Consider the following 57,671-nt stretch of genomic DNA (forward strand, 5'->3'; position numbering starts at 1 on the left):
GATGGCCGCCGAGGCCGGACAGCTCCAGCTGAACGCCTTCGAGCCGATCATCCTGCACTCCCTCTCGGAGAGCGTCACCCACCTGAAGGCCGCCTGCCTGGTGCTGGCCGACCGCTGCGTCGCGGGCATCACCGTCAACGCCGACGAGCTGCGCGCCACCGTCGAGAACTCCATCGGCCTGGTCACCGCCCTCAACCCGTACATCGGTTACAGCGCGGCCACCAGCATCGCCAAGGAGGCGCTCGCCACCGGCCGCGGCGTCGCCGAACTCGTCCTGGAGAAGGGCCTGCTGCCCGCCGAACGCCTCGCCGAGGTGCTCAGCCCGGAGGAGGTCGCGGGCACGCGCTGACCTCTAGAACAGGGGGTCCGTTCGCAGACGGGTGATCGCGGGGGCCACGCTGAACGGCAGGAGATCCTGCCGCCGGTCCGGGCTCCGCACCTCGACGCGGATCCGGTCCGCGAACCGGTAGGGGCGGTGCGTGAGCACCGCCCCGAGCCGTCCGCGCAGCCGGGACATCGCCGCCCGCACGGTGACCGTTCGCGTCGGGTCGCCGAACAGGTCGTGGGCGAGCTGCGCCGCGGTGCGCCCCTCGGGGTGGGCGGCGAGCACCAGCAGCAGTTCGGCGTGGCGGGCGCTGAGCCCGTGCGTCCAGGCGCCGGAGGGGCCCGAGAAGGTCAGCGACCAGTGGTGCGGGTGGCGTACGTCCAGCACCAGGTGCCCCGGCCCGGCGGGCGCCGCCGGGTCGCCGTCCTCGCCGTCGAGCACCCGCAGCAGATGGCCGCCGGGCAGCGGTTCCACCGCGCAGGTGCCCAGCGACGGCAGCCAGACCGGCCCGTACGGCGCCTCCCGGGCCGCCTTCGGCAGCGGCAGCCGGTGGTCCTGCGGGCTGATGCCGGTGACGGCGGCGACCCAGCCGTGCCGGTCCACCACGGCGGCTTTGCCCGGGATGCGCGCGAGGACGGGCGCGGCGAGGGCGCGCAGCGCGTCCAGCTCGCGGCTGTGGGCCAGCCGCAGTTCGCCCTCGGCCCACCGGGCGGTGGCCGTGACCAGGGAGAGCACGGTGGGGTGGGCGGTGGGGGCGGGGCCGCTGATGTCGATGACGCCGAGCAGCTGTCCGTCCCGGGGGTCGCGTACCGGCGCGGCGGCGCAGCTCCAGGTGTGGAAGGCACGGACGAAGTGCTCCGCGGAGTGCACCCGCACCGGCGCCCGGACGGCCAGCGCGGTGCCGATCCCACTGGTCCCGGCCGTCTCCTCGGCCCAGTGCGCGCCCTCGGTGAGGGCGATCCCCTCCGCGTGCCGGCGAATGCCGCGGTGGCCGTCGATCCACAGCACCCGGCCGTCGGCATCCGCGATGATCATGATGTGCCCGGCCGCTTCCGCCGCCTCCAGCAGCCCGCTGTGCAGCGTGGGCAGCACATCCGCCAGCCGGGTCGCCTGCCGTCGCCGCTCCAGTTCGTCCAGGCTGAGCAGCCCCCGCTCGTGACCGCGGTCCGGGTCCAGGCCCAGCCGCAGCATCCGGTCCCAGGACTGGCCGATCACCGGGCGCGCGGGCAGCGGGAGCCGACCGCGGCTCAGCGCGGCGTCCCGCATGACCGCCATCAGCCGGGCCGACTCGGCGGGGCTCAGCGCCGCCAGGGAGTCGGCAGGGCGTGTGGCTTCAGTTCGCATGGATTGCGGCCTTTCGTTCCGCCGCGGGGCCCGCCACGGCGGTGGGCCGCGGCGTCCGCCTGACGCCGAATGCCATGGTGCAGCCTCAAGTCCGCAACGAACAGGGCTTCGTGCCGCCGATTGTAGTGAAGGCGGCCGGTCCTCACGGACCCCAGGCGTCGGGAGCCCGGCATGATCGGCAAGACACCCCTGGGCTTGCGCAGGCGGTCAGCCGTCGGCGGCGGACAGGGACTGCTCCGCCCAGATCGTCTTGCCGGTGCCGGTCTGCCGGGTGCCCCAGCTCTGCGTCAGCTGGGCCACCAGCAGCAGCCCGCGGCCGCCCTCGTCGAAGGTGCGGGCCCGGCGCAGATGCGGGGCGGTGCCGCTGCCGTCGGACACCTCGCAGATCAGGGCGCGGTCGTGGATCAGCCGCAGCTGGATGGGCGCCTTGGCGTGCCGGATGGCGTTGGTGATCAGCTCGCTCACCACCAGTTCGGTGGTGAACACGGCCTGGTCCAGACCCCACGCCTCCAGCTGCGCCGAGGCGTCCCGGCGGGCCTGTGCCACCACGGAGGGGTCGGCCGGCAGGTCCCAGGTGGCCACGTGGCCCGCGTCCAGCGCCCGGGTGCGGGCGAGCAGCAGCGCCACGTCGTCCTCCGGGCGGCTGGGCAGCATCTTGCTGATCACGACGTCGCAGGCGGCCTCCAGCGACTCCGCGGGCTGGGCCAGCGCGGACCGCAGCGTGTCCAGCGCCCGGTCGACGTCCTGGTCGCGGGACTCGATCAGCCCGTCGGTGTACAGCGCGAGCAGACTGCCCTCCGCCAGCTCCACCTCGACCGTCTCGAACGGCAGGCTGCCCAGCCCCAGCGGCGGGCCGCCGGGCAGGTCGAGCAGGTCGACCGAGCCGTCGGGGGACACCACCGCGGGCGGCGGATGCCCCGCCCGGGCGATCGAACAGCGCCGCGAGACCGGGTCGTAGACCGCGTACAGGCAGGTCGCGCCGATGTCCCCGCTGGTGGCCCCCGCACCCGTCGGGCCCTGGGCGCTCTCCGCCTCCGCCGAGAGGTGGTTGACCATGTCGTCGAGGTGGGTCAGCAGCTCATCGGGGGCCAGATCGACATCGGCGAGGGTACGGACCGCCGTGCGCAGCCGTCCCATGGTCGCCGACGCCTGCACCCCGTGGCCGACCACGTCGCCCACCACCAGCGCGACCCGCGCCCCGGACAGCGGGATCACATCGAACCAGTCGCCGCCCACCCCGGCCTGCGGGCCCGCGGGCAGATAGCGGGAGGCGACGTCGACGGCCGCGCTGTGCGGCAGGGTCCGCGGCAGCAGGCTGCGCTGGAGGGCCAGCGCGGTGTTCCGCTCCCGGGTGTAGCGGCGGGCGTTGTCGATGCAGACCGCCGCCCGGGCGGTCATCTCCTCGGCGAGCAGGAGATCGTCCTCCTCGAACGGCTCGGGCCGCTGGTGCCGGGAGAACGTCGCCACCCCCAGGGTGGTGCCGCGGGCGCGCAGCGGGATGGCCATCGTGGAGTGGAAGCCGAACTGACGGATCGACGCGGCCCGGTCCGGGGCCTCGGCCGCCCACCGGGACACCGCCGGGTCCGTCACCCGGTTCAGCAGCCCCCGCTCCGCCTTCAGGCACTCGGCGGCGGGGGAGAAGTCGGGGTACGCGTCCACCTTCCCCACCTCCACCACGGCCTCCGGGGTGCCCGCGAAGACCGACCGGGCGGCGACCCGCCGGAGCATGACATGGCCGCTGAGGGGGCCAGGGCGGGGTTCGCTGCCGCCGTGCACCGAGGGCAGCAGGTCGACGGTCACGAAGTCGGCCAGCTCCGGGGCCGCCACATCGGCCAGCTCCTGCGCGGTCCGGTCGATGTCCAGGGTGGAGCCGATCCGGATGCTCGCCTCGTTGAGCAGCAGCAGCCGCTGCCGGGTGGTGTGCTGCGGGGTCCGGTCGTGCGCGGACAGCATCACGGCCGCCACCCGGCCGTCGCCGTCCCGCAGCGGGGCCAGTGAGGTCGACCAGGCGACCGGACGGTCGTGCCCGGGCATCCGCAGGAAGAGCTCGAGGTACTGCTCCTCGCCGGTCTCCAGCACCCGGAGCATCCGCTCCTCGGTCTCCTCGGCCTCGGGCCCGGGGGTGATCTCCGGCACCCGCAGCCCGCGGATCTCCTCCTGGGTGAGGCCCAGCACCCGCTCCATGTCCTGGTTGGCCCACCGCAGCCGCAGATCCGTGTCGTACACCGCCATCGTGCACGGCCCCTGGGCGAAGCAGTGCTTCAGCAACTCCTCGTCCGCCAGCGGCCGTTCGGGCCGGGGCAGCGGGGAGACGACGAGCCATTCGGTGGCGTCGCCGGACGCGGTGACGCGGTGTGCCAGCAGCCCGGCCGTCACCCGGGAGCCGTCGCGGTGCAGCAGCGCCACCCGGCCCCGGAACCGGTCGGGCGGATTCAGGGCGCGCAGGGTTTGGGCCACCGACCGCGGATTCGTCTGATCGGCGAGCAGACCGGCCGCCGATCTGCCCACGATCTCCTCGGGCCGGTATCCGAGCAGCCCTTCGGCCCCCTCGTTCCACTGGGTGACGATGCCGTGCCCGTCGACAGTGGCCCTGGCTGTGGACGCCTCGTCGATGAGGTCGTCCGACCGGACGGGCTGCTCGTGCGGCGGCGTGTCCGGTCGCGTCATGTGGTCATCTCACCCTTGCCCTCGGACGTCCGCCATGGGCAGGTGACGGCCTCCACCGCCGCGGCCCTGGCGGGGAGTGAACCCATTTGGTCGCGCGTTCAAGTATGCCATCGGTGGCCGAATATCGGCACACGCGGAACGGGATCGACGATAACGCTCAGCAGCCGGGCTGACATCCCTTCGGCACGCCCCCCGTTCGATGGGCCGACCGGCTGACGCCCGGCGGTCAGGGCGGCCCCGGACCGGCCGAGGGGGAGTGAGTGCGCCGAAGAGAGGAACTGGAGGTAGTGGAGAGACCGACGAAAGGCGAGATCACCGCATGAGCAGGGCAGCGAGCAACGGAGCCGACGGCACGGCCCACGACGGCGACGGCACGGCCCACGACGGCGACGGGACAGGGCCGCATCCGGACGCCACCCCCTACCGCCACCCCCACAGCTCGCACTGGGGCGCCTTCGACGCCGCCGTCCGCCCCGACGGCGGCCTCGACGTCACCCCCGACCCCCGCGACCCCCACCCCGCGGCCCTGCTGCGCAACGTGCCCGCCGCGCTCGGCCCCCGCGACCGGGTCCTGACCCCCCACGTCCGCCGCGGCTGGCTGGAACACGGACCCGGGCCCGACCCGGCCCGCGGCACCGACGACCACGTACCCGTCCCCTGGGACGAGGTGATCCCGCTGCTGGCCCGCGAACTGGACCGGGTCCGCGCCACCCACGGCAACCGGGCGATCTTCGGCGGATCGTACGGCTGGGGCAGCGCGGGCCGTTTCCACCATGCGCAGAGCCAGATCCACCGGTTCCTCAACTGCCTCGGCGGCTACACCCGGTCCGTCAACTCCTACAGCCTCGGCGCCGCCACCACCCTGCTGCGCCACGTGGTGGGCGACGACGCCCCGATCAGCAACCCCACCCCGCTGTCCGTGCTGGCCGAGCACACCGGCCTCTTCCTCTGCTTCGGCGGCATGCCCGCCAAGAACACGCAGGTCAACGCGGGAGGCATCAGCCGCCACAGAGCCGCCGGGCTGCTGCGTGCGGCCCGCGGGCGGGGCGCCCGCTTCATCCTCGTCAGCCCCCTGCGCGACGACCTCGCCGACGAGCTGGACGCCGAGTGGCTGGCCCCCGTCCCCGGCACCGACACCGCGCTGATGCTCGCGCTGTGCCACGTCCTCATCGAGGAGGGCCGGTACGACGCGGATTTCTGCCGCCGCAACTGCGAGGGCTTCGACACCTTCGCCCGCCACGTCCTCGGCCGCGACGGCTCCGCCGCCAAGACCCCCCGGTGGGCCGAGCCGATCTGCGGCATCCCCGCCGCCCGCATCGCCGCCCTGGCGCGGGAGCTGACCGAACACCGCACCATGGTCTCCCTCAGCTGGTCGCTCCAGCGCGCCCACCGCGGCGAGCAGCCGCTGTGGGCGGGCATCGCGCTGGCCTGCCTGCTCGGCCAGATCGGGCTGCCCGGCGGCGGCTTCGGCCACGGCTACGGCGCCACCGGCGGAACCGGCGCCGGGACGCTCCCGTACAAGCTGCCCACCCTGGACCAGGGCGCCAACCCCGTCACCGACTTCATCCCCGTCGCCCGCATCGCCGACCTCCTCCTCCACCCCGGCGAGGAGTTCGACTACGACGGCGGGCGCCACACCTACCCCGACATCCGGCTCGTCCACTGGGCCGGTGGCAACCCCTTCCACCACCACCAGGACCTCGGCCGACTGCGCCGCGCCTTCACCCGCCCGGACACCGTCGTCGTCCACGAACCCCACTGGACCGCCACCGCCCGCCACGCCGACATCGTGCTGCCCGCCACCACCACCCTGGAACGCGACGACATCGGCGGCGCCAAACAGGACACCGCGCTCATCGCCATGCACCGCGTCACCGACCCGGTCGGCGAAGCCCGCGACGACTACCGCATCCTCAGCGACCTCGCCACCGAACTCGGCATCGGCCACGCCTTCACCGAAGGCCGCGACGCGAACGGCTGGCTGGAACACCTCTACGAGACCTGGCGCCGGGGCCTGCCGCCGGAATACACGCCCGAGGAGGACTTCAAGACCTTCTGGCGCGCCGGCCGCATCCCCCTGCGGGCCCTGCGCGAACAGCGCACCCTGTACGCCGGGTTCCGCGCCGACCCCGACGCCGCGCCACTGCCCACCCCCAGCGGCCGCATCGAGCTGTACTCCGCCACCATCGCCTCGTACGGCTACGACGACTGCCCCGGCCACCCCGCCTGGCTGCCATCCGACTCGGACGACCCGGGCGCGTACCCCCTGCACCTGGTCGCCAACAACCCGCCCACCCGGCTGCACAGCCAGCTCGACCAGGGCGAACTCAGCGCCTCCTCCAAGGTCCGCGGCCGCGAACCGGTCCGGATGCACCCCGATGACGCCGCGGCGCGCGGCGTGCGTGACGGCGACGTGGTGCGCCTCCGCTCCACCGTGGGCAGCTGCCTGGCCGGTGCCGTGCTCAGCGACGCGGTACGGCCCGGCGTGATCCAACTCGCCACCGGCGCCTGGTTCGACCCCTCCGCCCCCGAGGTGGCCACCTGCATCCACGGCAACCCCAACGCCGTCACCCGCGACACCGGCACCTCACGCCTCGCCCAGGGCTGCACCGGCCAGCTCGCGCGGGTCGAGGTGGAACGCTACGACGGACCGCTGCCCGCCGTCCGTGCCCACGCCCTGTCACATTGAGGACAGGGACGAAGCGCCCCCTGGGGAGCGGAGCGGGGCTTGATGCCATCTTGTGGACAAACGGAATATCGGTGCCGATGCGGCGCTAAGCTGTCCGCTCATCGGACAACTCCGGGAGGTCACGTTGTGTCAAGGGGGGCCCGACCGGGCCACGTTGATCGCCCGGCTGGCGAAGCTGTACCCGGAGGCCAGATCCGTCCGGCGGCTCATGGAGACGGCCGGAATCCCGAGCGACATGGTGGACTTCGGCGGCGGCGCGCGGGACGTGTGGCACGCCGCGCTACGCGAGGCGGACAACCGGGGCAAGCGGGTGGCCCTGCTCACCACCGCCGTCGGCGAGTTCTCGGACGACGAGGAGCTGCGCCGGGCCCTGTCCCGGGCGCTCGCCGAACCGGCCGCGACGCCGACGGCCGCCCCGGGCGGCGCGGGCGGCATGGGCGGCGCGGTGTCCGTCGCGGGCGCCGAGAAGCTGATGGGCGCTCAGAGCACCCTGCTGCCACTGGCGTTCCTGGAGAGCGGGCTGCGGGCGGCGCGCGCCGTCGGGCTGTTGCGGGACGATGTGGAGGCCCTGGGCACCGGCTTCCTGGTGGCGGGCGACATCGTCGTCACCGCAGGCCATGTCCTCCCCGACGCGGCGGCCGCCGCCGGAGCCCATCTCGTCCTCGGCTACCAGGAGGGGCCGGGCGGCGAGATCGTCGGGGGGACGTCGCACGCCCTCGCCCCGGACCTCGGCTTCGCCACCTCCGAGCGCCATGACCTCACCGTCGTCCGCGCCCGGGAGCCGCTGACCGAGGAGTGGGGCGCGCTCACCCTCGCCCCGCCCCGGGCGCCGAAGCTGCAACGGGTCAACATCGTCCAGCACCCCGGCGGCGCCCCCAAGAAGATCGCGCTCTACCACAACGTGGTCACCCACGCCGATGAGCACCGGGTCCTCTACCTCACCGACACCCTCCCCGGCTCCTCCGGCTCCCCGGCCTTCGACGACCGGTGGCGGGTCGCCGCCGTGCACCGCGCGGGCGGACACCTCCCGGCCCCCGACGGCACCGGGCACGTGTACAGCAACGAGGGCGTCCCGGTGCGATGGCTGGCCGAGCTGCTCGCCACCCTCACCACCTGAGGGCACGGTGAGCGTGGCACTTCCCATCGGGCCGGAACGCGAGGTCCTGGCCGAGCGGGCGCGCGTCCAGTGGTGCCCCGACTTCGCGGCGGAGCTGGCCCGCCGCCTGGAGACCGCCGACCGCGCCCAGCTCCTGCTCGCCCGCGCCGGGATCGAGGTCGACTGGCCCGCGGACCGCGGCGGCCCGCTGGGGGCGCTGCTGTACCGCGCGTTCCAGCACCGGGTGCACCGGCCCGACGTCATGCGGCGGCTGTTCGACGCCCTGGAGCGGGAGTACGGCGCGCCGCCCTGGGTGACCGAGCTGCGGGGCGCCTACGACGCCCTCCCCGGCAGCGACCCGGCCCCGCTCCCTACCGTCGCCGCCGGGCTGCTCGACGCCGACGAGCGCCGGGACCTCGATGCGCTGCTGGCCGACCCCCGCTGCCCCACCGACCCGGACCAGCTGTGCGAGGTGCTGTGGGCGGCGGCCTCGTCCCTGGGCCTGCTGGTGGCCAAGGACGGCCTGCTCGCCGCAGACCAGGCCGCGAGCGTGAGCGCCCTCGTCGACGACCTGGACGCGCGCAACAGCCCCGACACCCGGGTGCCGCCGCTGCTCGTCTTCCTGGAACACCTCGCCGCCCGCGCGGAGGACCCCGTGGACGGCGAACTGCGGATCTGGATCGACACCGTGGCCCGCCGCCGCACCGGCCGGATGCCCGCCGCGCGGCTCACCGCCGAGCGCGACGCCGCCGCCTCCGCGGCCGGGGCCCCGGCGCCCCCGTACACCAGCTGCCTGGTCCGGGCCGAGCGCTGCGACCCCGGCGGTGACCGCTACCGGCTCGCCGCCTGGCTCTACCGCGGGGGCCGCTGTCTGGGCATCAAGCTCCAGGACGACACCCCGCACCCGGTGGAGGCGATACCCGCCGCGGCCGAGGTGCTGATCGCCCGGCTCCAGCCCTTCGTCCAGCACCTCGACCCCGAGTCCCTGCTGTTCGAGTTCCTGCTGCCGTGGGAGGCGCTCGGCTGGCCGGTCGACGAGTGGAACCTGCGGGGCGGTGGCGAGATGCCCGCACCCCGCCCCATCGGCCGCTGCGGGCCGGTCGTCGTCCGCTCCCTGGACCGGCTGCGGGACGGCTGGTCCACCGCCCAGTGGCTGGCCCGCTGGGAGCGGCTGGGCGAACCGCCCGCCGGTGACGGCCCGCCGCCCGGACCGCACTGGCTGCACGGCGACGGCACCCCGGACGGGGAGACCGAACCGGACGGCCCGGCCGACGGACCTCCAGAGCCGGAGCACGAACCCCTGGTCGCGGACGCCTCCGCCCTCCCGGCGCTCGCCGGGCGGCTGGCCTCCCGCAAGGAGATCAGCTGCCTGTTCCTCACCTATCCCTACCCGTGCCTCCCCGCCGTCCCGGACGCCCTCCAGTGCGCCATCCAGGAGGGCGTGCCCGCCGCCGTGTGGTGGCGGCCCCGCCCGAACGGCGCCGCCCCGCCCGGACGTCCCCGGCGGGTGGCCGACCTCGTCGCCCTGGACGGGGGCCTGGCCGGGCTGCCCGGCACCGTACTGGCGCTGCGCCAACAGGCGGCGCAGCGCCCGAAGGAGGTCCACGACGGGACCGGCATCGCGGTCCTGTGGGACAACCCCGGCTGGCACCCCGAACGACTCAGACGACTCGGCGGCCCGCGGGCCCACCAAGGAGGCATGCGATGAACGCGGACGACCGGCAGCCGCCCGTCACCGACCACGAACGGCCCCGGCCGCCCGCCTGGTGGATCTACTACGGCGACGGAGTCCGCCGCACCGACTGGACCCTGCCCGACCCCCCGCCCTGGCGCCGCTTCAACGGCTCCCGCCCCGAAGCCGACGAGGGCTGCGCACCGGCGGCCGAGCCCTGCTGCGACGGCCACACCGCGGAGGGCCCCGGCCGCACCGGCGTCGCCACCACCTACCGCGCCGAGCCCGAAGAGGCCCGGATGGTCAACGCCGCCATCCATCTGCGGCGCCCGCTGCTGGTCACCGGCAAACCCGGCACCGGAAAGTCCACCCTCGCCCATGGCATCGCCCATGAACTGGGCCTCGGCCGCGTCCTCCACTGGTCCGTCACCAGCCGCACCACCCTCGCCGACGGGCTGTATGCGTACGACGCCATCGGCCGTCTCCAGGACGAGGGACGCACCGAGGCCACCGCCGCCACCCCACCGAAGGGCACGGCCCCCCTCGACATCGGGAAAGCCCCCCTTGATATTGGAAAATACGTGCGGCTCGGCCCCCTCGGCACCGCGCTGCTCCCGTCCGACCGCCCCCGTGTCCTGCTCATCGACGAACTCGACAAGGGCGACGTCGACCTGCCCAACGACCTGCTCTCGGTGCTGGAGGACGGGCAGTTCACCATCCCCGAACTCCAGCGGTACCCCGTCTGCGACGTCCATGTGATGACCGACGACGGACTGCGCCGCGAGCCGGTCCGGCACGGACAGGTGCGCTGTGCCGAGTTCCCCCTCGTGGTCCTCACCAGCAACGGCGAGCGCGAGTTCCCGCCCGCGTTCGTCCGCCGCTGCGTCCGGCTGGACATCCGGCCGCCGTCCCGGCAGAAGCTGGAGCGCATCGTCGAAGCCCACCTCGGCGCCGACGTGCTGCGTGCCTCCGGGCCACGGCTGGAGAGCTTCGCGAAGGACCTGACGGAGGGCCGCAAGCTCCTCGCCACCGACCAGCTGCTCAACACCCTCCGGCTGGAACACACCGCCGAGCACGCCGACGACCCCGAATGGCCCACGGTCCTGCGCGAACTCCTGCGCCCGCTGAACGACATGGCATGACCGACATCACCGAGGCGCTCGCCCTGGCGAGGCGATGCAGCGGCGACGAGGACCTGACGGTGCGCGAGGTCGCCGAACTCCTCTGGCTGGCCGGGCAGATCACCCCCGCCCGGCCGCCCGCCGCCGCGCCCCCGGGCCCGCCACCCGGCGACCGCCCCGCACCGCCGCCCGCACCACCGGCCCCGCCGCCACCCGCCGAGCAGCCGCCCGGCGGGCCCGCCGCCGCGCCGGAGCCGCTCCAGCCGCCACCGGCCCCGCCCACCCCGCTCCACGGCCCCGACGCCACCCCGGCGGACGGCGCAGGGAACGGCGGGAGCACCCCCGGCGGACACGGCACGCCCGCCACGAAGGCCAAGGCCCTGCCGGTGCGGCGGCCGCCCGCGCTGCCCCGGCGGCTGGAGCTGGCCCGCGCGCTGCGCCCGCTCAAGCGGCGGGTCCGGGCCCCCGGACGGCGCATCCTCGACGAGCCGCTGACCGCCGACCGCTCCGCCCGCGCCCGCCGCCCGGTCCCCGCCCTGCGCCACGCCAGCGAACGCTGGCTGGAGCTGGCGCTGGTGGTGGACGACAGCGTGTCGATGTCGGTGTGGCGCCGTACCGTGGACGACTTCCGCGAACTCGTCGAGGGACACGGCGCCTTCCGGGACGTCCGCGTGTGGCGGTTCGACGCCGACGACCCCGCCCTCGTCCTCCGCTACGGCACCGCCGGTGAGGACGGCGCCGACCTGGCCGCGGAGGGCCGTAACCCCGCCGAGCTGCACGACCCCTCAGGGCGGCGGCTGATCCTCGTCCTCACCGACGGGGTCGGCGCGCTGTGGGGCACGCCCGCCATGACCGCGACCGTACGGGAATGGGCGCGCCGCTCGCCCCTGGCCTTCGTGCAGATGCTGCCGCCCGACTTATGGCACCGCACCTGGCTGCCCCCGGTGCGTGCCGCCCTGCGCGCCACCGGCCCCGCCCGGCCGACCGTACGCCCCGTCGGCCCCGTCGGCCCCGGCGCGTGTGCCACCGACCTGGCGCCGCTGGTCACCCTCGACCCCGAGTGGCTGCGCCCCTGGGCCCAGGCGCTGTCCGGCAGCCGCACCACCTGGCGGCCCGGCTCGGCCGTCGACCTCGGCCGGGAGCCCTGGCACGGCCGCCCCGAGGCCGCCGCCGATGCCGCGGGCCGCCTCCCGGACCACACCGCGGCCCCGGACCTGGTCGAGGAGTTCCGCACCTGGGCCACGCCGGGCGCGCTGAACCTGGCGTTCCTGCTGTCCGCCGCCCCGCTCACCCTGCCGCTGATGCGCTGGCTCCAGCAGCACCTGCTGCCCGCCACCGGCCCCGCCCACCTGGCCGAGGTGTTCCTCTCCGACCTGCTGGTGCGCACCACGGACCGCCGCCGCGGGGAGGACCCGGACCAGGTGGTGTACGCGTTCCGCGACGGCGTACGCGACGAACTGGCCGCCGGGCTCACCCGCACCCGCGCCTACCAGGTGCTCACCACCCTCATCCGGGCCCCCGAGGCGCTCGCCGCGCCCTTCGGCGGCTCCCTCGACTTCCGGGTGCTGGCCGCCGACCCCACGGGCCCGCTCGCCCTGACCGGCGGCCGCGCGTTCGCCACCGTGGCCGCGTCGGTGCTGGGCGGCCTGGGCGGCGAACTCGCCCCGTACGCCGAGGCGATCCACGCGGCGCTGAGCGGCAGTCACCCGGCCGGGGGCCGGGGAGCGGCCGACGGAACCGTGTGCGTGGCGTGCACCCGGGTGGGCGGCCGCGACGTGGTCGTGACGACGTCCGGCAGCGAGCTGTGGCTCTGGGACGTGGCCACCGGCCACGGCAGGCTCGCCACCCACCGGGGCTCCTTGGGCATCACCGCCCTCGCCTGCGCCACCACGGCCTCCGGCCGCAGCCTCGCCGTGACGCTGTCCATCGACGGCACGCTCGCCGCCACCGACCTCGGCGCCGCCGTGGCCGAGGCGCCCGACCTGCGGGTGGACGTCTGGCGGCGCGACGTCCGGCCGGGCGGCACCGCGCACCCACCCGTGCTGGCCTGCCACGACGTCATGGGCCAGCGGGTCGTGGCGGTCCTCGGCCCGGACGGGATCAACCTGCTGGACCTCGACAGCGGCGCCACCTTCCTGCCCACCGTCCCGGTGACCGAGCACGTGAGCGCGCTGGCGCTGCTGACCGACGGCGGCCGGTCCCAGCTGTTCACCGGCGACACCGAAGGCGTCGTCCGCGGCCGGGTCCTGGAATCCGCCGAGGTGGCCGTCGGCGGCCCGGCCCCCGCCGGGGTGCCCCGGCGGGCGGGGCGGCTCTTCCTGCTCAGCTTCGGCTTCGGCGCCGCCGCCGACCCCTCGCTGGAACCCGCCTGCCACCAACTCGCCCGGGCCTTCGAGGAGTTCCGCTGCCGGACCCGGGTCGCCATGGACGTCTCGGCACGGGAGTTCCGGCGTACGGTCGAGGAGACCGCGGCCGGACTCGGTGACGCGGACGCCCTGATCGTCCATGTGGCGGGCCAGTCGGCGGACAGCGAGACGCTGTTCAGGACGCTGCCCACCGAAGCGACGCAGGGACGCCGCCTGATGATCGTGGACGACTGCCCGGCCGTGCGGAGCGCCGTCGTCCCGGTCTTCGGCTTCGAGGCCGTCCTCATGTCCGGGCCACCCGAGCGGGCCCCCGCCTGGGACCTCACCCTCGCGCTCGCCGAGGCGCTGCGCCACTTCGCGGCCGGGGCGGGACGGCACTCGCGCTACGAGCAGTTCATCTCCTTCGGGGACGTGCTGGCCCTCGCCCACGAACTGACCGAAGGCCGCACCTCGAACAGCGTCGTGCTGTCGCTGCGGGACAACGACGACTTCCTGCCCAACCCCCACTACGCCCCGCCCCTCTCCCCGCTCCTCGACCAGAACCCGGCGGAACCGCCCGAGACACCGGCCTTCCGGCAATTGGCGCAGTGGATCGACCACCCGTCCGCGGGCGGGCTGGCCCTGGTCACCGGCGAGCCCTGGAGCGGCAAGACGACCCTGCTGACCGCGCTGACCACGCGGATGCGGCGCCTCCCCGGCCGCCCCACCCCGCTGGCCGTCTCCGCCCGCGGACGCGACGAGACGGAGCTGGCGCGGGTCCTCGGGCAAGAGATCACCGTGCCCGGCGAGCGGGTTCCGGGCACGCCCGACCAACTGATCGCACGGCTCCTGCCCCTCACGACCCCGCCCGTCATCGTGATCGACGCCCTGGACGAGGCGCGGTACCCCGAGACCGTCGTGGCCGGACTGCTGCGCCCGCTCCTCGCATCCGGGAGCTGCCGACTGGTGGTCGCCACCGGCCCGGGCCGTCCCATGGACAGACTGCTGCGCAGCGTCCCCCAGTACACCCGCATCGCCCTCTCCGCTTCCCCCGACCTTCAGCACCGCACCCTGCGCGAGATGTGCGACCGCGCGTTGTCCACCGCCCCCGCCTACCGCGCCGCCTCCGCCGCCCCCGTACGCGAGGCGTTCGGCGAGGCTGCCGCCACGGCGCTCGTCGAACGGAGCCCGGTCGCCGAACAGGTCCTCATCGCCCGCGCCTACACCGGCTTCATCGCCTCCCGGGGCGACCTCCTGGAGGACCCCGAGGAGGCGCGCTGGGTGGGTTCCGGTGTGCCCCGCACCAGCGCGGACGTCGTGGCCCTGCTGCTCGCGGACGCCCGTAACCCCTGGACCGTGCCGGTCCTCACCACGCTGGCGGCGGCCGGGGACGAGGCGCTGACGGACATCGAGATCCAGCGGCGCTGCGGACCGCTCTCGCTGTACGAGGTACGGGAGGCCCTGGCCCCCGTACACGGGCTGCTCGAATCCGTCACCGACGCCCGGAGCCGGACGCTCTACCGCCTGGCGGCCCCGTCCGTCGCGGCGCAGATACTCCAGGCGCAGGGCATCGGCCCGGCGTGCGAGCCGCCGCCCCGGCGGCTGTGGTCGGAGCCGGTCACGCTGGGGGCCTGCCGGGGCCCGGTGGCGGCGATGGCCGCCGAGGACCGGCCGTTCGGGCCGATGCTCTACTTCACGGGGGCGGGCACCCGCGCGGTGATGGGTGCTCCCGTCACTCCGGGCGTGGCAGCCGAGGCGGAGCCCGTCACGGAGTGGCCGTACCAGCCCCTTCCGCGGCTGCGGCTCGTCGACTGGCACGGCCGCCGGGCGCTGGTCGGCAGCTCCCGGCAGCGCTGCACCGTATGGCCGCTGACCGATCCGACTCCCCTGGAGGACCGCACGCCCGGAGGCCTGGGCCCCATCGAGGCGTTCACCGCCACCACGAGCGCCGACGGGCGCCCGCTCGCGGTCGCGGTGAACGAGAAGGGCGCCCCCCGGGCGTGGCATCTGGACGACCTCACCCCCGCCGGTGAGCGGTTCACCGCCGTCCCCCGGGTGCTGGGCGTCCATGGCTTCGGCCACGGCCAGCACAGCGCCACGGAGCTGTCGCGCCAGTGGCTCCTGGCCCTGCGCGACGGCGTGGAGCGGGTCGGCCACACCGGGCCCCCGCCCCCCTTCGACGTGCGCATCGCCCACTACGGCGGCACCTTGCGCCCCCCGGCCGAGAAGACCGACAACGGCAACGGCGGCAACGGCGGCAACGGCCGCGGACGGCTGCGCCGCCTCGTGGACGCCCTCACCCGGGCCATCGGCATGCCGATGGCCCTGCTGCCCGGTATGGGAAGAGAGCTGTACACCTATCTGAACGATCCCGCGCAGCGGGCCCAGGCGCGCCACATCGTCGCCGAGGCCATCGCCGCCGGGCTGCCGGACGTCGTCATCGCCCACTCCCTGGGCGGCCTGGTCGCCTACGAGGCGCTCTGGGAACGGCCGGACGTCCCGGTGGACCTGCTGGTGACCCTGGGCGCACCGCTCGGCTTGGACCTGGTCGTCGACCGGCTGGAACCCGCCCCCGTCGACGGCCGGGGCCACCGCCCCCCGGGCGTACGGCGCTGGGTGAACCTCGCGGGCACCGACGATCCGCTGGCCGTTCCACGCGATCTCACGGAGCGGTTCGAGGGCGTCTCGGTGAACATCCAGTGCGCCGGACTGGGGCTGGACACCGTCCGCACCCAGGGCTACGGCTACCTCCACAGCGTCGAGCTGGCCACCGTCCTCTCCCAGCACCTGGGCGGCGGTGACCGCGGCCGGGATACATAGGATGAGATAAATAGTGTGCCAAGCGGCCCACATCCCCGAGGGCCGGAGTACGCCTCCCCTCAGCCCGCCATGTCGACAGCCCTGTCCGGTTCCGGCACCGGCCCCGTCTCGTACGCGGGCGGCAGATCGCGGCGGCGGCGCATCGGGCCGAGGGCCAGGATCAGCCAGCAGGCCGCCACCGCCCCCGTCATGATCCACATGGTGGGGCGCAGTCCGAGGGCGTCGCCGAGGAGTCCGCCGAGCAGCGAACCGAGCGGGATGGTGCTGTGGTTGAGCATCATCGTCGTCGCGACCACCCGGCCCAGCAGCTCGGGCGGGCAGTACCGCTGCCGGAAGCTGCCCACCACCACGTTGCACACCGCGACGCCCGTCCCCACCACGAACGCGCCGACCGCGAAGAGCAGCAGCCCGGCGCCGGGCGTGGCCAGCGGCATCAGCAGCGCGAACGGGCTGGTGACCGCCTGGAGGACGAGCATCCCGCGGGCGGATCCGACGTGGCGGCCGATGACCGTGGCCAGCAGGGCGCCGAGGATGCCGCCGAGGCTGCCCGCCATGATCAGGACACCGACCGTGGCCTGGGACACTCCCACCGTGCGGACCAGGAACACGATCTGCACCGCCTGGTATCCCATCAGCGCCATGTTGAGCACGGCTCCGTACGTCACCAGCGGCCGCAGATAGGGGTCATGGCGGACGAAGCGCAGCCCCTCGCCGATGCGTCGGCGCAGTGTGGCCGTCGCGTCGGGGATCGGCGGAGCGGGTTCCCGGACCCGGATCATCAGCAGGCACACCACCGAGACCACGAAGGTCAGGGCGTCGATCAGCAACCCGGCCACCGCGCCGAACGCCTGGGCGAGCAGCCCGGCGGTTCCGCGGCCGACCACGCGCGTACCGGCCTCGCTGCCCTGGAGCTTGGCGTTGCCCTCCAGTAGATCGCGCTCGTTCAGCACCGCGGGGATGTACGCGTGGTACGCGGTGTCGAAGAACACCGCGGACACCCCGCACATCACCGCCACCGCGAACAGTTGACCCAGCGTCAGCACATCGCACCAGGCCGCCACCGGGACACTCGCGTACAGTGCCGCCGACACCAGATCGCAGGCGATCAGCAGGGGCCGCCGCCGGACCCGGTCCACCCAGGCCCCCGCCGGGAGCCCGATCACCAGCCACGGCAGCCACACCGCGGCGGCGAGCAGTCCGACGGCGAAGGTGTCGGCCCGTAGCTCCACCACCGCGACCAGGGGCAGTGCCACCGTGGTGATGCCGGCGCCCAGTCCGCTGGTGGTCTCGCCCAGCCAGAGCAGCCGGAAGTCCCGTTGTCGCAGGACCCCGGGGTGCCGTCCGGCTCCCCGGGAGTCATTCGTCGTGTCCATGCCCTCTTGATACGGGGTCGAGCGGGGCTCGTCATCCGGATTCCCACCGTGGTGGCTGTGCCGCCCTGCGTGAACGCGACCTGGCTTTAGTACATCTGTATGAAACCGAGGGGATCGATGCGTGACGTCTGTCGATGGCCGGGGTCTGGCGGGACACCTAGATTCCACTGAACCGCAACCCGCCCCACACCTGCCTTCACCGGGCTTCGGTCCAGCTCGGGGCCCCTTTTCGTGTCACCGATCGGGGACACGGCTCACTGCCGGTGACGCCTTCCGTGCGCCCCCACAGGGTGCGTCCGTGCGTGCCGGCTCCCGCCGTCATCAGAGACGAGGAACGATCATGAGCGCCCAGAAGCCGATCACTACGGATGCCCGCGCCCCCGGTGGCGCCGAGTCGCCTCCGGGGGTGTCCCCGCCCGGTGCCGCGGGGGGCACCGGCTCCGGCTCCGGTAACGACGACGGTCTGAAGGCCGGTCTGAAGAACCGCCATCTCTCGATGATCGCCATCGGTGGTGTGATCGGGGCCGGGCTGTTCGTCGGCTCCGGTGCGGGGATCGCGGCGGCGGGGCCCGCCATTCTGCTCTCGTACGCCCTGGTGGGCGCCCTGGTCGTGCTGGTGATGCGGATGCTCGGCGAGATGGCCGCGGCCGATCCGGTCTCCGGTTCGTTCTCGTCGTACGCGGACCGGGCGCTCGGCCGCTGGGCGGGGTTCACGATCGGCTGGCTGTACTGGTTCTTCTGGGTCGTGGTGCTGGCGGTGGAGGCCACCGCGGGGGCCGCCATCCTCACCGGTTGGGTGCCCGCGGTGCCGCAGTGGGCGTGGGCGCTCATCGTGATGGTGGTGCTGACCGCGACGAACCTGTTCTCGGTGGGCTCCTACGGGGAGTTCGAGTTCTGGTTCGCGGGCATCAAGGTGGTCGCGATCGCCGTGTTCATCGTGGTCGGCGGGCTGGCGGTGTTCGGGCTGCTGCCGGGCTCCTCCGGCGGCGCGGTCGGCACCGCGAATCTGACCGGGCACGGCGGTTTCCTGCCGAACGGGCCCGGTGCCGTGCTCACCGGTGTGCTGATGGTCGTGTTCTCGTTCATGGGCAGTGAGATCGTCACGCTCGCGGCGGCGGAGTCCACCAATCCGCGCAAGGCCGTCGCCCGCGCCACCAACAGCGTCATCTGGCGGATCGCGGTCTTCTATCTCGGGTCGATCGCCATCGTGGTGACCCTGCTGCCGTGGAATTCCCCCGAGGTGAAGGCGAGCCCGTACGTGGCCGTGCTGGACCACATCGGCATCGCCCACGCCGGTCAGCTGATGGACGTGATCGTGCTGACCGCCGTGCTCTCCTGTCTCAACTCCGGTCTGTACACGGCCTCCCGGATGGCCTTCTCGCTCGGCGGCCGCGGGGACGCGCCGAAGGCCTTCAGTCGCACCACCGAGCGCGGTGTGCCGGCCACGGCGATCCTCGCCTCGGTCGTCTTCGGCTTCGTCGCGGTCTTCTTCAACTACGCGTACCCCGACACGGTGTTCCAGTTCCTGCTGAACTCCTCGGGCGCGGTGGCGCTCTTCGTCTGGCTGGTGATCTGTTTCTCCCAGCTGCGGATGCGCAGGATCCTGGAGCGTGAGTCGCCGGAGCGGCTGACGGTGAAGATGTGGGCCTACCCGTATCTGACCTGGATCACCATCGGCATGATCGTCTTCGTGGTGGGCTACATGTTCACCGATTCGACCGGCCGTGAGCAGATGGTTCTGTCGCTGCTCGCCGCGGCGGTGGTGCTCGCTGTCGCCCTGGTGCGCGAGGTGCGGCGGAAGCGGTCGCCCGAGGCGCTGGAAAAGGTCTGACGTAGCGTCAAAAGACCATGTGCACGCAGGATGGGCGGAGTGGCTCATTCCGCCCATGATGCGGCCATGGAAGGAAAACTGACGCGTCGTCACTTTTTAGGGCTGGCGGCCCTCCAGACGGCCGCCGCCCTCGGCCTCACCAGAATCGGCCTCACCCCGGCAGCCGCCGCACAGAGCGCCGACTACACCCCCGCCCTCGTCATCGGATCCGGCTACGGTGCGGCGGTCGCCGCGCTCCGGCTGGGCGAGGCGGGCATCCGGACCCTCGTCATCGAGATGGGGCGGCTGTGGGAGGCGCCGGACTCGGGCGGGACGGTGTTCTGCTCGATGACCGCTCCCGATCAGCGCTCCATGTGGTTCAAGCGCAGGACCGAGGCGCCGCTGTCCACGTTCCTGTGGCTGGACGTCATCAACAAGGACATCACCCCCTACCCCGGTGTCCTGGACCGGGTGCGGCACCCGAACATGTCCGTCTACGTCGGGCGCGGGGTCGGCGGCGGATCGCTGGTCAACGGCGGTATCGCGGTCACCCCGCCCCGCGCGTACTTCCAGGAGGTGCTGCCGGGCGTCGACGCGGACGCGATGTACGGCACGTACTTCCCGCGCGCCAACCGCATGCTCGGCACCGCCACCATCCCCTCCGACTGGTTCGAGAGCACGGAGTGGTACCAGTACGCCCGCGTCGCCCGCGCCCAGGCGAGGGCGGCGGGGCTGAAGACCGTCTTCGTGCCCAGCGTCTACGACTTCGGCTACATGCAGCGCGAGGCCGCCGGGACCGCCACCAAATCCGCGCTCGGCCAAGAGGTCATCTACGGCAACAACCACGGCAAGCGCAGCCTCGACAAGACCTACCTCGCGGCCGCCCTCGGTACCGGCAACGTCACCATCCACACGCTCAGCCGCGCCCGGGCGATACGGCGGGCCGCCGACGGTACGTACACCGTCACCGTCGACCGCATCGACACCACCGGCGCGGTCACCGCGACGGACGAGATCGCCTGCCGCGCCCTCTTCCTCGGCGCGGGCAGCCTCGGAACGACCGAACTCCTGCTGCGCGCCCGCGAGACCGGCACGCTGCCCGGGCTGAACGCGGAGGTCGGCCGGGGGTGGGGCGGCAACGGCAACGTCATGCTGGGCCGCGCCAACCACGTCTGGAACCCCACCGGGGCCCATCAGTCCACGATCCCGGTGACGGCCATCGACGACTGGTCCAACGCGGCCAACCCGGTCTTCGCCGAGATCGCCCCGCTCCCGGCCGGCATCGAGACCTGGGCCAGCCTCTATCTGGCGATCACCAAGAACCCCGAGCGCGGCACGTTCACGTACGACGCCGCCAAGGACGCCGCCGTACTGAACTGGACGGCCGGGCAGAGCGCCCCGGCCGTCGCCGCCGCGAAATCCCTCTTCGACCGGGTCAACGCGGCCAACGTCACCATCTACCGCTATGACCTCTTCGGCGACACCCGCGCCTTCGCCGCCGACTTCTGCTACCACCCGCTGGGCGGCTGTGTGCTGGGCCGCGCCACCGACGCGTACGGCCGGGTCGCCGGTTACCCGCGGCTCTACGTGACCGACGGATCCCTCATCCCGGGCTCCATCGGCGTCAACCCGTTCGTGACGATCACGGCCCTGGCGGAACGCACCATGGCCCGCGTCCTCGCCGAGGACGACGTGGGCCGCTGACCGACACCACGTGGTCCCCGGCGCACGCCGTCATCGGCCCGGCGTCATGTGCTCAGCAGGGAGTCGTCCTGGACGCGGGCGCCGGGGAGCCGGTGGCGGGCGGCGATGAGGGCGGTGTCCACGTCCCGGGTCCCGGTGGCCACGCACAGGGTGTAGGCCACGTCGTCCATGCGCTGCCGGACTTCCGGGCCGCCCACGTCGGCGTGCAGGGCGTGCAGGGTCTCGTACTGCTCGACGAGATTGCGCAACACGGCGGGGTGGGCCATCAGCATGGGGGCTCTCCTCGGGTGATGAGACTGCCGGACATCGGGCTGGTCGCGCATCCGTCTACCCGGTGCGCGAGGCCCCATGCACGGCCGTCGCGGTCCCGGTCGCCGCGGCGGGGGCCGGGTGCTGCCGGGGGAGGAACGAGGCGAGGACGAAGGCGAGGAGGGCGGCCCCGGCGCCGACGGCCATGACCACCCGGAAGCCGTTCTGGGCCGGGAGGGCGACGGAGCCGAGCGTGGTGGTCATCTCGGCCAGCACGACGCCCGCCACCGCGCTGGAGATCGAGGTGCCGATGGACCGCATCAGGGTGTTGAGGCTGTTGGCCGCGGCCGTCTCCGTCACCGGCACGGCCGCCATGACGAGCGCGGGCATGGCGCCGTAGGCGAGTCCGATCCCGGCCCCGATGACGCAGGAGACCAGGACGAGGTGCCAGATGGCGGACATCAGCGCGATGTTGAGGCCGTAGCCCGCGGCGACCACGACGGCGCCGAGCATCAGCGTCACCTTGGGGCCCTGGTTCTTGGAGATGCGCGCGGACAGCGGCGCCATGGCCATCATCACCAGCCCCGACGGCGCCATGACCAGGCCGACGGTCAGCATCGACTCCCCGAGGCCGTAACCGGTGGCCTTCGGTAACTGGAGCAGCTGCGGCATCAGCAGGGACATCGCGAACATGGAGAACCCGAACACCGCGGAGGCGAGGTTGGTGAGCAGCACCTGACGCCGTGCGGTGGTGCGCAGGTCCACCAGCGGCCGCGCGGTACGCAGCTCCCACCGGCCCCACAGGGCCAGCGTGGCCACGGAGGCGAGGAACAGCCCGAGGGTGCGGCCGCTGGTCCAGCCCCACGTGGCGCCCTTGGAGATCGCCAGCAGCAGGCACACCAGCGCGATCGACAGACCGGCCGCCCCCGCCACGTCGAACCGTCCGCCGCTGCGCACCGCGGATTCCGGTACGAGCTTGACCACGAGCCCGGTGGCGAGCGCGCCGAACCCGGCCGCGGTCCAGAACAGCACGTGCCAGTCGGCGCGTTCGGCCAGCAGCGCGGCGGCGGGCAGGCCCAGGGCGCCGCCGACCCCGAGCGAGGCGCTCATCAGCGCGGTCGCCGAGCCGAGCCGCTCCGTGGGCAGTTCGTCGCGCATGATGCTGATGCCGAGCGGTATGACCCCGGACGCCAGGCCCTGGAGGGTCCGTCCGACGACCATGGGGGCCAGGGAGTCGCTGAGGGCGCCGACGGCCGATCCGGCGACCAGTAGGCCCAGGCTGATCAGGAGCATGCGCCGCTTGCCGTACATGTCGCCCAGCCGTCCGATCACCGGTGTCGCGACGGCGGCCGCGAGCAGGGTGGCGGTGATGGCCCAGGTGGTGTCCGCCGCGGAGGCGTGCAGCAGGCCGGGGAGCTCGGGGATCAGCGGGATCACCAGGGTCTGCATCAGCGAGACCACGATCCCGGCGAAGGCCAGGACCGCCACGACGGTGTTCGCCCGCGGCGGGCCGGAGGCCCCGGCGGTGGCGGGTCTGGGCAGGGCGTCGGACATCGCGGGGCCTCCGTCGTGGGCACATTTAAATCAGCTGGTTGACTTAATGTACTGGATCGGGTTGCCTGATCACCGGACGACGCCCGGATCGGAGGAGAAGGCCGTGACACAGCAGAGGAAGGAACAGGCATGACGCTTGCGGAGTTTCCGATGGCCAGGGCGGCGGGCTGCCCGTTCGATCCGCCGCCCGCGCTGCGGGAGACGACGGAGGAGGGGCCGCTCGCGAGGGTCCGGCTGTGGGACGGCAGCACCCCGTGGCTGGTGACCCGGCACGCCGAGCAGCGGGCCCTGCTGGGCGACCCGAGGGTCAGCGCCGACATCACCCGGCCCGGATATCCGAGCCAGGCCCCGCTGCCCCAGGGGGGCACCGCCATCAGCTTCATCCTGATGGACGACCCCGAACACGCCCGGCTCCGGCGGATGGTCACGGCACCGTTCGCCATCAAGCGGGTGGCGGCGATGCGCCCGGCCGTGCAGAAGATCGTGGACGACCTCATCGACGAGCTGCTGGCCGGTCCCACGCCGGTCGACCTGGTGCAGGCGTTCGCCCTGCCGGTGCCCTCGCTGGTGATCTGCGAGCTGCTCGGAGTGCCGTACGCCGACCACGACTTCTTCCAGGACAACAGCAAGGTCCTGATCAACCGTGAGGTGACGCCCGAGCAGCGGTCGGCCGCCCACGGGGCGCTGCTCGGCTACCTGGACGGCCTGATGGGCGAGAAGATCGCCCACCCCGTGGACGATCTGCTGTCCGGTCTGGCCAGGCGGATCACGGCGGGCGAGATGACCCGCGAGGAGGCGGCCCAGATGGGCGTGCTGCTCCTCCTCGCGGGCCACGAGACCACCGCGAACATGATCGCGCTGGGCACCCTCGCCCTGCTGGAGAACCCCGGCCAGCTCGCCCTGCTGCGCGAGAGCGACGATCCGAAGCTGGTGGCCTCGGCGGTGGAGGAGCTGCTGCGCTACCTCAACATCACCCACAGCGGGCGGCGCCGGGTGGCGCTGGCGGACATCGAGGTGGCGGGCCGGGTGATCCGGGCCGGGGAGGGGATCGTCCTGGCCAACGACATCGCCAACCGGGACCCCGAGGTGTTCCCCGACCCCGACCGGCTGGACCTCCGGCGCGACGCCCGCCGCCATGTGGCGTTCGGCTTCGGGGTGCACCAGTGCCTGGGCCAGCCGCTGGCCCGGATGGAGCTCCAGGTCGTCTACAGCACCCTCTACCGCCGTATCCCGACCCTCCGGCTGGCCACCGATCTGGAGAAGATCCCCTTCAAGCACGACGGCTCGGTCTACGGCGTCTACGAACTGCCCGTGGCCTGGTGAACCCGCCCCGGCTCAGGCCGGGTTCACGCCCAGCAGGCCGCGTACCCGGGCGGCGACGAGCGGGTCGGCCCGGGGCGCAGCAGGTTCTCCTTCTCGGCGAAGAACTCGTCGTTGGCGGCGATGACGCCGCCGCCGAGGGCGCGGGCGGCGAGGTCGGGCAGCAGGGTGAAGTCCGTCATGTCTCTCCTCGGCTCGGGAGTCGGCTCGGGAGCCGTTGCGGTGAGCCTCCCGGCGGCGCGGCTTCGACCGCGTGGATCACGCCGCCGGGAGGAGCTGTGGGGTGCCGGGCGGTGCCGCCCGGGGGTCAGCCGATGGCGGTGCGGACCGCCGTGGGGGCGTGTTCGGGGCTGGTGGCGAGCTCCTCGAACTCGTTGACGTTGTCGAGTTCGGTGCCCATGGACACGTTGGTGACGCGCTCCAGGATGATCTCGACGACGACCGGGACCCGGTGTTCGGCCATCAGCTTCCTGGCCTCTTCCAGCGCGGGGGCGATGCGGTCGGGTTCGAAGACCCGGATGGCCTTGCAGCCGAGCCCCTCGGCGACCTTGACGTGGTCGACCCCGTAGCCGCCGACCTCGGGGGCGTTGACGTTGTCGAAGGAGAGCTGGACGCAGAAGTCCATGTCGAAACCGCGCTGGGCCTGGCGGATCAGCCCCAGATAGGCGTTGTTGACGACGACATGGAGATACGGGATCTGGAACTGCGCCCCGACGGCGAGTTCTTCGATCATGAACTGGAAGTCGTAGTCGCCGGAGAGGGCGACGACGGGGGCGTCCGGGTGGGCGGTCGCCACGCCCAGCGCGGCCGGGACGGTCCAGCCCAGCGGCCCGGCCTGACCGGCGTTGATCCAGTGCCGGGGGCGGTAGACGTGCAGCATCTGGGCGGCCTGGATCTGGGAGAGGCCGATCGTGGAGACGTAGCGGGTGTCCGGTCCGAACGCCCGGTTCATCTCCTCGTAGACCCGCTGCGGTTTGACCGGCACCTGGTCGAAGTGGGTCCTGCGCAGCATCGAGCCCTTGCGCGCTCGGCAGCTGTCGGCCCAGTCGCCGCGGTCCTGGAGGTGGCCGGCGGCCTTGAGTTCCCTGGCGGCCTCGGCGAACAGCTCCAGGGCGGCCCGGGCGTCGGAGACGATGCCGTAGTCGGGCGCGAACACCCGGCCGATCTGGGTGGGTTCGATGTCGACGTGCACGAAGGTGCGGTCCTTTGTGTACGTGTCGACGCCGCCGGTGTGGCGGTTGGCCCAGCGGTTGCCGATGCCGAGGACGAAGTCCGACTCCAGCAGGGTGGCGTTGCCGTAGCGGTGGGAGGTCTGGAGGCCGACCATGCCCGCCATCAGCGGGTGGTCGTCGGGGATGGTGCCCCAGCCCATCAGGGTGGGCACCACCGGCACCCCGGTCAGCTCGGCGAACTCCACCAGCAGATCGGCCGCGTCGGCGTTGATGATGCCGCCACCGGCGACCAGCAGCGGCCGCTGGGCGGACTGGAGCAGGCCCATCGCCCTGTCGATCTGCGCCCGGGTCGCGGTGGGCTTGTGGACCGGCAGCGGCTCATAGGTGTCCGGGTCGAACTCGATCTCGGCCATCTGGACGTCGATGGGCAGGTCGATCAGCACCGGTCCGGGGCGGCCGGACCGCATCAGGTGGAACGCCTGCTGGAACGCGCCCGGCACCTGGGCGGGCTCCAGCACGGTCATGGCCATCTTGGTCAGCGGCGCCGCGATCGAGGCGATGTCGACCGCCTGGAAGTCCTCCTTGTGCAGCTTGGCCACCGCCGCCTGGCCGGTGATGCACAGGATCGGGATCGAATCGGCGCTCGCCGAGTACAGACCGGTGATCATGTCGGTGCCCGCGGGGCCGCTGGTGCCCACACAGACCCCGATGTTCCCGGCCTCGGCCCGGGTGTAGCCCTCGGCCATGTGCGAGGCGCCCTCGACGTGCCGGGCCAGGACGTGGGTGAGGCCGCCGTTGCTGCGCATCGCGGCGTAGAAGGGGTTGATCGCCGCGCCGGGGAGACCGAAGACGTGAGTGGTGCCCTCACGCTTCAGGATCTCCACCGCCGCCTGAGCCGCTGTCATACGCGCCATGGGGTGTCTCCTGTGGTTCCGGGGGGTTCAGTGGGTGTCGCGGCCGGCCAGGCGCTCGACGCCGCGCAGCAGTGCGGAGTGGTCCAGGTCGCCGTCGCCGCAGGCGCGGGCGGAGGCGACCAGCTGGGCGACGACGGAGCCGACGGGCAGCGGTGCGCCGACCGCCCGGGCGGCGTCGGTGACGATGCCCATGTCCTTGTGGTGGAGGTCGATGCGGAAACCGGGCCGGAACGAACGGCTCAGTACGGCGTCCCGCTTGCGGGCCAGCACGGTCGACCCGGCCAGGCCGCCGCCGAGGACCTCCAGCGCGGCCCCCAGGTCCACCCCGGCGTTCTCCAGGAACACCACGGACTCGGCCAGGGCCTGGAGATGGACGGCGACCATCAGCTGGTTGGCGGCCTTGACCGTCTGCCCCGCACCGTGCGGGCCGACGTGCACGATGGTGGTGCCCAGCGCCTCGAACACCGGCTTCGCCTCGGCGAAGTCGTCCGTCTCGCCGCCGACCATGATGGACAGGACGGCCTCGATCGCCCCGGCCTCGCCGCCGGAGACCGGCGCGTCCAGGGTGCGGATGCCCTTGTCCCGCGCGGCGGCCTCGACCTCCAGGGAGGTCTGCGGGGTGATGCTGCTCATGTCGATCAGCAGGGCGCCCGGCGCGGCGTGTTCCAGGACGCCGCCCTCGCCGAGGACGACCTCCTTCACCTGCGGGTCGGCCGGGAGCATGGTGATGACGACCTCGGCGTCGCGCACCGCCTGCGCGATGCTGTCCGCGCCGTGGCCACCGGCCGCCGCGAGCTTGTCGACGGCGGGGCGGCTGCGGTTGTAGCCGGTGACGGTGTGCCCGGCCTTGACCAGGTTGGCGGCCATCGGGCCGCCCATGATGCCCAGGCCGATGAAGGCGATCTTCCGTGGAGTGGCGGTCATGGTTGCTCCTTGTTTTTTGAGGGCTCGGTCAGGCGTGGGCGGTGCTGCCGCGCCGCTCGCGCGGGAGCCAGTCGAAGCTGTCGGCGCTCGGGCCCTGGGCCTTGTACTCCAGGCCCACCCAGCCGTCGTAGCCCGCCGCCTCGATCGCGGTGAGCTGCCCGTCGAGGTCCAGCCCGCCGGTGCCCGGCGCGCCCCGGCCGGGCGCGTCCGCGATCTGCACATGGCCGATGCGTTCCGCGTGGGCGGCGATCACACCGGCCACGTCGTCGCCGTTCACGGCCAGGTGGTAGAGGTCGGCGAGGAGGCGCACATTGCGGGCGCCGGACGCGCGCTCCACCCGGTCGATGACGCCGAGCGCGTCCGCCGCGGTGAGCAGGGGGTATGCGGGGGCGCCGCTGACCGGCTCCACCAGCACCGTGCCGCCGATGCGCCGCGCCGCCTCGGCCGCGAGCGCCAGGTTCTCGGTGGCGAGGGCGTCCTGCTCCGCCGGGTCGGCTCCGTCGACGCGGTTGCCGTACAGGGCGTTGAACGCGCGGCATCCCAGCTGTTCGCCGATCCCGACGGTCACGTCGATGTTGTCGCGGAACTCCGTGCTGCGGGCGGGCCAGGACACCAGGCCGCGGTCGCCGCCCGGCATGTCCCCGGCGAAGAAGTTCAGCCCGGTCAGCTGGACCCCGGCGTCCCGCACCGCGCGGACGAAGGCGTCGATGTCCTTGTCCTCCGGCACCGCCACCGCGTGGGGCCACCAGAACTCGACCGCGTCGAACCCGGCGGCCTTCGCCGCGGCCGGGCGCTCCAGCAGCGGCAGCTCGGTGAAGAGGATCGACAGGTTGACCGTGCAGGGAAGACGGTGGGCGCTCATTTCTCACATCCCAGGACGTAGGTGCTCTTGCCGGGTGTTCTTGTCAGGGTCGGTGAGATGGCCCGGCAGACGCGGGCGACCCCGGGGGTGTAGGCGCGGGAGAGGTCGTCGCGGTTGTTCAGCTCGACCCGGGGGACGACCTCCAGCTTGCCCCCGGTGTGCATGAGGAACGTGGCGTCGCCGACCGTGCGCACACCCACCCCGTCCAGCGCCGCCACCGCGTCGGCGATGACCTGGATGTGGTCGCTGTCGACGGCGTCGCAGGTCAGGTCGACCACGATGTGGTCGGTGCCGGTCTCGACGACGTCGAGCGCGGTGAGCACACCCCCGGCGTCGCCCACCGCCGCGGCCGGCCGCCTGGTGGAGGCGGCGTCGGCGGGGGCCTCGGCACGCAGGGTGAGGGCGAATCCGGGACTCGGTGTGGGCATGGGCTGACCTCGCACGTTCGGGGCGCCTTCTGGAACGCCGGACTGCTTCATCCGCCACTTTCGTGAACTTCCACAATGCGGATAGTGATTTTTGCTTAGCGGAATAACAACCTCTGTGGCCTGTCGGCGTCAACCCCCCGGCGGGGGTTGATGGTGATGGGTCCGCTTCGACAAAAGGTTTGATCAGCCCGCTGCGTGCGAAGCGTTGACATGGGGTCCCGGCCGACCTATACATCTCCCAGTTGAAAAAAGTTTTCCGCGAAGTGGAATGGCCTGGATCGGGGAGAGGTGACCGCCCCCTCCTCCAGGGCCGAGCCGTCCCCCGGTGGCATCAGCCCGGCGGGACCGTCCCACGCTCGTGTCATCCCCAGAGGAGCCCAGCCCCGTCCGTGGAGTACGGCCCGCCCCAGGAGGTTCTTGACGTGAAACCCATCCATCTGCTCGGCGCGATCCCGTTTCTCGGGATCCTCGGGGGGATCTTCTTCGTGAACCGGGTGACGCCCTACGTCCTCGGCATGCCGTTCATCCTCTTCTGGCTGGTCCTGTGGGTCGTCCTGATCTCGGTGACCATGGCCGTCATCTACCGGCTCGACCCCGCCAACCGCGAAGAGGAGACCTCGTGATCGCCCTCGCCGTCATCGGCCTCTTCCTCGCCGCCTCGCTGCTGCTGGGGCTCCGCGCCCGCCGCGGCAGGGACATGGACCTCGAACAGTGGTCCGTCGGCGGCCGGGGCTTCGGCACGATCTTCGTCTTCCTGCTGCTGGCCGGCGAGATCTACACGACCTTCACCTTCCTCGGAGCCTCCGGCTGGGCCTACGGCAAGGGCGCCCCGGCGTACTACATCCTCTGTTACGCCTCACTCGCCTATGTGCTGTCCTACTGGCTGCTCCCGGCCGTGTGGCGCTACGCCAAACAGCACCGGCTCATCTCGCAGTCCGACTTCTTCGTCGCCAAGTTCGAGAGCCCGCTGCTCGGTGCGCTCGTGGCGCTCGTCGGGGTCATCGCGATGGTGCCGTACCTCGTCCTCCAGCTGAAGGGACTCGGGATCATCGTGTCGGTCTCCTCCGACGGCAAGATCCCCTCCCACTGGGCCATCGTGATCGGCACCATCGCCCTGACCGTCTACGTCACCATCTCGGGCATTCACGGTTCCGCGTGGACCGCCGTCATGAAGGACGTCACCATCCTCGCGGTCGTCCTGATCCTCGGCATCTATCTGCCGATCCACTACTTCGGCGGCTTCGAGAACATGTTCCAGGCGGTCGACAAGAGTCAGGCGGGCTTCCTCACGCTGCCCTCCAGCGGGATGAGCACCTCGTGGTTCGCCTCCACCGTGCTGCTCTCGGCACTCGGCTTCTACATGTGGCCGCACACCTTCAGCGCCTCCTACAGCGCGCAGAACGAACGCGTCTTCCGCCGCAATGCCATCTTCATGCCGCTCTACCAGCTCATCCTGCTGTTCGTGTTCTTCGTCGGCTTCACGGCCATCCTCGTCGTGCCCGGCCTCAAGGGCGCCGACGCGGACCTCTCGCTGCTGCGCATCACCACCGCCACGTTCCCGTCGTGGTTCGTGGGCATCGTCGGCGGCGCGGGACTGCTCACCGCGCTGGTCCCCGGATCGCTGCTCCTCATGACCTCCGCGACCTGTCTGGCGAAGAACGTCTACCGCCTCGCCCGCCCACGGAGCAGCGACCAGCAGGTGACCCGCCTGGCGCAGTGGCTGGTCCCCGCGCTCGCGCTGGTCTCCCTCTACTTCACCTTCAACGGCGGCAGTTCGATCGTGTCCCTGCTGCTCATGGGCTACGCCCTGGTGACCCAGCTCTTCCCCGCCCTGCTCGCGAGCCTGGCCAAGCGGCAGCTGGTCACCAAACAGGGCGCGGCCGCGGGCATCGTCGTCGGCGTGGTCACGGTCGCCGTCGTCACCCTCTCCGGTGTCACGGTCGGCAGCCTGATGCCGGGCCTTCCGCAGAGCATCAAGGATCTGAACGTGGGCGTCATCGCGCTGGTCCTCAACATCGTGGTGATGGCGGCCGTTTCCGCCGTCACCCGCCCGGCGGGACGCCCCAGCCCCGCCCCCCAGGTCCAGCCCGAGGCCGCGGCCGGAGCGGGCTGACCCCTCACCCGCACATACGCCGCCACCCCCGGCCCGGCCGGGGGTGGCGGCGTATGTCGGTGACCCTCGTGAGCCACGGGTCACCAGCTGCTCTTGGTCACCCCGGGAAGCTCGCCCGCGTGCGCCGTCTCGCGCAGCCGGATGCGGGACAGCCCGAAGGCGCGCAGATGGCCCCGGGGGCGGCCGTCGATGGAGTCCCGGTTGCGTACGCGCGTGGCGCTGGCGTCGCGTGGCTGGCGGCGCAGCTCCCGCTCGGCGGCGAGGCGCTCCCGGGTGCGCGAGCGCAGGCTGCGCGGCAGGGGCGCCCCGTCGAGCAGCACATCGAGGGGCGCATGAGCAGGTCCTCCAGCCGCCGCCGATGGGTCAGCGCGGCGAGGAGCCCGAGCGGCAGGGCGATCAGATAGGTGAGGGCCGTCGCGGCGAGCGCGACCAGGACCACCGGACGTCCGCCGAGGAGGATCTGCCGCCACACGTCGCGGCCGGTGAAGTCGGTGCCCAGCCAGTGGCCGCCGCCGACCGTGAAGGACACGGAACGCGGCCCCGCCTCGCCCGCGACGTACGGCCCCAACAGGGCCAGGGCGAGCGGGACACCGGTGAGCACGGCGGCGAGGCATAGCGCCCCGGCCGCCTGCCGAGGGGGACACTCACGCCGTCACCTCCGCCCGGGGCGCGACGCTCCACCAGGACTCCTCCCACGGGGTGTTCGCCAGCCGCGGCAACGCCTGCGTCGACCGGACGGCCGCCGCGTACCTGGTCGACGGCCGCCTCCCGGCGGGCGATGTGCACTGCACCGGCCCGGTGCTGCCGGAGCCGGGGCCCCGCAGCCAGGAACCGCGGACGTAGCGGGCGGTGCTCACGCACGGTCGAATTCGTTCGGCCGTACGGCCCCTCGCGCGGGTGGGCGGCCCCGACGTCAGAAGACTGAAACCATGAGGACCGTCGCCGGGCCCACGGGCCATGTCGTGGTCGTCGGAGCGGGGCTGTCCGGGCTCGCCGCCACCCTGCACCTGCTCGGTGCCGGGCGCCGGGTGACCGTCGTGGAACGCGCCACCCGGCCGGGCGGCCGGGCCGGATGCCTGGAGCGCGGCGGCTACCGCTTCGACACCGGACCCACCGTGCTCACCATGCCGGACCTGCTGGCCGAGGCGCTGGCCGCCGTGGGGGAGGAGGTGTCCGACCGGCTCGACCTGGTCGCGCTGCACCCCGCCTACCGGGCCGCTTTCGCCGACGGCAGCAGCCTCGACGTCCACACCGGCGCGGACGCCATGGAGGAGTCCGTACGGGCCTTCGCCGGGCCGCGCGAAGCGGCCGGATACCGGCGGCTGCGGGCCTGGCTGGAAGCACTCCACCGCGCCCAGATGGGCCGCTTCATCGACGCCAACTTCGACTCGCCGCTCCACCTGCTCCACCCCGACCTCGCCCGGCTGGCCGCCCTCGGCGGCTTCGGACGGCTCGACCCCGGCATCGGCCGTTTCCTCCGCGACGAGCGGCTGCGCCGGGTCTTCTCCTTCCAGGCCCTCTACGCGGGCGTAGCCCCGGCCCGCGCCCTGGCCGCGTACGCCGTCATCGCCTACATGGACACCGTCGCGGGCGTGTACTTCCCCCGCGGCGGCATGCACGCCGTGCCCCGCGCGCTGGCCGCCGCGGCCGCCGACGCCGGTGCCGACCTGCGATACGGCCAGCACGTCACCCGGCTGGAGCAGCGGGCCGGGCGGGTCACCGCCGTCATCACCCCGCACGGCCGTGTGCCCTGCGACGCCGTCGTCCTCAGCTGCGAGCTGACCGAGGCCTACCGGCTGCTGGGCCGCGCGCCCCGTCGCCCGCTGCGCCACCGGCGCGCACCCTCGGCCGTCGTCCTGCACACCGGCACCGACCGCACCTGGCCCCAACTGGCCCACCACACCCTCTCCTTCGGCGCCGCGTGGCGCGCCACGTTCGAGGAACTGACCGTCTCCGGGCGGCTGATGAGCGACCCCTCGCTGCTCATCACGCGGCCCACCACACACGACCCCGCCCTCGCCCCGCCCGGCCGCCACATCCACTACATCCTCGCGCCCTGCCCGAACACCGACATCGGACCCGGCGCCGCCGCGTGGCGCACCCTCGGCCCGCGCTACCGGGACCGCATCCTCACCGAGCTCGAGCGCCGCGGCCTGGCCGGGCTCGGAGCGGCCATCGAAGAAGAATGCCTGGTCACCCCGGCCGACTGGGCGGCCCAGGGGCATGCCGCGGGCAGTCCGTTCTCGCTCGCGCACACCTTCGGCCAGACCGGTCCGTTCCGCCCCGCCAACCTCGTGCGCGGCCGGGAGAACGTGGTGCTGGCGGGCTGCGGCACCACCCCCGGGGTGGGCGTCCCGACCGTACTGATCTCCGGAAAGCTGGCCGCCGCCCGCATCACCGGCCACCCCCGCCTCGGTCCCCGCCGCACCCGGCCGCGGGCCCTCCACCGGCAAGGAACCCCATGACCCGACACGAACTCGACGCCGCCGGTATCCACGACCCGGCGCTGCGCGCCGACTATCTGCGGTGCCGCCTGCTCAACGCCCGCCACGGCAGGACGTACTTCCTGGCCACCCGGCTGCTGCCCGCGGCCCGGCGCCCCGCCGTGCACGCCCTCTACGGCTTCGCCCGCTGGGCCGACGACATCGTGGACGACCTCGAGGGCTCCGGGGGCACCGCCCCGCGCGCGGCCTGTCTGGACCGGCTCGACGCCGAGCTGTCCCGGGCCCTGCGCACCGGCCGCGGCGACGAGCCCGTCGTCCGGGCCCTGGCGCACACCGCCGCCACCTACCGCATCGACCACCGCCACTTCACCGACTTCATGGCCTCGATGCGGACCGACCTGACCGTCACCGACTACCCCACCTTCGCGCACCTGCGCCACTACATGCACGGTTCGGCCGCGGTGATCGGCCTCCAGATGCTGCCCGTACTCGGCCACGTCGTGCCCCGCGAGGAGGCCGAGCCGCACGCGGCGGCGCTCGGCGTCGCCTTCCAGCTCACCAACTTCCTGCGGGACGTGGGGGAGGACCTGGACCGCGGCCGGATCTACCTGCCCGCCGACCTGCTGGCCGCACACGGCGTGGACCGGGCGCGCCTGCGGTGGTCCCGCCGCACCGGGCTGCGGGACCGGCGGATCACCGCCGCACTGCGCGACTTCGCCGCCCTCACCCGCGGCTACTACCGCCGGGCGCTGCCCGGCATCCCGATGCTCGACCCGGTGGCCCGGCCCTGCATCCGTACCGCTTACGTGCTCTACGGAGGCATCGTCACCGCCGTCGAGCGCGACGGCTATGCGGTGCTGCACCGGCGGTCGGCGGTGCGGCGGCGGGTCCGGGCCGCGGTCGCGCTCGACGGGCTGGTCCGCGTCGGCGCGGCCCGGCTGCTGGCCGCCCGTACGGCACGCACCGCCCCGCCGGTCACCGTCGGGGAGGTCGCGTGAAGCCTTCCGCCACCGACCGCATCCCGCTGTCCCTGCGCCGCCGCGGTGTCCCCTGGGACCGGCAGCGGGCCACCTGGCGGGAGGCCAGGCCCGCCCTGATCGCCGCGGCCCTGAAGCGGGCGCAGGACCGCCCGTCGGGCAACTGGTACGTGCTGGGCGCGTCCGCCGCCGTCGCCCAGGGTCGCCCCTTCGGCCGGACGGTCGCCGGCACCGAGGTGGTGGCCTGGCGCGGCCCCGGCGGACGTCTCCTCGCGGGACCCGGCGCCTGCCCGCACCTCGGGGCGCCGCTGAAGGACGCGGTGGTCAGCCGCGGCAGGCTCCTCTGCCACTGGCACGGCCTCGCCCTGCCCGGGGACGCCACCGCGGGCTGGTGTCCGCTGCCCGCCCACGACGACGGCGTCCTCGCCTGGGTACGGCTCGACGCGGCCGGTGGCGAGGAGCCGCTGGAACGCCCGGTGCTGCCGCCCCGCCCGGTGGCCGGGGCCACGCTCGCCGCCGTCCACGACGTGACCGGCACCTGCGAGCCGGCCGATGTCGTCGCCAACCGCCTCGACCCGTGGCACGGCGCATGGTTCCACCCGTACTCCTTCGTCGACCTCACCGTCGAGGAGCCGGACGGCGACGACGCCCTCGCCGTCCGGGTGTCCTTCAAGGTGGCCGGTCGGGTGGTCGTCCCCGTCCGCGCCGTGTTCTCCGCACCCGGGCCCCGCACCGTCGTCATGCGCATCACCGACGGCGAGGGCCGTGGCTCCGTGGTCGAAACCCACGCCACCCCGCTGACCCCCGATCACCGCGGCCGTCCGCGCACCGCCGTCATCGAGGCGGTCCTCGCCACGTCCGACCGCCCCGGCTTCGCCGTCGCCCGCGCGGCCGCACCCCTGCTGCGGCCCCTGATGCGCGCCGCCGCGGGCCGCCTGTGGCGCGACGACCTCGCCTACGCCGAACGCCGCTGGGCCCTGCGGGAGGCGGGCCGCTTCCCGGGCTGACCGGCGGGCCGCCGCGGTCACGGCCGGTGGCGTGTCCCGGCCAGCCGGTGCACACCGCGCAGCACGGCCCAGCGGCCGCGGCGGGGGACCGTCCACAGCCGCTGGCCGCGCACGCCCCACCGGGCGAGCAGCGCGTTGGCGGCCAGGAACCCGCTCGTGGCCGCCCGTTCCATCAGGGCGACCGGCAGATCGGTGCGCACCAGGTCCCCGGCCAGCATCACCGCCGGGTCGGGCGTGCGCACCGTGGGCCGGTCACGGTAGCCACCGACGGGGAACGCCGGGCAGTCGGCGCGCCATTCATGGCGTACGTCGACCACCGGGGCGTCCCGGGTCTCGGGGTAGACCCGGGCCAGCTCCGCCCGCAACCGGCGCTCCACGGCGGCCCGGTCGGCGTCCGGTCCGACCGCGTACGCGTGCAGCTCCAGCACCGATCCGCCGGTGGCGGCGGCCCATCGGCGGGCTTCGCCCTCCCAGCGGGAGACGACGCTGACGTTGTCGAGCGGGCCGTAGCCGCTCGTACCGAGGAAACCGGGGCGGCCGGGGTCCACGGGGGCGCCGAGCCACAGGCGGGAGACCAGGAACGGCGGCGCGGTCCGCAGGGCCGCGATCCGGTCCCGCCACCCCGGGTCGCCCAGGCCGGGGGAGTCCGCGACCAGCGTGCGCAGCCCCGCCGTGTCCAGGGCGAGCACCACCCCGTCGTACGCGTCCCCGTCCACCGCCACCCGCCCGCCGTCCAGCGGCCGTACCGACTCCACGGCAGCACTCGCCCGCACCCGGGTGCCGTGACCCTCCAGGTAGCGCCGCAGCGGATCCCACAGCGCGTACGGGAACGGCTCGCGCACCACGTCGAACAGCAGGCCCTCGCTCGACCCGAGGAAGTAGATGTGGAACATCACCGCCAGCTCGGCCGCGGACAGCTCGCCCGGGTCCGTGAAGAAGCTGCGGGAGAACACCTCGAACGCCAGGTGCCGGGCCGCCGCCGGGAAGCGGACCGCGTCCAGGAACTCCGCCGCGCTCAGCGCGTCCAGCCGCTCGTGGATCCACGGCAGCCGGACGTCGAACAGCGGCAGCGCGGCCACCGGGTCCATGTCCGCCAGATCCCGCCAGCCGAACGACGGGCTGCGCGTGACGAAGCCCAGCGCGGACCACGGCGGGGTGCGCGGAACCCCCGCGAAACCGTCGCGCAGGCCCGAGCCGTGCCACAGCGGGTAGTCCGGCAGCGCGGTGAGCAGGCGTAAGGCCGGGTCGATCCGCCGCAGCAGCCCCCGCAGGTTGTAGTACTGCCGGAAGAAGGCGTGGAAACCGCGGCACATCGTCGCCGCCGACCCGTCCGCGAGCGTCGTCGGCCATCCGGCGAGCCGCCCGCCGAGCATCGCGCGGCGTTCGTACAGCACCACCGCGACCCCGCGCTCGGCCAGGGCGGTCGCCGCCGCGAGCCCCGCGATGCCGCCGCCCACCACCGCGACCCGCGGCGCGCGTCCGGCCGGGACCCGGGCCCGGCCCGCCGCCACCGGCAGCACCTCGGCCCGCCGGTCCCGCCCCCGCCGGGGCGTCACCGCTCCCGCCCCGGCGTGGCGTGTCCGGTGCCGGTCCGCCGCCGGAGCCAGGGCAGTTCGGCCACCGTCCGCAGCATGGGCGCCACCGGTGTCCGCATACCGACCATCACGTCCTCCGCCGGACCGGTGCGGCCGTCGAGGAAGCGCAGCAGACGCTCGGCGGGGACGTGGCGGAAGAGACCGGTGAACACATCGGCCCCGGCCACCCGCCCGGTGGCCAGGGCGCGCAGCATCGCCGCGTCCATGGCGAGCGCGCGGGCCGGATACGGGGCGGGCGGCACCGGGTGACGGCCCGCGGCGAAGGCCGCCGCCACCGCGTGGGACTGCCGCCGCACCGCGGCGAAGGTGTAGCCGGTGGCCGGGCGGGTGGCGCCGCCCGCGGTGCCGATCCGGAACACGGCGGCGCCCGCGCGGCGCGGGAAGCGGCCGTCGGTCATGGGGATGACGCCCTGCTCGGTGGAGAGCACCCGGAAGGGCGGCAGCCGCAGCACGGCCCCGGTGTAGTGGCGCAGGGCCGCGTCGTACGCGGCGTCGTCCAGCACGGCGGGCGAGAACTCGGTGTACTCCACCAGTGCCTCACGGTCGCTCAGCGGCAGCACATAGCCGAACGACAGGCCCCGGCCCGGTTGCGGGGTGCGGAAGTCCATCAGCTCGGCCACCGCGGGGTCCAGGGCCGGGGTGTCGCAGCGGACGAACCAGCCCCGGAAGTGCTGGAGCAGGGTCGTACGAGCCGGTGGCAGGGCGGCCGCCGGACGGGAGTCGAACGCCCACCGGGCGCGCCAGACCACCGGGCGGCCCCCGGCGCACACGCCCCGCACCACGGCGCCGCCCGCGTCGTCGCGCACCTGGTCCACCACCGCCTCGACCCGCCGCACCGAGGGCGCCGCGTCGAGCCGGGCGGCCACCCAGCGCTCGAAGTCGCGCGACCGCAGCATCTTGTAGACGAAGGGCGCCAGCTCCCGGTCCACCGGGCGGCCGTCGGTTCCGTGCACCCTGACCCGGCCCCAGCGGGCGGCGAGTGCCCCGTCGAACTCACCGCCCGGCTCCTCCCACCAGCACCAGGTCCGCTCCGGCGCCCGCAGCGGCCCGTCCGGCGCCCCGACCAGCAGGACGCGGGGCGGGCAGGGCAGCATGGCGAGGCGGTGGGCCAGCGTCAGACCGGCCGCACCCGCGCCGACGACGGCCACCTCCGCGTCCCACGCCACCGCCCGTTTCCCGCCGCGATCCGCTGTGAAGGACGGAGGCTAGCGCCGGACGCTCCGGTGGCGGCGCATCATCAGCACACCTCCGGAGGTGACGGCCAGGACGGTGGCGCCGAGGAGGGTCGGCTTGTTGTCGCCGACCGCGGCAGGCCCGAAACCGGCGTCGACCCCGCCACTGGGGTGACTGCGCTCGACCCTGACCGTGTCCGTGATCTTGATGCTCGGCGGGCACTTCACGATGACGTCGTGGCTACCGGAATCGGCTCCCTCGGGAATCCGGAAGGTGCCGGTGAGCGTGCCCTTGTGGCCGTCGTCGAGCAGGTGGAACTCGTCTCCGCCCGCGGTGCCCTTGCCATAGGTCACGTCCGAGCCGCAGGCGGTCGTACTGACGGTGACCGTGGACCCCGGGGCGCCGTTCCTCGGGCTGATGCGGAGCTCCGAGTCATCGGCGGCGGCGGCCGGGCCCTGGAGCGCGAGGGCACAGAGAAGCAGGCCGATGCCTGCACCGGCGGGTACGTAACGCATGAAGATCCTCCAACGGAGCAGTGGCCGTCCTGATCACGCGGCACCTGTGAGGTGTTCCGCTCTCGAGACAACCGACAGTCCGCCACCGTCGCAACACGAAGCGTCACCTCGCGAGGTCAGGGCCGCCGCCTCGCTTGATCGTTTACGCAGGTCACCGGAGCGAGGGCCGTCACGGAGCGGGAGCGACCGGAGGGGAGCGAATGGGCTATGCCGGGTGCCCGGTGGGCGGTCAGGGCGTGGGCCAGTTGCGCAGCAGGGCGTCGAGCGCGTCCAGGGTCCGGGACCAGGATTCCGCCGAATCGGGGGAGCTGTGGCTGAACCCGCCCGCCAACTCCAGGCTGACGAAGCCGTGGAAGACGCTGCCGAGCAGCCGCACCGCGTGCGTCTGATCCGGCTCGGTCAGGTCGTAGCCGCGCAGGATCGCCCGCGTCATCTGCGCGTGCCTGCCACCGGCGCTGGCGGCCGCCGCCTCCGGGTCCAGCTTGAACTGGGCCGCGGCGTAGCGGCCGGGGTGCTCGCGGGCGTAGTCGCGGTAGACGTGTCCGAAGGCGGTCAGGGCGTCCTTGCCGGCCCGCCCGGCCAGGGCGTCGGCGGCCCGGTCGGCGAGTTCCTCCAGGGCGAGCAGGGCGATCCTGGTCTTGAGGTCGCGGGAGTTCTTCAGGTGCGAGTACAGGCTCGCGACCTTGACGTCGAACCGCCGGGCCAGCTCCGATACGGTCACCTGGTCGAAGCCGACCTCGTCGGCCAGTTCCGCCCCGGCCCGGGTGAGCCGTTCCGCGGTCAGCCCTGCGTATGCCATGCCCTGCCCTGCCCCTCCGTCGGCAGAGCCCATTATTCGTTTGCCTAAGACCTTTAGGCAACTTAGCCTCCCGGTCATGAAGCCGCTGACCGAGCAAGAGATCCGTGCCGCCTTCGTCAACTGCACCAAGGGCGAGGCGAAGCGCCTGTCCGTACCGCGCGACCTGGCCGCCAAGCCCTGGGACGACCTGGACTACCTCGGCTGGCGAGATCCCCAGGCCTACGACCGCGCCTACCTCGTCACCCTGCTCGACGACCGCCCGCGGGCCGTCGCCCTGCGCTGCCCCACCCCCGCCTCCTGGCAGACGCAGCGCGGCATGTGCTCGCTCTGTCTGACCTCTCCCGCCGACGGCGTCTCCCTGATGGTCGCGCCGAAGGCGGGGAAGGCCAGGCAGCAGGGCAACTCCGTCGGCACCTACATATGCAGCGACCTCGCCTGCTCCCTGTACGTACGCGGCAAGAAGGACGCGGGCGCGGGCGCTCGGCTCCACGAGTCGCTCACCCTGGAGGAGAAGATCGAGCGGACCACGGCCAACGTCGCCGCGTTCCTCGCCAAGGTGACCGCCTGACCCCGGGGGATCCCGGAACCGGCGGCCGACCCGCACGTTCACGGCACGGTTTAGTTGCGACAGCAACCGCCGGGAGGAGCTGAGCGAGTCGCTCGCCTGGCTCCTGGAGTCGGTCGGCATCCGCTCGGAGCGCTTCCAGGACGCCCCCTGGTCTACTTCAACCGGGCGTCCCACCGGCTCGGGGAAGGACATGACGGATCGGTGACGTGATCCACCCCGGTGCCCCGGCCCGGTCGCATGCCTATACCCTTCCGTCGAACGCGTCCGACATGACGAAGGAGTTCCATGCGACGCAACACGCGTAGACGGTCGAAGGTTGCGAGACGGGCGATCGTCGCCACTGCCGCACTGGCCCTGGGGGCGGGCGGACTGGTGACGGTCAACATGTACGCCTCGGCCGACGCGGGCGACTCGCAGCAGAGCGACACCCGCGGCCGGGAGTTATCCGCCCGAGCCTCCACCATCGACTGTCCCGACGTCGGCCAGCGCCTGAGCGCGGTTCCGCAGCGGGCCAGGGCCGAGGTGGACCGGGAGCTGGCCCTGCTGGACAAGCAGGTGGCCGAGGCGTACCAGCGGCTGGCCGGTTCCCAGCGGGCGATCCAGCAGGATGCCAACTTCGCGCAGAACGCGATCATGGGTCCGCTGAAGGACAAGCGCACGGCGGCCATCGACCGGATATCGATCGCCATCGGCAGGGTGGCCGCCGCACCGCAGGGCCTGGACGGGCTCGCCACCTGCACGCTCAAGGCCTCCGGCAACCAGCCCGGCGGCGGTCAGGGCGGTGGCCAGGGTGAGAACCAGGGCGGCAACCAAGGTGGCAACCAGGGCGGCAACAAGGGCCAGAACGGCAACGGCCCGGTGGCCGCGGACTTCGTGGACATCACCACCGTCAAGCCCAACGTGCGCACACCGCGCCCGGCGCGGAACGCCTCCAAGGGCCTCTTCACCACCAAGTGCGGCGTCAACGCCAATAAGCTCTACAACACCGACAACGTCATCGTCGCCCCGGGCGTGTCCAACGGGGCACACCACACGCACGACTACGTCGGCAACCAGGCCAACAACGCCTTCGCCGACAACAACACCTTCGCCCGCGGCCGCACCACCTGCCAGAACCAGGGCGACAAGTCGACCTACTACTGGCCGGTGCTGCGTCTTCAGGACGGCACCCGGGAGTTCGACGCGGACCGGCAGGGCGGTGGCGCCGAGGGCAACACCGGCCGCATCCTGACGGCCAAGAAGGTCACCCTGGAGTACGCGGGCAACGCGCGCGGCAAGGTCGTGGCGATGCCCAGGTTCCTGCGCATCATCACCGGCGACGCGAAGGCCTTCAGCAACGGGACGGCGAACGCCAACGCCTCCTGGAGCTGCACCGGGTTCGAGAACCGGCAGCTGAAGGACAAGTACCCGATCTGCCCCCAGGGCAGCGACGTGGTGCGTACGGCGAAGTTCCAGAGCTGCTGGGACGGGAAGAACGCCGACAGCGCCAACCACCGCTCCCACGTGGCGTTCACGGACACCGACGGCCGCTGCCCCAAGGGCTTCGTGGCGATTCCGCAGCTGGTGCAGCGCCTGGTGTACGACGTGGACGCGCCCAGCCTGAAGGACAATGGGAAGACCCGGCCGTTCTTCGCCGTGGACGGCTTCCCCGAGCAGTTGCACAAGCCGGTCACCGACCACGGGGACTTCATCAACGTCTTCGACGACCGGGTGATGAAGCAGATGGTGCGGTGCATCAACACCGGACGCACCTGCCGCTGAGGCGGAGCGCCCTGCCGGCGGCCGGACGCCACACCGCCGGCAGGGCGCGCACGGCCGCTCGGCGCGACACCGGGTATGCTTTAAAGCAATGGATTGATTTAAAGCGGTGCGCGGCGCGGAGCGGGATACGGTTGGTGATGATGACGGCCAGAACGAGGCAGGACGAACGGGTCAGCGCGACACGGGAGGCGCTGCTGACGGCGGCGGAGCGGCTGTTCGCCGAGCACGGCGTGCACGCGGTCGCCAACCGCCAGATCAGCGCGGCCGCGGGACAGGGCAACAACGCCGCGGTCAACTACCACTTCGGCACCAAGACCGATCTGGTCCGCGCGATCGTCCGTCGGCACGCCGAGCAGATGGAGCGGATCCGCGCGGGGATGCTGGCCGACATCGGCGACTCCACCGAGCTGCGGGACTGGGTGGCCTGCGCGGTCCGCCCGACCACCGAACACCTGGCGGAGCTGGGCCACCCCAGCTGGTACGCGCGGTTCATCGCCCAGGTCACGGCCGACCCCGCGCTCCAGGCGGTCACCACCGAGGAGGCGTTCGCCGCCGCCCCGTCGCTGCACCCGTTGCAGGACGGGGTGAACCGCTGCCTGCCCGACCTGCCCGACGAGGTGTACGCGGAGCGCGGCGCCATGACACGTCACCTCATCACGCAGATGACCGCCGAGAGGGAGCGCGCCCTCGCCGACGCCACCCCCACCTCCCGTACGACGTGGCACGACACCGCCACCGGCCTCATCGACGCGATCGTCGCCCTGTGGCAGGCCCCGGTCACCCGGGAGCCGTGACCGGGGCGGTGGCCCGGATCCTAGGGCGTGCGCACCAGACGGGCGTACGCCTCGGCCAGCGCCGACGTCACCTTGCCGACGCCGTAACGGTGGCCGTCCACCGCGCGGACCGGCTGCACCTCGTAGGCGGTGCCGGTGAGGAACACCTCGTCGGCGTCGGCTAGGGCGTCCGGCTCCAGAGGGCGCTCATGGACTGGAATGCCCAGGTCATGGGCGAGCCCGATGACGGTCTGGCGGGTGATCCCGTTGAGGAAGGTGTCGGGGACGGGGGTGTGCAGGGCGCCGTCGATGACGAGGAAGAGGTTGGCGCCGGTGGCCTCGGCCAGCAGGCCCCGGTGGTCCAGCAGCAGGGCGTCGTCGTAACCGGCGGCCTCGGCCTCGTCGCGGGCGAGGGTGCAGATGTTGTACAGCGATGCCGCCTTGGCGTGCACCGGCGCGGTGTCGGGCGCCGGGCGGCGCCAGCGGGAGGTGCCGAGGCGGATGCCCTCCTCCTGGGTCGCGTCCCCGAAGAGCCGCGGCCACTCCCAGGTGGCGATGGCGACGTGGACGCGGTTGCCCGTACTGGACACGCTGAGCTGCTCGCCACCCCGCCAGGCCACGGGCCGGACGTATCCGTCGGTGATGCCCTGCCTGCGGACGAGTTCCCGGCCGGCCTCGGCGAGTTCGGGCACCCCGAAGGGGATGGCGAAGCCCAGGGCGCGCGCGGAGGTGTGCAGCCGCTCGGTGTGTTCGGTGAGCTTGAAGATGGCGCCGTCGTAGACCCGCATCCCCTCGAAGACGCCACCGCCGTAGTGCAGCCCGTGGGAGAGGACGTGCAGCTTCGCGTCGCGCCAGGGCACGAAGGCGCCGTCGTACCAGATGACGCCGTCACGGTCGTCGAATGGGAGGGAGGTCATCGGCCACCTTCCGGGGCGTACTCGATGCGGATGGTGGTCTCCAGCGCGCGGTGGAACTCCTCGGCCTCGGCGGTGGTGGCGTGCCGGGACAGGACGAACGCCGGGTATCCGGTGAAGTCCGGGTAGGGGCGCACCACGTCGCCGGGGAAGAGCATCTGCACGACGTGGTCCACCCGGGGGTCGGCGCGCAGCTCGTCCAGGCCGTGGATCGCGGTGATCCGCCCCGAACCGCCGCACGGCACGATGTAGTTGGCGGCGGCGCCCGTGGCGGCGGGCGGGCGACCGGCGTCGAAGGAACGTGGCGGCAGCCCCGCGGCGATGCGCAGCGCGTCCGCGGCGAAGTCCCGCCCGGTGACGTTCCGGACGATGTATTCGGACACCCCCGAGCCGCCGATGCGGGCTCCCAGCTCCAGCAGGTACGGCCGGTCGCCGCGCAGCCGCAGCTCGGTGTGGGTCGGCCCGTCGGTGATGCCGAGGGCCGTGTGCGCGGTGGTCACCTCGTGCCGGATCGCGGCCTCGACGGCCTCGGGCAGGACGGCCGGGGCGCGGTAGACGCTCTCCTCGAAGTAGGGGCCCTCGGGCTTGCCCTTGTAGCCGATGCTGCACACCGTCACCTCACCGCGGTGGGCGAGGGATTCCACGGCGAACTCCGGCCCGTCGAGATACTCCTCCACGATCAGGCCCCGGGCCTCGCCCAGCTTGCCGCGGCAGACCTGCCCCACCTCCTCGACCACGGCCTCCAGCTCGTCCGGGTGTTCCGCCTTGGTGACGCCGAGGCTGGAGAAGCCGTGCGCGGGCTTCACCACGACGGGAAAGTCCAGGTGCGCGGCCTCCTCCCAGGCGGAGGGGTCCTTCAGGCCGACGAACCGGGGCACGTTGAGCCCCGCCGCGGCCAGCCGTTCCCGCATCACCCGCTTGTCCTGCGCGCCGAGCGCCGCGTCCCGCCCGATGCCGGGCAGCCCGAGGAGTGCGGCCGCCTCCGCGACGAACGGCACGGCCGGGTCGTACAGGGTGCAGATGCCCTGGAACGGCGTGGCCTCGTGCACCTGCCGCAGCGTGGCCAGGGCTCCCGCACGGTCCCCGTCGAGGTCCAGGCGCAGCACGTCGGCCACCGCCGGGGGCAGCCGGTCCGCGGCCACGGTCTCGTCGGGGCGGGGGACCAGGATGAGGCGGATGCCCGCGCGCTCGGCGCTGTCGAAGACCCAGGGCAGCGTCGTCCGCTGGTACACCAGGACGACGGAGGGCTGCTGTGTGCTCACGATGTTCCCCGTATCTGTGGTACCCCGGCTCCTTCGCCGGTGTCGTCGGTCGTGCCGGACCCGGTGGCCGGGCCCTGCGCCCGGCGGGAGCCGCCCACCGTCAGCCACACCCCGGCCGAGCAGGCGACGATCAGGACGAGCACCAGCGGACCGGGCGCGCCCGCCCACCCCAGCGCCCATTCACCGAGGCGGATCAGGAACGGCACCACCAGGGCCACGGCGGAGGTGTACAACGGGCCCTTGCGCAGGATGAGTTCGTGCGAGATGAGGAAGACCGGGGCGGTGAGCCCCGCGCCGAGCAGCGCCACCCCGCCCCAGTCGGCCGCCGTGACGCCGCCCATCGGCACGAAGACGGCGGTCGTCAGCCCCAGCATGACGGCGCCCGCCCCGGTGATGGCGGGCAGCGCCGCCAGCGGTGAGATGTCGGCCATGCGCTGCCGGTAGACATAGCCGTAGAGGGCGTACGTGAACGTGCCGCCCAGCGCCAGCGCGACACCGGCCGACAGGGCGGCCCCGTCCGCTGCCGCGTCGCCGCCCGCCCCGTCCGCCACCGCGTAACCGCACGCCGCGGCCACCGCGAGCAGGGTGCCGCACACCTTGCGGACGGTGCCTCGCTCGCCGAAGGCCACGATGCCGATGACGAACGTCACGCACGGCAGCAGCGAGACGATCAGGCCCACCCGGGACGCGCCGATCCGGCCGATGCCGAGCAACGTACCGGAGTAGTACGCGAAGAACCCCAGGAACGCCAGCAGCACGAACCCGCCCGGGCGGCCGAACCCCTTCCGCACATCCGGCCAGCTGCGCGGGCGGAGCACGGCGATCGCGGAGATGGCCAGGAAGCTGGCCGCCGTACGGCCGCTCGCCACGGCGAGCGCGGGAACGCCGTCGACCAGACGGGCCGACATCAGCCAGCCCGCGGCGAGCAGCAGCACCATGAGCACCGACAGGGCGGGCACCACCAGCGGCCCGCCCCCTCGGCGCGGTTCGGGATCGCCCCTCACCACTGCGCGAGGCCGAACGTCAGTGGCGGCAGCCGGTCCAGGCTCTGCTTGGCACGCAGCAGCACCCGCTGGTCCTCGGTGAACCGGTAGCGCTGCTTGGGCTCCCCTTCGGGCAGATAGGTGCGTACCAGGGCCTTGGCGGCGGCCTTGTACTCGGCGTCGGTGGTGACCTCGGACTCCAGCTTCTCGACCGTGGTGACGTAGTCCCGCAGCGCGCTCACGGTGGCGTCCCGGTCCAGGCGCAGCAGCCCGCCGTCCTGTGCGGAACCCGTCAGCGCGCCCCGCTCGCGCAGCCAGGAGTAGAGGAAGACACCGGTGCCGGAGTCGAAGTTGCGGGTCGCGTCGTCGGCCTGCGGGTAGCGGAAGACACGCTCCAGCAGAATCATGGCGATCTGCTCCTCGGTGTACGGGACTTCGCCGTCGGCGCAGGACAGCGCGGTCTTCGCGTCCACCTTGATCTCTTCGAGCAGGCCGACGAACCAGTTCATCTTGAGCGAGATGTGTTCGTCGAACGGCCACAGCCCCTGGTAGTGCATGCGGTCGTGCAGATAGCCCCACAGGGCACGGGCCTCGTAGCACACGTCCGGGGCCAGCCCGGTGGAGGCCCGGGGTATGGAGTCCGGGGTCAGGACGGCCGCCGCGCCCGGGAGGGCGTAGGTCGCGTGGATGGCGCGCATCTTGTTGAAGAAGAACATCGCGTACGGCTGGTCGGTGATCTTGTCGTGGGCGGCCACGTTCTCCGGGAAGACCACCAGGCAGTTGCCGTGGGCGAAGCCGTCGCTGCCGGTGATGAGGATCAGGGACTGGCAGTTGTTCTTGGGGTGCGGGTGGGTGACGGCCAGGCCGGGCAGCGCGTCGGGCTCCTTGCGCAGCGCGTAGAAGCAGTCCAGCCGCTTGCCGACGGGCGGTGCGCTGTTGGTGGTCTGGAGCGGCGCGAGGAAGAAGACCACGCCCCCGTCCTCGGGCGGGCGCAGCGCGTCCCGGGAGCGGGCGAAGTGGGGCGGGGTGTCCAGCCCGGCGTCCAGCCACCCGGCGACGTCGGCGTCCAGGGCGTCGGCCTGGTGCCCCAGCCCGTTGCGCCGGTACCAGGCGCACGCCTCGTCCATGATGCGGGTGAGCAGCGCGACGTCGTCCGCCGTGGGGGCGGTGACCGTGCCGTCGTCGGCCTGGCGCGCCCGGAAGCGGTTGACCATCGGTATGAGCGATTCCGTCAGGGGCCGCGCCTCGGCCAGGTGCGCGGGGCTCAGGGGTGCCTGGTCGGTCACAGCGACACCGCCCCCGCCGCCAGCGGCTCCCCGGCCGCGGCGTCCGCGCTCAGGACCTGGTGGACGGTGAAGACCATGGGGACCGGGCCGAAGTCGCGGAGGACCCGCAGTCCGTGCCGTTCGGCGGCGACGATCGTGGTGATGCAGCCCTCGACCTTCCCGGCGGCGCAGTCGATGGCGGCCTGGGAGTTGCTGAGCACCTCGTGGACCTCGGCCGAGTCGGGGACGAGCCCCCTGGGCGCCGGATGCGAGGCGACGGTGGCGGGGACCGGCGTTCCCGAGGAGGCGAGCACCATGTTGTGCGTCGGCATGATGAAGCTGTCCACCATCTGTAACCGGTGGAGGTTGCCGAAGACCAGGGTGTGCAGGGCCGGGTAGACGGCGCAGGCGGTCAGGGCGTGCTGCCCGTCGGCCGGGACGGCTTCCAGGGCCGACTCGATGGAGGAATGCAGATGAACCGTTCCCTCAACGCCGCGTCTGCGCAGCCATTCGTGTGAGGCGGCCTCCAAATTGGTCCCGTGCGGACCGAGTGTGTGCAGATTGCGGACACGGTCCGGCCCGGCATGGATATGCCGCATGGTCCACCCCATGTTCTGTTCTTGTTCTGATGTTTCCTGATCAGCTTCGACGGGTGTTCGTTGAAGCTGAGAGGATGAAAACAGGAGCAAACGGTAAGAAACAAGAGTTTTCTGTAAAACATCCCACATGGCGAGATCCGATGCCCGTTCGAGGATGCTAACCGGCCAACCGGGTCTCGATGTAACGGAGTTATGAATTCCGCTTCTCCTTGCCTCCTCCGCCCGCCCCTCCGCCCGCAGCCTCCGCTCCGAGGGCGTTGTCAGTGGGCGCACGTATGTTCATTCGTGCCGCGCCGCTGTGGTGCGGAACTACCCCTGTGTGCAGAGGAGATGGCGCGTTGTCCGATGGAGAGAGGTCGAGTACGGCGCGGGTGATCCCGCCCGCACGGCCGCGCAAGCTCGCCAAGGTCCCGTTCGTCGAGCTGGCCGACGGACGCCTCCAGGGCGTGGTGTCCAGCGGCTCGGACATCGGGCGGGTCTATGTCTCGTCCGTCGCGGCCGGTACGTACGCGTTCGCTTGCAGCACCAACAACAACCGCCCCTGCGATGGTGCGCGCGGCTCGTACTGCAAGCACATCATGGCCCTGATCGGCGAGGCGGTGCTCCAGTACGGGGCCGGGCGCGTCGCCCGCTATCCGCGAAGGTCGAGACCGCGGACGGGGAACCCACCGCGCTGTCCATCGCCGCCGATATGACCGACACCCACCCCTCGCCGGCGGGCTCCCAGGCCGCCGCGGCGGCCTCGCCGCGACCTGGTCGGCGTGCTGCCGTGCGACGCGGCGGCCGACACGGTGCACCCGCTGTGCCGCGCCGAGGGAATCCCCCTGGTGGGCGGCGGGGGTACGGACCTCCCTACGGGCTTCGCCAGGGCCCTGCGGGCACGTCCCCGCCCTGATGTCATCGTGGCCCTCACCGACGGCCAGACACCCTGGCCGGGTACCCGACGGTGGTGGGCCTCTTCCCCCCGCCACCGTCCGGCACGGCGGTCATGGGACGAGGACAACCCGGATTACGTGCCGGATACGCCACCCGACTGGGCGCGCGTGGTGGTCATCGGGGAGTGAGGCCAAATGGATGGTTCTGCTCGCCTAGGTGGAGGAGTACACCCGGTCGTTCGGGGAACCCCGTTGAATACTTCACGTTTCCTGACTTCGGTGATCGGAAGCGATAGATCATGGTGGTAGCAGAGCGATCCGACCTTCCCGCGGAACATCTCGTTTCCCCGGTCAATTCACACAATGAATGGGATCCGCTGGAGGAAATCATCGTGGGGCGTCTCGACGGCGCGACGATCCCCTCCAGCCACCCCGTGGTGTCCTGCAACGTCCCGCGCCGGGCGGCGCGGTGGCAGGGGCTCGCCTCCGGCATCAAGTATCCGCGCCGGCTCATCGAACCGGCGCGGGAGGAGCTCGATCAGTTCATCGCTCTCCTGCGGTCCCTCGGTGTCACCGTCACGCGCCCGGACGCGGTCGACCACAGGAAGCGCTTCGGCACTCCCGACTGGTCGTCGCGCGGTTTCTGCAACACCTGCCCGCGCGACAGCATGCTCGTGATCGGCGACGAAATCATCGAGACACCGATGGCATGGCCGTGCCGGTATTTCGAGACCCATTCCTATCGCCCGATTCTCAAGGACTACTTCCGCCGCGGCGCACGCTGGACGGCGGCGCCCAAACCGCAGCTCACCGACGCGCTGTTCGCGCCGGATTTCCGTACCCCGGAGGACGGCGAACCGATGCGCTACATCCTCACCGAGTTCGAGCCGGTGTTCGATGCGGCGGATTTCGTCCGGGCGGGGCGCGACCTCTTCGTCCAGCGGAGCAATGTCACCAACCGCATGGGCATCGACTGGCTGCGCCGTCACCTCGGTCCCGCATACCGCATCCACGAGATCGAGAGCCGCTGCCGCACGCCCATGCACATCGACACGACGTTCCTCGTGCTGGCGCCGGGAAAGGCGCTGGTCAATCCCGAATACATCGATGTCGACCGCCTGCCCGACATTCTGCGCTCATGGGACATCCTGATCGCCCCCGAGCCCAACCGGATCGAGGAACGCCTGCTCAGGCTGACCTCGATGTGCGGCAGGTGGCTCAGCATGAACATCCTCATGGTCGACGAAAAACGGGTCATCGCCGAGCGCCACCACACCGACATGCTGCGCGCGCTCGAAGGCTGGGGGTTCGAGCCGATCCCGTGTGACCTGCTGCACTACGCGCCGTTCGGCGGGTCCTTCCACTGCGCGACGCTCGACGTCCGGCGCCGCGGCACGCTCGAATCCTATTTCCCCTGAGCGACCCGCTCGGCGACCCGCCCGGATGTCACACTCCGGCGGTCTCCCTTGTCACACCTCCGCAAGACACGACCAACGGATACGACAAGAGGAGCGCCCGCCATGGCCCGGATCCCGCTCGCCCCGCCCCACACCCTGCTCAACCGCATCGGCGCCTGGTACTCCCGGCGCACCTACGGCAAGGTGCTCGACCCCGGGCTGGCCCTCGGACACAACGCGCGGGTGCTGCTCACCTATGTGCGGCAGGAGCGCGGCGCCGCCACGTGGAACCGCCTCGACCGGAGCCTCAAGCACCTCGCCGTCATGGCCACGGCCGCAAGGATCAACTGCTCCTGGTGCATGGACTTCGGACACTGGGAGGCCGACGCACTGGGGCTGCCCATGGACAAGATCTCCAAGGTCCCGCAGTGGCGCGACCACCGGGAGGACTTCACCGAGCTGGAGCTGCTCGTCCTGGAGTACGCCGAGGCCATGACCGAGACCGAGCCCCGCGTCACCGACGAGCAGGCCGCCGTCCTGGTCGAACGGCTCGGTGAGGCCGCGTTCGTCGAACTCACCGCCGTGGTCGCCCTGGAAAACTACCGCTCGCGCATCAACAGCGCCTTCGGCCTGACCAGCCAGGGTTTCTCGGACGCCTGCGAGGTACCGTCGCGGACGTGATCGACGCAACCACCTTTGAACACCACCGGCGCATGCTGTTCGGCATCGCCTACCGCATGCTCGGCAGCGTCGCCGACGCCGAGGACCTGGTGCAGGACACCTGGCTGCGGTGCAGCCAGGTGTCCACCTCCGTGGACAACCCGGCCGGCTATCTGACCCGTACGGTCACCAACCTCGCGCTCAATCGCCTCACCTCGGCCGCCGCCACCCGCGAGCAGTACGTCGGGCCCTGGCTGCCCGAGCCGCTGGTCACCGAGCCGGACGCCGCCGAGGAGGTGGAGCTGGCCGAGTCGGTCTCGCTCGCCATGCTCGTCGTCCTCGACACCCTTTCGCCGCTGGAGCGCGCGGTCTTCGTCCTCAAGGAGGTGTTCGGCTTCTCGTTCCGGGAGATCGCCGGAATGCTGGAGCGCGGCGAGGCGTCCGTACGGCAGGTCGGCCACCGCGCCCGGTCACACGTCCAGGCCCGGCGGCCGCGCTACGACACACCGGACGAGGTGCGGCGCCAGGTCACCGACGAGTTCCTGGCCGCCTGTATCGGCGGCGACATCAACCGGATGATGGAGCTGCTCGCCCCCGATGTGACCTCGTGGAGCGACGGCGGCGGCAAGGTGAAGGCCGCCCTCCGCCCGCAGCACGGCGCGGACAAGGTCGCCCGTTTCCTCGCCGCCGTCGCCACCCAGCCGATGGAGGATCCCCGCGTGCACGCGGTCGACGTCAACGGTCGGCCGGGACTGCTGCTCACCGTCGCGGGCCGCCCGGACACCGTCGCCTGCGCGGAGGTCGTCGACGGCCGGATCACGGAGATCCGTATCATCCGCAACCCGGAGAAGCTGCGGCACCTCCAGCCGCCTCAGGCTCCTGAGTGTCGCCCTTGAGGTAGCGCCCCGGGGACGTGCCGACGGTTCGGCGGAACGCCGCGAGGAAGGCGCTCGGCGTCGCGTATCCCACGGTGTGTGCGACCCGGGAGACGGGCTGGCCCTCGGCGAGCAGCGGCAGGGAGGCACGCAGCCGCACATGGGTGCGCCAGCGGTCGAAGTTCATGCCGGTGTCCTGGACGAACAGCCGGGACAGGGTGCGTCGGCTCACGCCGACGGCCCGTGCGTGCGCCTCGAGGCTCCGGTGGTCGCCGGGGCGGGCGAGCAGCGCGTCGGCCACGGCGCGTACGCGGTCGTCGGTGGGGTCCGGCACTTCGATGGGCGTGGCGGGAAGGGGCCGCAGCAGGTCCAGCACGACCGCTTCGGCCCGTAGCCGCGCGTTATCGGGGAGGTCGTCGCGGCCGAGGTACGCGATCAGATGGGCGAGCAGTCCGTCGACGCCGACCGGCGTGGGTTCCGTCCAGTCAAGATCGCATCGGTCCGGTGCGAAGTAGAGGCTGCACAGCACCGCCTCGCGGGTCGCGCCGGTCCGGTGGACCACCCCCGCGGGCAGCCACAACGCCCGGGTCCGCGGCAGCACCCAGTAGGCGTCGTCGACGGCGACGCCGAGCACCCCACGGCTCGCCCAGGCCAGCTGGTGCTGCGAATGGCTGTGGGGGACGAACCACTGCCCGTACGCCAGCGGGAAGTTCCCGACGACGATCGCGCCCACTCCGGCAGGAACGGACCCCAGGGCATCATCGTTCATGGTTCCCAGGCTATGTCCCCGATGCGCTATGACGTGGCCTCGTAGCGCATCGCGGCCAACACGGCCGGTGCATAGCGTCGTGGCATGCCGATCCCTCCTCCGCGTCTCGGGCGCCGCCACCGTACGCACGGTCCGCTCGACCCCACCGCCGCCGGGCGCCGTGGTCCGGCCCTGGTGGTGCTGTGCTTCGTGCAGTTCATGCTCGTCCTGGACGACAACGTGGTGAACGTCGCGCTCCCCAGCATCCGCGACGACCTCGGCTTCGGCGCCGCGGGCCTGGCCTGGGTCGTCAACGCCTACTTCCTCGCGTTCGGCGGGCTGTTGCTGCTGTTCGGCCGCATGGCCGACCTGCTGGGCCGCAGACGTGTCTTCCTGACCGGCGTGGCGCTGTTCGGCGCGGCGAGCCTCGTCTGCGGGCTCGCGCAGGAGCCCTGGCAGCTCGTGGCCGGGCGGTTCGTCCAGGGCGGGGGAGCGGCCATGGCCAGCCCGGCCGCGCTGGCACTGATCGCCCTGCTGTTCCCCGGCACCGAGGAGCGCACCAAGGCGTTCGGCATCTGGGGCGGCATCGCTGCCCTGGGCGGCACGACGGGCCTGGTGATCTCCGGTGCGCTGACCGGCCTGGCGTCCTGGCGCTGGATCTTCCTGATCAATCTGCCGGTGGCCGTCGCGGCCGTCGCGCTGCTCCCGTACCTGGTCCCGGAGAGCCGGGCCGGGCGCGCGGCACGCCTCGACCTGCCCGGTGCGGTGCTCGGCACCGGCGCCCTGGTGTCCCTGGTCTACGGACTGCTCCGGATCGGGGAGTCGGGCTGGCGGGACACCGGCGCCGTCGCGCCCCTGGCCCTGGCCGTGCTCCTGGCCGTCGCCTTCGTCGCCGCCGAGGCACGAACCGCCGAGCCACTGGTGCCGTTGTCGTTCCTGTCGCTCCGGTTCCGGGCCGTCGCCCAGGGGGCGACCCTGCTGTTCTCCGCCGCCATGTACGCGATGGCCTTCCTGCTGATGGTGCACCTCCAGACCGTGCTCGGCTACCGCCCGCTCACGGCCGGTCTCGCCTATCTGCCGTACGGCGCCGGCGTCCTCACGGGCATGTGGCTCTCCTCCCGGGCGGTGATGAGGCTCGGTGTGCGCCCGGCGCTCGTTCTCGCGTTCCTGATCAGCGCGGCCGGACTCCTGCTGCTGTCCGGCGTGGCACCGGACGACGGCTACGCCTCCGGAGTGCTGCCCGGCATGCTCGTCACGAGCCTCGGATGCGGGCTGAGCCTGCCCGCCCTGACCGTGGCCGCGCTCGAGGGCACCACCGAGGAGAACGCCGGGCTCGGCTCCGCCGTCCTGAGTTCCGTCCAGCAGGTCGGCGGCGCCGTGGGGGTGGCGGTGCTCGTCGCCCTCGCCACCCACCGCGGCGACACCCTGAGCGCGGAGGACGGCCCCCTGCGCGCCGCGACGGAAGGCTTCTCCCTCGCCCTCACCGTCGCCGCCGCGCTCCTCGCCCTCGGGGCCGTCCTCATCGGCGCCCTGCTCGGGAAGCTCAGTCGATGAGGTCGAGGGCTGCGGCGATGACGCTGTCGCCGTCGATGCCGTGGTACCGGTAGACGTCGTCGAGGGCACCGCACTGGCCGAACCGGGTCACGCCCAGGGTGGTGACGGGCACCTGATGCACGGTGGCGAGGAAGGCCAGGGTGTGCGGATGGCCGTCGAGCACGGTGACCAGCGGGGTGGCCCGGTCGGCGGGGAAGGCGCGGTCGAGGATCCAGTCCGGGTCCTCGGCCAGGCCACGCCGCGCCTGGAGGGCGCGGAACAGCAGGTCAGGGCTGGTCACGCACACCACATCGGCGCCATGGCCGAGCGCATCGAGCCGTTCGGCGGCGGCCAGGGCCTCGGGGACCAGGGCGCCCATCGCCGCGATGGTCACCACCGGCTTGTCGTGGCGCCGCAACCGGTACGCGCCCGCCACCACCTGCCGACGCCGTCGCTCACGCGCCGCGGGGTCGGTGGGCACGGCGGCCAGGGACTGGTCCACCGGCCGGGTGGACAGCCGCAGATACGCCGAACTGCCGTGCGGCCGACCGAGGTTGCCCAGGGCGGCGAGCAGACACCACTCGGTGTCGATGGCGAAGGCGGGCTCGTACGACACACACCCCGGCTGCTCGATGCCGAGCGACGGGGTGGTGATCGACTGGTGCGCGCCGCCCTCCGGGGCGAGCGTCACACCGGACGGGGTGCCCACCAGGATGGACTGTCCGCCCGCGTACATGCCGAACGACCACGGCTCCAGCGCCCGGTTGACGAAGGGGTCGTACACCACGCCGATGGGCAGCAGCGGCTGCCCCCAGCGGCTCCAGGTGGCGCCCAACTCGCCCAGCAGACCCACCAGGTTGGTCTCGGCGATGCCCAGCTCCACATGCTGCCCGGTCGGCTTCTCCCGCCAGTGGAGGATCGTCTCGGCGTCGTCGGCGAACCAGTCGGTGCCTTCCGTGGCCGACCACACGCCGACCTTGTTCAGCCAGCCGCCCAGGTTGGTGGTCGAGCTGACGTCCGGGCTGACGGTGACGATCCGGCCCGCCGCCTCCGGCGCCCGGCGGGTGAGGTCCAGCAGCGCCCTCCCGAGCGCCTGCTGGGTGTGGCCGGTTCCGGTGGGCGCCGGGCGGCCGAGGTCGGCCGGAAGGGCGGGCGGCTGTTGCGGCTCGCGCTCGGGCCGGCGCAGCCGCTCGGCGGCGGCCGCGCACAGCGACGCCTCCGCCGAGCCTCCGGGGAAGAGGGCCCACGGGTGGTCCAGGTCCGCCCCCAGCCGCTCGGCCAGCGGGCGCATCTGGTCGGCGGTCAGCAGCGAGGAGTGGTTCTGCGGATGGCCCTCGGTGGGCAGCCCGTGACCCTTGACCGTGTACGCGAAGATGACGGTCGGCCGGGTGTCGTCGATGGCGTCGTACGCCTCCAGGAGCGCGCCGAGATCGTGGCCGCCCAGGTTGCGCAGCGCGGCGAGCAGCGTGGCGTCGTCCAGTTGTGCGATGAGCCCCGCGATGGGACCGGCGGTGGAGCCGGTGCCGGGCAGCCGCTCGCGCAGCTGGTCGGCGGTGCAGCGCAGCAGCCGCTGGTACTCGGGGTTGCCCATGGCGTCGATGCGGGTGCGCAGGGCCTCTCCGCCGGGCCGGGTGAACAGCTCGCTCAGCAGATGCCCGTACTTGAGCGTCAGCACCTGCCAGCCGGCGGCCGTGAACATGCCCTGGAGCCGTCCGGCGGCGATGCCGGGCACCACCCGGTCCAGGGACTGCCGGTTGAGGTCGACGATCCATGTCACCTCGCCCAGGGAGGACACCACCGGGTCCTGGACCGCCTCCCAGATCGCCCCCTCGTCCAGCTCCGCGTCACCGAGCAGGGAGTACTGCCGCCCGGTCCCGGCGCCGCCGAAGCGGCCCTCGACATAGCGCCGGGCGAGCGCACCCCACAGGGGCGCGGTGGCGCCGATCCCGACCGAGCCGGTGGAGTAGTCGACCCGGTCGGGGTCCTTGGACCGGCTGGGGTAGCTCTGGAGTCCGCCGAAGGCGCGAAGAGTCGTGAGGTACGACGTGTCCAGCTCGCCGAGCAGGTAGTTGATGGCGTGCAGCACCGGTGAGGCGTGGGGCTTGACGGACACCCGGTCCTCGGCGGTCAGGGTGTGGAACCACAGCGCCGTCATGATCGAGGTCATCGACGCGCTGGACGCCTGGTGGCCGCCGACCTTCAGCCCCGTGGGGTTCGGCCGGACCCGGTTGGCGTGGTCGATGATGGCCGTGGACAGCCACAGCACCCGGCGCTCGCCCGCTTCCAGCGTGCCGAGCGTCCCGGGGTGTTCCCTCCCGGCCGGGTCCTTGCCCGGGGCACCCGAGAAGGTCGCGTCCATGACCACATTGACCACCTCCATGGCCTGGACCTGGCGTCCAGGAATGCTGTGTGATGCGAGAAGTAGACAGAGACCCCACCGAGTGCGCAACATGTCGTCTTCCGTCTGGGCAATCTGCTCACTCTGCCGGGCCGAACGAGCCCTCGACTGACCAAAGTGCCCAATGACGACGGACGTTCAGAGCGGAAGCGGCGGCCACGCACCCCAGGGCTGGGACCACGCGTACGTGCGTTCCGTATCGCCCGTCCGCCAGCGGCGCGGGGCCGTGGTCCCGAGCCAGTCCAGCGGTTCGACGCCGCCGGGCGATCCGCCGTCCAGCGCGAGCCGGACGGCCGAGCCGAGGTCGGCGTCGGTCCCCGGGGTGCGGGCGGCCGGGTCGACGGAGACGAACAGCGCGGTGCCGGAACGGGCCACCAGGTCGAGGAACTGACGGTTCAGCCGCCACTCGGTGGCCGGGGTGCAGGGCACGCAGTCGGCGTCCACCGCGTAGAAGCGGCTGTGCTGGGCCAGCCGGAAGGCGAGGGTGTTGATGCCCATCCGGCGGGTGCGCTCCCAGTGGCGGCCCGAGGTGTCGTCGCCGGTGCGCTGCACCTGCACCAGGCCCGCCGCCAGGTGTCCGACGGTGTTGCAGCCGAGCACCAGGGCGTCACCGGCCGCCTCGGCGATGGTCCGGTAGAGGGCCACCAGCACTTCGGCGGTGGTGCGGGTGCGGTCGGCGAGCCGCCATCCGGGACCGGCCATCGCGTGCGGCGTGTCCGGGTGGAAGCGGCCGAAGACGTCGTACGTGCTGAAGTCGTGCTTGATCAGCTCGAAGCCCCAGGAGCGGAAGCGGGCCACATCGGCGGCGACGGTCGCCAGCGTCGCGTCCAGCGACGGGTCCAGGGGGATCCGGCTGGGAGCGCCGGTGTCGTGACGCATCCCCTCCGCCGGCACCCGGGACAGCAGCGGCCGGAACCACAGGCCCGGCCGGGCGCCGCGGTCGGCGATGCCCGCGGCCAGGTCGGCCATGTCGTCGAACAGCCCGGGCAGGCCGGTGTCCCACGGCCCACCCGGGGCGCTGCCGCCGCCCTCCGTCCAGCCGTCGTCGACGACACAGAACGGCCGCACCGGATGGTCCCCGGCGAACTCGGCGATGGTGGCCGCGTCGCGCAGTACGGCATCGGGGCCGAAGTCCCGGCCGTACGCGTAGTACCAGTTGTTGCAGCCGACCACCGGCCGTTCGGGCAGCAGCGGATCGGGGGACATGGCGGCGCACAGCTCCTGGAGCGCCGCGTACGGGGTGGTGTCCGCGGCCGTCGCCACCCCGACCACCGTGGCGGCGGCGACCTCCCGGCCGCCCGGCTCCACCGGCAGGCCGCCGGAGCGCACGTCCAGCCACAGCGTGGTGCCGTCCTCGTCCACCGTCCAGCAGCACAGCGCCCCGGCGCGGGTCCGCACGCCCAGCCCGGCGCAGGTGCCGGTGGCCGGGTCGGTGCCCAGCCAGTACCAGGGCAGCGGGCGTTCCGGCTGGATGCCACGCCACTGCAACTCGCCGTACGAGCGCTCCCACGCGTCGCCGAGCACCAGGGCGGGGCGGTGGCCGCCGGGGTGGTGGCGCCAGCGCAGCGCCACCGTCGACACGCCCTCCGGGCCCGGCGCGGCGAGCGCCACCGCCAAGGCGCCGTACGGACCGTGGCGCGCTGTTACTTCGGCGCCGGGCACGGTCCAGCGGCCCGCCCCCGCGGGTGCGGCGGTGCGCGGGTCCCCGGAGGGACCGGTGATCACATGGACGGAGTCGGGCGGCGGAACGTCGATCACGGACATGGGTACCTCACCCCTTCACGGCGCCGGAGGTGAGCCCCTGCACGATGTGGCGGCTCGCGAAGGCGAAGAGCACCATGGTCGGCAGGATCGTGAACACGGCCGCGGCCGACATCGAGCCCCAGTCGATGTTGAAGCTGGAGATGAATCCGTTGAGGGCCGTGGGGATGGTCTTGTTGGCGTCGCTGTTCATCAGGGTCACCGACAGGAACAGCTCGTTCCAGCAGTTGACGAAGTTGAAGATGAACGCCGCCACGATGCCCGGACGCATCACCGGGAGCAGCACC

General features: G+C 72.8%; 44 protein-coding genes and 5 pseudogenes (1 of these 49 running past the window's edge). 24 read left to right on the forward strand and 25 right to left on the reverse strand.

Features of this window, described 5'->3' with window-relative positions:
* Positions 1 to 349 (forward strand): annotated as a pseudogene (gene aspA, locus LCH29_RS32020) (aspartate ammonia-lyase); the annotation flags it as partial.
* Between the two features lie 3 nt (positions 350 to 352).
* Here the strand turns inward: aspA and LCH29_RS32025 are convergent.
* Together LCH29_RS32025 and LCH29_RS32030 are read right to left on the reverse strand one after the other, a co-directional pair.
* Positions 353 to 1,669, reverse strand: coding sequence for a GAF domain-containing protein (locus LCH29_RS32025; RefSeq protein WP_446465189.1), 1,317 nt, complete (start codon positions 1,667 to 1,669; stop codon positions 353 to 355).
* Between the two features lie 207 nt (positions 1,670 to 1,876).
* Positions 1,877 to 4,336, reverse strand: a complete 2,460-nt coding sequence (locus tag LCH29_RS32030; protein ID WP_446465190.1) for a SpoIIE family protein phosphatase — start codon at positions 4,334 to 4,336, stop codon at positions 1,877 to 1,879.
* A gap of 319 nt (positions 4,337 to 4,655) precedes the next feature.
* Between LCH29_RS32030 and LCH29_RS32035 the strand changes: the two genes are divergently transcribed.
* From LCH29_RS32035 to LCH29_RS32055, 5 genes are all read left to right on the forward strand, one after another.
* A complete protein-coding gene (locus LCH29_RS32035; protein WP_446465191.1) occupies positions 4,656 to 7,025 on the forward strand; it encodes a molybdopterin-dependent oxidoreductase in 2,370 nt (789 codons plus the stop codon).
* A gap of 124 nt (positions 7,026 to 7,149) precedes the next feature.
* A complete protein-coding gene (locus LCH29_RS32040) occupies positions 7,150 to 8,142 on the forward strand; it encodes a trypsin-like peptidase domain-containing protein (protein ID WP_446465192.1) in 993 nt (330 codons plus the stop codon).
* A gap of 13 nt (positions 8,143 to 8,155) precedes the next feature.
* Entirely contained in the window at positions 8,156 to 9,829 is a 1,674-nt protein-coding gene (locus LCH29_RS32045; protein WP_446465193.1) for a VMAP-C domain-containing protein, read from the forward strand.
* Complete coding sequence (locus LCH29_RS32050) at positions 9,826 to 10,935, forward strand: AAA family ATPase (protein ID WP_446465194.1); 1,110 nt, start codon at positions 9,826 to 9,828, stop codon at positions 10,933 to 10,935. The genes LCH29_RS32045 and LCH29_RS32050 overlap by 4 nt, the downstream gene beginning before the upstream one ends.
* The gene (locus LCH29_RS32055; RefSeq protein WP_446465195.1) at positions 10,932 to 16,079 is read left to right on the forward strand and encodes an SAV_2336 N-terminal domain-related protein; all 5,148 of its coding nucleotides are present in this window, start codon (positions 10,932 to 10,934) and stop codon (positions 16,077 to 16,079) included. The genes LCH29_RS32050 and LCH29_RS32055 overlap by 4 nt, the downstream gene beginning before the upstream one ends.
* A 59-nt stretch (positions 16,080 to 16,138) precedes the next feature.
* Here LCH29_RS32055 and LCH29_RS32060 read toward each other — a convergent pair whose 3' ends face one another.
* Positions 16,139 to 17,452, reverse strand: a complete 1,314-nt coding sequence (locus LCH29_RS32060) for an MFS transporter (protein ID WP_446465196.1) — start codon at positions 17,450 to 17,452, stop codon at positions 16,139 to 16,141.
* Positions 17,453 to 17,792: 340 nt separating this feature from the next.
* Between LCH29_RS32060 and LCH29_RS32065 the strand changes: the two genes are divergently transcribed.
* Together LCH29_RS32065 and LCH29_RS32070 are read left to right on the forward strand one after the other, a co-directional pair.
* Positions 17,793 to 19,283 (forward strand): amino acid permease, encoded by a 1,491-nt coding sequence (locus LCH29_RS32065; RefSeq protein WP_446465197.1) that lies wholly within the window; start codon positions 17,793 to 17,795, stop codon positions 19,281 to 19,283.
* A gap of 66 nt (positions 19,284 to 19,349) precedes the next feature.
* Complete coding sequence (locus tag LCH29_RS32070; RefSeq protein ID WP_446465198.1) at positions 19,350 to 20,966, forward strand: GMC oxidoreductase; 1,617 nt, start codon at positions 19,350 to 19,352, stop codon at positions 20,964 to 20,966.
* A 44-nt stretch (positions 20,967 to 21,010) separates the two neighbouring features.
* Here the strand turns inward: LCH29_RS32070 and LCH29_RS32075 are convergent, their stop codons facing one another.
* A complete protein-coding gene (locus LCH29_RS32075) occupies positions 21,011 to 21,238 on the reverse strand; it encodes a DUF5133 domain-containing protein (RefSeq protein ID WP_446465199.1) in 228 nt (75 codons plus the stop codon).
* Between the two features lie 55 nt (positions 21,239 to 21,293).
* Entirely contained in the window at positions 21,294 to 22,769 is a 1,476-nt protein-coding gene (locus tag LCH29_RS32080; protein WP_446465200.1) for an MFS transporter, read from the reverse strand.
* Between the two features lie 129 nt (positions 22,770 to 22,898).
* On the opposite strand from LCH29_RS32080, the gene LCH29_RS32085 reads away from it, so the two are divergent.
* On the forward strand, positions 22,899 to 24,092 hold the full coding sequence (locus LCH29_RS32085) for a cytochrome P450 (RefSeq protein WP_446465201.1): 1,194 nt from the start codon (positions 22,899 to 22,901) through the stop codon (positions 24,090 to 24,092).
* A gap of 23 nt (positions 24,093 to 24,115) precedes the next feature.
* Here the strand turns inward: LCH29_RS32085 and LCH29_RS32090 are convergent, their stop codons facing one another.
* The 5 genes from LCH29_RS32090 to LCH29_RS32110 all read right to left on the reverse strand — a co-directional run bounded on the left by LCH29_RS32090 (position 24,116) and on the right by LCH29_RS32110 (position 28,389).
* Entirely contained in the window at positions 24,116 to 24,271 is a 156-nt protein-coding gene (locus LCH29_RS32090) for a hypothetical protein (RefSeq protein WP_446465202.1), read from the reverse strand.
* Between the two features lie 125 nt (positions 24,272 to 24,396).
* Complete coding sequence (gcl, locus tag LCH29_RS32095; protein ID WP_446465203.1) at positions 24,397 to 26,175, reverse strand: glyoxylate carboligase; 1,779 nt, start codon at positions 26,173 to 26,175, stop codon at positions 24,397 to 24,399.
* 27 nt (positions 26,176 to 26,202) lie between these two features.
* Positions 26,203 to 27,099, reverse strand: a complete 897-nt coding sequence (locus tag LCH29_RS32100; protein ID WP_446465204.1) for a 2-hydroxy-3-oxopropionate reductase — start codon at positions 27,097 to 27,099, stop codon at positions 26,203 to 26,205.
* Positions 27,100 to 27,127: 28 nt separating this feature from the next.
* The gene (locus tag LCH29_RS32105; RefSeq protein WP_446465205.1) at positions 27,128 to 27,961 is read right to left on the reverse strand and encodes a hydroxypyruvate isomerase family protein; all 834 of its coding nucleotides are present in this window, start codon (positions 27,959 to 27,961) and stop codon (positions 27,128 to 27,130) included.
* Positions 27,958 to 28,389, reverse strand: a complete 432-nt coding sequence (locus tag LCH29_RS32110; RefSeq protein ID WP_446465206.1) for a hypothetical protein — start codon at positions 28,387 to 28,389, stop codon at positions 27,958 to 27,960. Before LCH29_RS32110 ends, LCH29_RS32105 begins: the two co-directional genes overlap by 4 nt.
* A 422-nt stretch (positions 28,390 to 28,811) precedes the next feature.
* Here LCH29_RS32110 and LCH29_RS32115 point away from each other — a divergent pair, with 422 nt between their 5' ends.
* Together LCH29_RS32115 and LCH29_RS32120 are read left to right on the forward strand one after the other, a co-directional pair.
* Positions 28,812 to 29,012, forward strand: a complete 201-nt coding sequence (locus LCH29_RS32115; RefSeq protein ID WP_123104140.1) for a DUF3311 domain-containing protein — start codon at positions 28,812 to 28,814, stop codon at positions 29,010 to 29,012.
* Positions 29,009 to 30,502, forward strand: coding sequence for a sodium:solute symporter family protein (locus LCH29_RS32120; RefSeq protein ID WP_446465207.1), 1,494 nt, complete (start codon positions 29,009 to 29,011; stop codon positions 30,500 to 30,502). Before LCH29_RS32115 ends, LCH29_RS32120 begins: the two co-directional genes overlap by 4 nt.
* 80 nt (positions 30,503 to 30,582) lie before the next feature.
* Here the strand turns inward: LCH29_RS32120 and rpsN are convergent.
* Together rpsN and LCH29_RS32130 are read right to left on the reverse strand one after the other, a co-directional pair.
* Positions 30,583 to 30,783: pseudogene (gene rpsN, locus LCH29_RS32125) on the reverse strand (30S ribosomal protein S14); the annotation flags it as partial.
* A 44-nt stretch (positions 30,784 to 30,827) separates the two neighbouring features.
* Positions 30,828 to 31,150: pseudogene (locus LCH29_RS32130) on the reverse strand (ABC transporter permease); the annotation flags it as partial.
* On the opposite strand from LCH29_RS32130, the gene LCH29_RS32135 reads away from it, so the two are divergent.
* From LCH29_RS32135 to LCH29_RS32150, 4 genes are all read left to right on the forward strand, one after another.
* On the forward strand, positions 31,115 to 31,345 hold the full coding sequence (locus tag LCH29_RS32135; RefSeq protein WP_446465247.1) for an alpha/beta hydrolase: 231 nt from the start codon (positions 31,115 to 31,117) through the stop codon (positions 31,343 to 31,345). The pseudogene LCH29_RS32130 and the gene LCH29_RS32135 overlap by 36 nt on opposite strands.
* 86 nt (positions 31,346 to 31,431) lie before the next feature.
* Entirely contained in the window at positions 31,432 to 32,967 is a 1,536-nt protein-coding gene (crtI, locus tag LCH29_RS32140) for a phytoene desaturase family protein (protein WP_446465208.1), read from the forward strand.
* Positions 32,964 to 33,944, forward strand: coding sequence for a phytoene/squalene synthase family protein (locus tag LCH29_RS32145; protein ID WP_446465209.1), 981 nt, complete (start codon positions 32,964 to 32,966; stop codon positions 33,942 to 33,944). The genes crtI and LCH29_RS32145 overlap by 4 nt, the downstream gene beginning before the upstream one ends.
* A complete protein-coding gene (locus tag LCH29_RS32150; protein ID WP_446465210.1) occupies positions 33,941 to 34,930 on the forward strand; it encodes a DUF5914 domain-containing protein in 990 nt (329 codons plus the stop codon). Before LCH29_RS32145 ends, LCH29_RS32150 begins: the two co-directional genes overlap by 4 nt.
* A gap of 17 nt (positions 34,931 to 34,947) precedes the next feature.
* On the opposite strand, the gene LCH29_RS32155 is transcribed toward LCH29_RS32150, so the two are convergent.
* The 4 genes from LCH29_RS32155 to LCH29_RS32170 all read right to left on the reverse strand — a co-directional run bounded on the left by LCH29_RS32155 (position 34,948) and on the right by LCH29_RS32170 (position 39,012).
* Positions 34,948 to 36,486, reverse strand: coding sequence for an FAD-dependent oxidoreductase (locus tag LCH29_RS32155; RefSeq protein WP_446465211.1), 1,539 nt, complete (start codon positions 36,484 to 36,486; stop codon positions 34,948 to 34,950).
* The gene (locus LCH29_RS32160; RefSeq protein WP_446465212.1) at positions 36,483 to 37,691 is read right to left on the reverse strand and encodes a lycopene cyclase family protein; all 1,209 of its coding nucleotides are present in this window, start codon (positions 37,689 to 37,691) and stop codon (positions 36,483 to 36,485) included. The genes LCH29_RS32155 and LCH29_RS32160 overlap by 4 nt, the downstream gene beginning before the upstream one ends.
* 39 nt (positions 37,692 to 37,730) lie before the next feature.
* Positions 37,731 to 38,213 carry a sortase gene (locus tag LCH29_RS32165; protein WP_446465213.1) on the reverse strand — a complete coding sequence of 161 codons (483 nt, stop codon included), beginning with the start codon at positions 38,211 to 38,213 and terminating at the stop codon, positions 37,731 to 37,733.
* A gap of 229 nt (positions 38,214 to 38,442) precedes the next feature.
* Complete coding sequence (locus LCH29_RS32170; RefSeq protein WP_446465214.1) at positions 38,443 to 39,012, reverse strand: TetR/AcrR family transcriptional regulator; 570 nt, start codon at positions 39,010 to 39,012, stop codon at positions 38,443 to 38,445.
* Between the two features lie 76 nt (positions 39,013 to 39,088).
* On the opposite strand from LCH29_RS32170, the gene LCH29_RS32175 reads away from it, so the two are divergent.
* The 3 genes from LCH29_RS32175 (at position 39,089) to LCH29_RS32185 (ending at position 42,135) form a co-directional block, all read left to right on the forward strand.
* Positions 39,089 to 39,580, forward strand: coding sequence for an FBP domain-containing protein (locus tag LCH29_RS32175; protein WP_446465215.1), 492 nt, complete (start codon positions 39,089 to 39,091; stop codon positions 39,578 to 39,580).
* A 285-nt stretch (positions 39,581 to 39,865) separates the two neighbouring features.
* The gene (locus LCH29_RS32180; RefSeq protein ID WP_446465216.1) at positions 39,866 to 41,341 is read left to right on the forward strand and encodes a DUF1996 domain-containing protein; all 1,476 of its coding nucleotides are present in this window, start codon (positions 39,866 to 39,868) and stop codon (positions 41,339 to 41,341) included.
* Between the two features lie 140 nt (positions 41,342 to 41,481).
* Complete coding sequence (locus tag LCH29_RS32185; RefSeq protein WP_446465217.1) at positions 41,482 to 42,135, forward strand: TetR/AcrR family transcriptional regulator; 654 nt, start codon at positions 41,482 to 41,484, stop codon at positions 42,133 to 42,135.
* 20 nt (positions 42,136 to 42,155) lie between these two features.
* Here the strand turns inward: LCH29_RS32185 and LCH29_RS32190 are convergent, their stop codons facing one another.
* From LCH29_RS32190 to LCH29_RS32210, 5 genes are read right to left on the reverse strand one after another with little or no spacing between them, the layout of a single operon-like run.
* Positions 42,156 to 43,031, reverse strand: a complete 876-nt coding sequence (locus tag LCH29_RS32190) for a branched-chain amino acid aminotransferase (protein WP_446465218.1) — start codon at positions 43,029 to 43,031, stop codon at positions 42,156 to 42,158.
* Complete coding sequence (locus LCH29_RS32195; protein ID WP_446465219.1) at positions 43,028 to 44,290, reverse strand: ATP-grasp domain-containing protein; 1,263 nt, start codon at positions 44,288 to 44,290, stop codon at positions 43,028 to 43,030. The genes LCH29_RS32190 and LCH29_RS32195 overlap by 4 nt, the downstream gene beginning before the upstream one ends.
* Positions 44,287 to 45,252, reverse strand: a complete 966-nt coding sequence (locus LCH29_RS32200) for a DMT family transporter (protein WP_446465220.1) — start codon at positions 45,250 to 45,252, stop codon at positions 44,287 to 44,289. The genes LCH29_RS32195 and LCH29_RS32200 overlap by 4 nt, the downstream gene beginning before the upstream one ends.
* A gap of 38 nt (positions 45,253 to 45,290) precedes the next feature.
* Entirely contained in the window at positions 45,291 to 46,559 is a 1,269-nt protein-coding gene (locus LCH29_RS32205; protein WP_446465221.1) for a DUF6421 family protein, read from the reverse strand.
* Positions 46,556 to 47,137 (reverse strand): bacilysin biosynthesis protein BacA, encoded by a 582-nt coding sequence (locus LCH29_RS32210; RefSeq protein ID WP_446465222.1) that lies wholly within the window; start codon positions 47,135 to 47,137, stop codon positions 46,556 to 46,558. Before LCH29_RS32210 ends, LCH29_RS32205 begins: the two co-directional genes overlap by 4 nt.
* A 338-nt stretch (positions 47,138 to 47,475) precedes the next feature.
* Between LCH29_RS32210 and LCH29_RS32215 the strand changes: the two are divergent.
* From LCH29_RS32215 to LCH29_RS32235, 5 genes and pseudogenes are all read left to right on the forward strand, one after another.
* A pseudogene (locus LCH29_RS32215) lies at positions 47,476 to 47,888 on the forward strand (hypothetical protein); the annotation flags it as partial.
* Positions 47,881 to 48,201, forward strand: a pseudogene (locus LCH29_RS32220) (DUF2201 family putative metallopeptidase); the annotation flags it as partial. The pseudogenes LCH29_RS32215 and LCH29_RS32220, both read left to right, overlap by 8 nt.
* A 110-nt stretch (positions 48,202 to 48,311) precedes the next feature.
* Positions 48,312 to 49,430 (forward strand): amidinotransferase, encoded by a 1,119-nt coding sequence (locus LCH29_RS32225; protein WP_446465223.1) that lies wholly within the window; start codon positions 48,312 to 48,314, stop codon positions 49,428 to 49,430.
* Positions 49,431 to 49,532: 102 nt separating this feature from the next.
* Positions 49,533 to 50,090 carry a carboxymuconolactone decarboxylase family protein gene (locus tag LCH29_RS32230; RefSeq protein WP_446465224.1) on the forward strand — a complete coding sequence of 186 codons (558 nt, stop codon included), beginning with the start codon at positions 49,533 to 49,535 and terminating at the stop codon, positions 50,088 to 50,090.
* Positions 50,087 to 50,965 carry an RNA polymerase sigma-70 factor gene (locus tag LCH29_RS32235; RefSeq protein ID WP_446465225.1) on the forward strand — a complete coding sequence of 293 codons (879 nt, stop codon included), beginning with the start codon at positions 50,087 to 50,089 and terminating at the stop codon, positions 50,963 to 50,965. Before LCH29_RS32230 ends, LCH29_RS32235 begins: the two co-directional genes overlap by 4 nt.
* Here the strand turns inward: LCH29_RS32235 and LCH29_RS32240 are convergent.
* The gene (locus LCH29_RS32240) at positions 50,901 to 51,713 is read right to left on the reverse strand and encodes a helix-turn-helix domain-containing protein (protein ID WP_446465226.1); all 813 of its coding nucleotides are present in this window, start codon (positions 51,711 to 51,713) and stop codon (positions 50,901 to 50,903) included. The genes LCH29_RS32235 and LCH29_RS32240 overlap by 65 nt on opposite strands.
* A gap of 198 nt (positions 51,714 to 51,911) precedes the next feature.
* On the opposite strand from LCH29_RS32240, the gene LCH29_RS32245 reads away from it, so the two are divergent.
* Entirely contained in the window at positions 51,912 to 53,246 is a 1,335-nt protein-coding gene (locus tag LCH29_RS32245; RefSeq protein ID WP_446465248.1) for an MFS transporter, read from the forward strand.
* Here LCH29_RS32245 and LCH29_RS32250 read toward each other — a convergent pair.
* The 3 genes from LCH29_RS32250 to LCH29_RS32260 form a co-directional block, all read right to left on the reverse strand.
* On the reverse strand, positions 53,236 to 55,605 hold the full coding sequence (locus LCH29_RS32250) for a transketolase-like TK C-terminal-containing protein (protein WP_446465227.1): 2,370 nt from the start codon (positions 55,603 to 55,605) through the stop codon (positions 53,236 to 53,238). The genes LCH29_RS32245 and LCH29_RS32250 overlap by 11 nt on opposite strands.
* 156 nt (positions 55,606 to 55,761) lie before the next feature.
* Positions 55,762 to 57,387, reverse strand: coding sequence for a hypothetical protein (locus tag LCH29_RS32255; RefSeq protein WP_446465228.1), 1,626 nt, complete (start codon positions 57,385 to 57,387; stop codon positions 55,762 to 55,764).
* A 7-nt stretch (positions 57,388 to 57,394) separates the two neighbouring features.
* A protein-coding gene (locus LCH29_RS32260) for a carbohydrate ABC transporter permease (protein WP_446465229.1) crosses the window boundary here: on the reverse strand, positions 57,395 to 57,671 show its end. Its footprint extends 560 nt past the window's final position; the window shows 277 of its 837 coding nt (coding positions 561-837); the start codon falls outside the window, past its right edge; it ends in the stop codon at positions 57,395 to 57,397.

It is taken from the genome of Streptomyces sp. BRA346, assembly GCF_052851135.1.

Excerpts from the sequence above, each read along its gene's own strand:
- gcl (WP_446465203.1), bottom strand. The coding sequence starts at position 26,175 with ATGGCGCGTATGACAGCGGCTCAGGCGGCGGTGGAGATCCTGAAGCGT.
- LCH29_RS32105 (WP_446465205.1), bottom strand. The coding sequence starts at position 27,961 with ATGAGCGCCCACCGTCTTCCCTGCACGGTCAACCTGTCGATCCTCTTC.
- LCH29_RS32080 (WP_446465200.1), bottom strand. The coding sequence starts at position 22,769 with ATGTCCGACGCCCTGCCCAGACCCGCCACCGCCGGGGCCTCCGGCCCG.
- LCH29_RS32165 (WP_446465213.1), bottom strand. The coding sequence starts at position 38,213 with ATGCGTTACGTACCCGCCGGTGCAGGCATCGGCCTGCTTCTCTGTGCC.
- LCH29_RS32030 (WP_446465190.1), bottom strand. The coding sequence starts at position 4,336 with ATGACGCGACCGGACACGCCGCCGCACGAGCAGCCCGTCCGGTCGGAC.
- LCH29_RS32050 (WP_446465194.1), top strand. The coding sequence starts at position 9,826 with ATGAACGCGGACGACCGGCAGCCGCCCGTCACCGACCACGAACGGCCC.
- LCH29_RS32035 (WP_446465191.1), top strand. The coding sequence starts at position 4,656 with ATGAGCAGGGCAGCGAGCAACGGAGCCGACGGCACGGCCCACGACGGC.
- LCH29_RS32110 (WP_446465206.1), bottom strand. The coding sequence starts at position 28,389 with ATGCCCACACCGAGTCCCGGATTCGCCCTCACCCTGCGTGCCGAGGCC.
- LCH29_RS32060 (WP_446465196.1), bottom strand. The coding sequence starts at position 17,452 with ATGGACACGACGAATGACTCCCGGGGAGCCGGACGGCACCCCGGGGTC.
- LCH29_RS32145 (WP_446465209.1), top strand. The coding sequence starts at position 32,964 with ATGACCCGACACGAACTCGACGCCGCCGGTATCCACGACCCGGCGCTG.
- LCH29_RS32180 (WP_446465216.1), top strand. The coding sequence starts at position 39,866 with ATGCGACGCAACACGCGTAGACGGTCGAAGGTTGCGAGACGGGCGATC.
- LCH29_RS32085 (WP_446465201.1), top strand. The coding sequence starts at position 22,899 with ATGACGCTTGCGGAGTTTCCGATGGCCAGGGCGGCGGGCTGCCCGTTC.
- LCH29_RS32210 (WP_446465222.1), bottom strand. The coding sequence starts at position 47,137 with ATGCGGCATATCCATGCCGGGCCGGACCGTGTCCGCAATCTGCACACA.
- LCH29_RS32175 (WP_446465215.1), top strand. The coding sequence starts at position 39,089 with ATGAAGCCGCTGACCGAGCAAGAGATCCGTGCCGCCTTCGTCAACTGC.
- LCH29_RS32240 (WP_446465226.1), bottom strand. The coding sequence starts at position 51,713 with ATGAACGATGATGCCCTGGGGTCCGTTCCTGCCGGAGTGGGCGCGATC.
- LCH29_RS32065 (WP_446465197.1), top strand. The coding sequence starts at position 17,793 with ATGAGCGCCCAGAAGCCGATCACTACGGATGCCCGCGCCCCCGGTGGC.
- LCH29_RS32225 (WP_446465223.1), top strand. The coding sequence starts at position 48,312 with ATGGTGGTAGCAGAGCGATCCGACCTTCCCGCGGAACATCTCGTTTCC.
- LCH29_RS32100 (WP_446465204.1), bottom strand. The coding sequence starts at position 27,099 with ATGACCGCCACTCCACGGAAGATCGCCTTCATCGGCCTGGGCATCATG.
- LCH29_RS32025 (WP_446465189.1), bottom strand. The coding sequence starts at position 1,669 with ATGCGAACTGAAGCCACACGCCCTGCCGACTCCCTGGCGGCGCTGAGC.
- LCH29_RS32250 (WP_446465227.1), bottom strand. The coding sequence starts at position 55,605 with ATGGAGGTGGTCAATGTGGTCATGGACGCGACCTTCTCGGGTGCCCCG.
- LCH29_RS32255 (WP_446465228.1), bottom strand. The coding sequence starts at position 57,387 with ATGTCCGTGATCGACGTTCCGCCGCCCGACTCCGTCCATGTGATCACC.
- LCH29_RS32185 (WP_446465217.1), top strand. The coding sequence starts at position 41,482 with ATGACGGCCAGAACGAGGCAGGACGAACGGGTCAGCGCGACACGGGAG.
- LCH29_RS32090 (WP_446465202.1), bottom strand. The coding sequence starts at position 24,271 with ATGACGGACTTCACCCTGCTGCCCGACCTCGCCGCCCGCGCCCTCGGC.
- LCH29_RS32170 (WP_446465214.1), bottom strand. The coding sequence starts at position 39,012 with ATGGCATACGCAGGGCTGACCGCGGAACGGCTCACCCGGGCCGGGGCG.
- LCH29_RS32055 (WP_446465195.1), top strand. The coding sequence starts at position 10,932 with ATGACCGACATCACCGAGGCGCTCGCCCTGGCGAGGCGATGCAGCGGC.
- LCH29_RS32070 (WP_446465198.1), top strand. The coding sequence starts at position 19,350 with ATGGAAGGAAAACTGACGCGTCGTCACTTTTTAGGGCTGGCGGCCCTC.
- LCH29_RS32190 (WP_446465218.1), bottom strand. The coding sequence starts at position 43,031 with ATGACCTCCCTCCCATTCGACGACCGTGACGGCGTCATCTGGTACGAC.
- LCH29_RS32245 (WP_446465248.1), top strand. The coding sequence starts at position 51,912 with ATGCTCGTCCTGGACGACAACGTGGTGAACGTCGCGCTCCCCAGCATC.
- LCH29_RS32075 (WP_446465199.1), bottom strand. The coding sequence starts at position 21,238 with ATGCTGATGGCCCACCCCGCCGTGTTGCGCAATCTCGTCGAGCAGTAC.
- crtI (WP_446465208.1), top strand. The coding sequence starts at position 31,432 with ATGAGGACCGTCGCCGGGCCCACGGGCCATGTCGTGGTCGTCGGAGCG.
- LCH29_RS32230 (WP_446465224.1), top strand. The coding sequence starts at position 49,533 with ATGGCCCGGATCCCGCTCGCCCCGCCCCACACCCTGCTCAACCGCATC.